Raw genomic sequence first — 56,692 nt, forward strand, 5'->3', positions numbered from 1 at the left:
TGAGCGCAGCCTCGCGCGCAATCAGCGGCTCGATCAGAAGCCGCGTGCGCATGACTTCGGCGGGATTGGTCTGACGATCAATCTCAGCGAGGCTCATCACCTCGATCGCGCGCGAGCCCGTGAACGTGCCTTTGCCGACATGGCGCCAAAGTTGACCTTCCGCTTCCAGCGTTGCGAGCGCCTTGCGCAAATCGCCGCGTGACACGCCGAGAATCTCGGCAAGCTCCCGCTCGGCCGGCAGTTTCGTGTCGGGCGGAAAGTCGTGTCGCGTCAGCCAGGCGCGCAATTGGACCAGGGTGGCATCGTTCGCCTCGCCGCCCTCGCGCTTGCCGTCGATGTCGCTGAACTGGCCGTGCAAAGTGCTCTCCCGGCAATTGGACCAATCTGGATTGGTTAAGGGATGCAGGATTGGTTTGCGATTGTCAATCGACGCGGCACTGCTTGATGTCCGCTGCCACCGGCTATTTCCTGGAATTTCAGCGGTCATCGCAGATCAACGGACGAAATTGATGGCGCTTGACGCTCAACCAATTCGATGATTTGATTTAACCAATGTTCGGATTGGCAAAGGTGGAGGACCTGATGCTGCCGGATAGGGATCGTCACTTCACGGGAGGAAACCACATGATCAAACGCACTCTGCTCAATTCCGCAGCCGCCGCCTGTATGGCCGCGGCATCCGTCGTCGCCATGTCCGCTGCCGCTCAGGCTCAGACCGGCGAACCGGTCCGCGTCGCCATGGGCGACATCGCCAGCATCGAAAGCCTCGGCCTGCTGATCGCCATGGAGCGCGCGAAAGAGCGCGGCGTTCCGATGGAACTCACCTTCTTCAATTCCGAAGACGTCGCGACCCAAGCGGTCGTCGGCGGCCAGGCGGATATCGGCGTCGGTGCGCCCTATGCCTTCATCCAGAATTCGAACGCTCCGATCCGCATGTTCTACCAGATGAGCACGCTGCTCTTCTTCCCGGTCGTCAACACCGAGGTCTACCAGGACTGGCAGGACCTCGATGGCCAGGAAGTCACCGTCCATTCGCGTGGCTCGGGCACCGAGGCGCTGATGCGCCTGATGGAACAGCAGCACGGCATCACCTATTCCGGCATTTCGTACGTGCCGGGCGCCGAAGTGCGCGCTGGCGCATTGCTGCAGGGCACGATCAATGCCTCGATCGTCGATTCTTCCTCCTTCCGCCTTCTGGAACAGCAGGGTGGCGGCAAGTTCGCCCGCCTGCCGCTCGAAGGCGTGAACGCGACCGACGAAGCGCTCTATGCCAATGCCGACTTCCTCAACGAGCGTGAGGAAGACGTCGCGATCTTCGTCGAAGAGATGCTGCGCACCTGGAACGAGATCAACGAGAACCCGGCAATCGTGGAGGAACTGCGCACGCAGTACGATCTTCTGCCGGATCTGCCGGACCAGGCCGTCGCCGAGATCACCCCTTATTTCTCCGAGTCTGCTGAAAGCGGCGTGTTCCCGACCGACGGCGGGACGCCGGAAGACGTGACCGACGACCTCAGCTTCCTTGCAGCCGCCGGTCAGGTGGATGCGCCGGAAGGTGATGTCGACGAGAGCATGTATTGGGACTTCGATCCGCTGAACGCGGCCAAGAACTGAAACTGAGCCTGGCCCCTCGTCTGCCTTTCGGGCGGACGAGGGGTTCATGGCCGCGGCAGGGTAACAGCGACCATCGCTTCCATCCCGTCCGACGGCCAATTCCTGGAAACGATCACAGGTTCATCAATGTCCTATTCACCGACCGCCCAACCGGCCTTCGCCGGTCCCCGGCGCGACGCTCCGACGATCTGGAGCCGCATCGGCGAAGTGACGCTGTTCTGGAAAATCCTCTCGGTGGTGATCTTCGCCGCGCTTTGGGAATATGCCGGACGGACGGGCTTCAACTTCTCCTTCCCGACCTTCACCGCGACTGTTTCCGCCTTCTTCGAGATGGTGGCCGACGGGTCCATGGGTGCCGCCTATCTGCGCACGATGGAACCGCTCGTCATCGGGCTTTCCTTCTCGCTGATCGTCGGCATCACGGCCGGCGTCGCCATGGGCCTGCGCCGCGACGTGGAATGGTTCACGCTGCCGGTCTTCATCGTCATGCAGGCCGCGCCGATGGCGGCGCTGATCCCGCTCGTCACCTTCGTCTACGGCATCGGCCTTGCGTCCAAGGTGCTCGCGGTCGTCATGCTGTCGCTGCCGGTCATCGCGATCAACAGTTACAAGGCCGTGCGCAACGTGCCGCCGTCACTGGTTTCCATGTGCCAGTCCTTCATGGGCAACCGGCGCCAGCAGATCTTCCAGATCGTCATTCCGGCCGCGAGCCCGATGATGTTCGCCGGGCTTCGCCTCGGCGTCGCCGAGGGTTTCTCGGGCGTCGTTCTGGCGGAACTTCTGATCACGCCGACGGGCATCGGCGACCTCATCACCTACCACCGGTCCGTCGCCAACTTCGCCCACATGTACGCGACGATCGCGTCGATCGTGCTGTTCGCGATCATCGCAGTCAGCACCCTTCAATGGATCGAGGCCAAGCTGTTCAGGCCTGAAAAGCGGAGTTCTAAATGAGCCTGGCCCTTGCAAAGACATACGAGGATCCGACACCCGTGACCAAACCGTCCAACCCCATCATCGAAGTCAGGGGGGTCTCGAAGGTCTATGGCAACGATGTGGTCGCCCTCGACAACATCAACATCGCTTTCGAAACCGGCCACCTGACCAGCCTTCTCGGCCCATCGGGCTGCGGCAAGACCACGCTGCTCAAGATCGTCGCCGGCCTTCTCCAGCCAACCGCGGGTGAAGTGCTCGTCAAGGGCAAGCCGGTGACCGGCCCCGGCACGGAACGCGCCTTCGTGTTCCAGGACTTTGCGCTGATGCCTTGGGCAAGCGTGATGGACAATGCCGCCTTCGGCCTGAAGATGCAGGGCGTTCCCCGCTCCGAGCGCGAGCAGAAGGCGCAGCACTACATCGCCGAAGTCGGGCTTGCCGGGTTCGAGAAGAAGTATCCGCACGAACTTTCGGGCGGCATGCGCCAGCGCGTCGGGCTTGCACGTGCGCTCGCCGTCAATGCCGACGTGCTCTTGATGGACGAGCCGTTCTCGGCCGTCGACGAGCAGACGCGCCGCAAGTTTCAGGAAGATCTCTTCCGGCTGCGCGAGGTGGAGAAGAAGACGTTCCTCTTCGTCACGCATTCGATCGAGGAAGCGGTTTATGTTTCCGACCGCATCATCATGCTGTCGCCTCGTCCCGGCCGCATCTCGGAGATCATCGATCCGGCGATCCCGAAGGGCATCAACCCGGACGATCTGCGCCGCAACGACGTCTACCTGGATACGGTCGAGCAGATCTGGCAGGGCATCCGGAAATATGTGGAGTAGGTCATGACACTCTTCGGGTTCAAAATGCCCAAGATGGCCTCGCTCCTCGTCTGGGTGATCATCTGGGAAATCATTGGCCGCTTCGAGCTCGTGATGCTGTTTCCGCCGTTCACGGAAGTCCTCGCAGCGCTTGGCGACGTCGTGACGTCGCGCAGCTTTGGCGAGGCGATGCGGATTACGGTACAGTCCTATCTTGGCGGCCTCGCCCTCGCGATCGCTATCGGCATTCCGCTCGGCTTTCTGATGGGCCTGGTGCCTGCGGCCGACAAAATGCTGAACATGTGGGTGAATACCTTCCTGTCGGCACCGCTTTCGGCACTCGTGCCGGTGTTCATGATCCTCTTCGGCCTCGGCACGCCGACCGTCATCGTCACGGTCTTCATGTTCGCGGTTTGGATCATCGTTCTCGATACCCGCGCCGGCGTGCTCAGCATATCGCCGTCGCTCATGGAAATGTCGCGCTCCTTCGGTGCTTCGCGTGCCGAGCGCTTCAAAATGGTGCTTCTGGCAGCACTGCCCGAAATCCTGGCCGGCATCCGGCTTGGCATGATCCGCGGCGTCAAAGGCGTCGTCATCGGCCAGCTTCTGGTCTCGATCATCGGTGTCGGCGCGCTGTTCCAATTGTACCAGCAGAACTTCCTCATGGCCCACTTCTGGGCCCTGGTGTTGATCCTCTTCACCATCGCGCTCACTCTTGCGGAATTGGTTGCAAAGCTTGAGAAGCGTGTCGAATACTACGCAGGAGTCAGGAGTTGACCATGTCAGAAAGTGCATTGAAGAAGCCGGCGGAACAGACCTATGTGGTCTCTCCTCCCCAAGTCGTCGCTCTGCCCGTCGAGGGCAGCGACGAGCTCTTCCCGATCAACCGAGTCTTCTGCATCGGCCGCAACTACGCCGCCCATGCCGTGGAGATGGGCCACGACCCGGACAAGGAGCCTCCGTTCTTCTTCTTCAAGTCGCCCTCGAACGTGACCTACGGCGAAGACTTCCCGTATCCGACGAAGACGTCGGACGTGCATCACGAGATCGAACTTGTCGTCGTGCTGCATAAGGGCGGCAGGGACATCTCGGTCGAAAGTGCGCTCGACCACGTCTACGGTTACGGCGTCGGCCTCGACATGACCCGCCGCGACCTTCAGGGCGAAGCCAAGAAGCTCGGCCGTCCGTGGGAAGTCGGCAAGTCCTTCGAGAAGTCCGCACCCTGCGGCGCCATCGTTCCGGCGTCGAAGATCGGCCATCCGACGGAAGGCGAAGTCACGCTCGACGTCAATGGCGAGCGCCGCCAGACTGGCGACCTGAACCAGCTGCTCTGGAAAGTCCCGGAAATGATCTCGATCCTTTCGGAGTATTTCGAACTGCAGCCGGGCGACATGATCATGACCGGCACGCCTTCCGGCGTCGGCGCGGTCGGCAAGGGCGACACGATGGTCGGCAAGGTCGCCGGCGTCGGTGAGATCACCGTCAAGGTTCTCTGAGACCCGATCGTTCTTTAAGCTACAAAGGCGGCGCATCGCGCCGCCTTTTCTTCTGTCACACCCTCATATCTCCAGGACCCTTTCCATGCTCGACGTCGGTCTCACCGAAGCGCTTACGCTGATCGGTATCCTTGTCGTCACCGGTGCGATCGCCGGTATCATCTCCGGCCTCCTCGGCGTCGGCGGCGGCATCGTCATCGTCCCGGTCCTGTTTTTCGTCTTCATCGGTCTCGATATCGAGGAAGAAGTGCGCATGCATGTGGCGGTGGGCACGTCGCTCGCGACGATCATCTTCACGGGGTTCATGTCGGCGCGGTCGCACTGGAAGAAGGGAAGCGTCGATACCGACCTTCTCAAGCGATGGGGCCCGGCGGTCGCCTTCGGCGTCATCGTCGGCACCGTCATCGGCGGCAATGTATCGGGCGAAGTGCTGACCATCGTCTTCGCCGTCGTCGCAGCCATCGTCGCCATCAACATGGCCTTCAAGCCTTCGGAAGCCTCCCAGAAGCGCGAGATGCCGAGGAGCCCGCTGAAAGAACTGCTCGCAACGATCATCGGTCTGTTCTCGGTGATGATGGGCATCGGCGGCGGCACGCTGTCGGTACCGATCCTGTCGTTCTTCGCATACCCGATCCGCAAGGCGGTCGGCACCGCATCGGCGATCGGCCTCATCATCGCGATCCCCGGCACCATCGGCTACATCTGGTTCGGCCTCGGCGTGGAGGATCTGCCGCCGTTCTCGCTCGGGTACGTAAACCTTGCGGGCCTTGCCGCGATCATTCCCGCCTCCATGCTGACGGCTCCACTCGGCGCTCGCATCGCCCATGCCATCTCGCCGACCGCGCTGCGCTACTGTTTCGCAGCGTTTCTGGCTCTGACCAGCATTCGCATGATCACGAGCGTGTTTTAACGCTTCCTTGACGGCGGTCGGCAATCATCGGGCTCGTTCTCGCGGGTCCTTGCCCCCCGCCGGCATGGTGATTGGCGCTTTGCGAAATATATCCCTGGCGCTTGCGCTTCTCATCTTCGGCCTCTCGACGCTGGAATTTCTCGCCGGCGTGCACGCAGTCGACCGCTTCCTTCTCTTTGGACTGCCCGAGCCTTTCGGGGCTATGGGTGGCGAGGGCAGGATCGCGTCTCTCGCCTGGAGCTTCACCGCACTGGGCAGTCCGGAAATCGTGGCGAGTTTTGCAGCCGCCATGCTCGCCTATGCGGTGCTTGCACGCCATTTCACCGCCGCCATCTTCCTGATCGTCGGCGTCGCCGGGGGCGCCGTGGCCGGGTATGTCGCCAAAGCCGTGTTCGCCTGGCTGCGCCCGCACCATCTGCCCGGCTCCTATTCCATGCTGCATACGAGCTTTCCCTCGGGCCATGCGCTGCTTGCGGCGCTCCTCTTCGGTTCGATCGCGGTTTTCGCGATGAGCGCCACGCCCTACCGGCTGCCGAAAATCTGCGCTTTGGGCGCAGCAGTCGGGCTCACGGTTCTGGTCGGGCTGAGCCGGATCTATCTCGGCACCCACTGGCCGAGCGACGTGATCGCGGGCTGGGCGTTCGGCTATCTGTGGCTGACTATGGCAGCGGCGGTAAGCTTCGGAGCACTGCCATCGGCGACCAGCGTCGTCTCCCGCTACCGGCCGGACGGCCTCAACGCACACGGGGATCCGACTTAGCCGACCGCAGCAGGGTTGCCCGGCACTTTTAATTCGTCTATTCGGGAATTATGGATATGACAACCGGGCGGCCTTTGCTCGCCCGATGTCTTCATCGACATCTCGCAGAAACGGAATTCGGCAGCAATGACCCGCATCGCATTGAACGGCCTCGGCCGCATCGGCAAACTCGTCCTGCGTGACCTGATCGACAGTGGCGCCGGCGGTGAAATCGTTCTCGTCAATGACGCGATGGGCGACGCCGCGCAGCACGCGCTTCTCATGGAGTTCGACAGCGTCCATGGACGCTGGAACGTGCCGATCGCGCATGACGACGACCACCTCATCCTGAACGGCACGCGCATTCGCCTGACCCGGGAAAAGACCATCGAGGCGCTGCCGCTCTCGGAACTCGGCGTCGATCTCGTGATCGACTGCACCGGGGTCTTCAAGACGGCGGCGAAGGTTGCGCCCTACCGTTCGGCGGGTGCCAAGAAAGTCGTGGTGTCCGCGCCCGTCAAGGACGGCGGAGCGCTGAACCTCGTCTATGGCATCAACCATGATCTCTACGACAAGGATCAACACTGGCTGGTCACGGCGGCGAGTTGCACGACGAACTGCCTGGCGCCGGTCGTGAAGGTGATCCACGAGGCGATCGGCATTCGCCACGGGTCGATCACCACGATCCATGACGTGACCAACACCCAGACGATCGTCGATCGGCCGGCGAAGGACATGCGCCGCGCACGGTCGGCCCTGATGAACCTGATCCCCACCACGACGGGCAGCGCGACAGCGATCACGCTGATCTACCCGGAACTCAAGGGGCGCCTGAACGGCCATGCGGTGCGGGTGCCGCTCCTCAACGCATCGCTGACGGACTGCGTTTTCGAGGTGGAGCGGCCGACGACGGCGGAGGAGGTGAACGCCCTGTTCAAGGCCGCCGCCGACGGGCCGCTCAACGGCATTCTCGGCTTCGAGACCCGGCCGCTTGTCAGCTGCGACTATACCAATGATCGCCGATCCGGGGTGATCGATGGCCCTTCCACGATGGTCGTGAACGGGACGCAGGTGAAGATCTACGCCTGGTACGACAATGAGTGGGGCTATGCCTGCCGTCTCGCCGATATCGTTCGGATGATGGCAGGTTCGATGTGAGCGCCGCCCGTCCCATGCGGGCCTATGTCGCCGTCACGGCGTCCTACTGGGCATTCATGCTCTCGGACGGCGCGCTTCGCATGCTGGTGCTGCTGCACTTCAACGGCCTCGGGTTTACGCCGATCCAGCTGGCCTGGCTGTTCCTGCTCTACGAGGTCGCGGGTATCGTAACCAATCTCTACGCCGGCTGGCTCGCCGCGCGATTTGGCCTCGCATCGACACTTTACGCCGGCCTCACGCTGCAGATCCTGGCCCTTGTCGTCCTGGCGCAACTCGATCCAGCCTGGGGCGTCGCTGCCTCGGTGGCCTTCGTCATGGCCGTGCAGGGCGTGTCGGGCGTGGCCAAGGACCTGTCGAAAATGTCGTCCAAATCGGCGGTCAAGCTGCTTGCACCTCAAGGCGACGGCACGCTGTTTCGCTGGGTGGCGCTGTTGACCGGCTCCAAGAACGCAGTGAAGGGGCTCGGTTTCTTCCTCGGCGCGGCACTGCTAGCGCTCGCCGGGTTCGAAACCGCGATCTGGGCGATGGCTGGGATCCTGCTCGTGATCCTCATCGCCGTCGCGCTCTTTCTGCCACCCGGCCTGCCGGCGAAAGACAGAAACGCGAAATTCGCGGCCTGGCGCTCGTCCGACCCGCGCGTCAATCGGCTGTCACTCGCGCGCATGTTCCTTTTCGCCGCGCGCGACGTCTGGTTCGTGGTCGGCGTGCCGATCTACTTCCAGGCCGTGTTGTCCGATGGCACCGACGAGGGCAGACGATGGGCCTTCTTCGTGATCGGCGGGTTTCTGGCTGCCTGGATCATTATTTATGGCGCCGTGCAGGCGGCAGCCCCGCGCATTCTGAAAGCCGCGACAGTCCCCGAGTCCGCCGTCGTCCGCAAGGCGGTCTGGTGGGTCGGATGCCTCGTGCCGATCCCTTTCATCCTCGCCGCCAGCGCCTGGGTATCAGGCGAGCCGGCACCTTGGCTGACCGTCTTCCTGATCGGCGGCCTGTTCGCGTTCGGCTACGTGTTCGCGATCAATTCCGCCGTCCATTCCTATCTGATCCTCGCCTTCGGTGACGCCACGCGCATCACGCGTGACGTTGGATTCTATTACATGGCGAATGCCGCGGGCCGGCTTCTGGGAACGTTGCTCTCCGGCCTGAGCTATCAGGCCGGAGGTTTGCCGCTCTGTCTCGCCACGGCCGGCGCCATGGCTCTGCTGAGCTGGCTCGCAGCACGCCGGCTTATCGACGAGAGGCCGGCTGCCTCGACGTGACCTTTCCCACTCAGTCGGGTCGGCGGATCTCGAGGCCCGTCCAATGGGCTGCAAAAGCCCACATGTCGGCGATCTCCTCGATCATCCTGTCGGTCGGCTTGCCGCCGCCGTGCCCGGATCGGGTCTCGACGCGCAGCAGACGCGGACGTGACCCCAGGTCTTTGGCCTGCAGCGCCGCCACATATTTGAACGAGTGCCCCGGCACGACGCGGTCGTCGGTGTCCGCCGTGGTCGCGAGAATGGCAGGATACGCCTTTCCCGGCTCGATATTGTGCAGCGGCGAGTAGGATAGCAGGTTTCGGAAATCGCCCTCGACGGCAGGATCGCCGAACTCCTGGGTCCAAAGCTTGCCGCCCGTGAAGCGATCGAAGCGCAGCATGTCCATGACGCCGACGCCCGGCAGCGCCGCAGCGAAGAGATCCGGGCGCTGGTTGACGACCGCGCCGACCAACAGCCCGCCATTGGATTCGCCATGGATTGCAAGGCCGTCCTGGCTGGCGATGCCTTCGCTTTTCAGGAAGTCGCCGGCTGCGATGAAGTCATCAAACACGTTCTGCTTGAAGCGACCCTTGCCGGCGTCGTGCCAGGCTTTGCCGTACTCGCTTCCGCCGCGGATGTTGGCGGTCGCGTAGACGCCGCCCTGCTCGATCCAAGCCATCGCCGCCGGCGAATAGTAGGGCACCATCGGAATGGCGAAGCCGCCATAGGCGTAGAGCATCGTCGGTGCTGGACCCGTCACGTCTTTTCTGCGGACGATGAAGATCGGTATGCTTGTGCCGTCCTTCGATGCGTAGAAGCGTTGCTCGACCACGATGTTTGCCAGATCGACATCGACATCGGGCTCGGCCCAGACTGTGCTGGTATTCGCCGCAATGTCATACCGGTAGATGCTTGTCGGTGCATCGTTGCTGGTGAAGACGAAGAAGGACTCGTCGTCGCCCGGCCGGCCATGGAAGGCGCCGGCGCTGCCGATCCCGGGAAGCTCGACGTGGCCATCCGGCTGTCCGTCGAGCGTGAAGCGCTCGACCTCGGTCTTTGCGTCGACCATGTAAGACACGATCAGCCTGTCGCCAATCAATGATGCAATGCGCCGCACCTCGTCCTCCCGCTCCGTGATCAGATCGGTGAATTCAAGACGCTCATCGGCGAGATCAACCGTGACGATCTTCCCTCGTTCGGCACCTTCCTGAGTCACCAGATAAAGCTTGGTGCCGACGTTGCCGGCCAGCATCCAGGTGACATCGAACCGTTCGACCACCTGGCGGACCGGCCAGTCCGGATCGGCCAGATCGACCACCGACAGCGCATTGCCGCCGGTCAGAGCGGTGGAATAGATGACGGCATAGCGGCCGTCGGCAGTGGCTTCGATCGTATGGATCAGCGGAATGTCGCCTGCCGGCGCATGGACCAGTCTGTCTGCGGATTGCGGTGTTCCGAGTTCATGGAAATAGACCGAATGGCCGAGGATCAGCGTCTCGAAAGGCGCATCCTTTTCGGGCTCGGGATTTCGGGCATAGAAAAACCCGGTCCCGTCCTTCGTCCACGCAATCGTGGTGAAGCGTGCCCAGGCGATCGCATCGTCCAGAACGGCGCCGCTCTCAACATCGAGCACGCGGATGGTGCGCCAGTCGGCGCCCGATTCCTGGATCGCGAAGGCGACATGCGTTCCATCGTCCGAAGGAGCCCATTCGGCGAGCGCGGTCGTTGCGTCCTCCGACCACTCGTTCGGGTCGAGCACGACGCGGTCAGCGCCGTCCACGCCTTCGCGAACCATCAGGATGGACTGGTTGTCGAGCCCCGAGTTGCGAGTGAAGAAGTAACGATTGCCGCGCTTTTCCGGCGTCGTCAGCCGCTCGTGGTCGAAAAGCGCGGTCAGGCGCTCCTTCAACACGTCACGGCCCGGCAGTTCGGCCAGGTAGCGGTTGGCGAGCTTGCTTTGCGTGTCGACCCAACCTGCCACGTCCGGGTCCCGACGGATGTCGTTTTCAAGCCAGCGATAGGGGTCTTCTATCGTCACGCCAAAGTGGTCGTCGACGGCGTCGACAGTCTTGGTTTCAGGGTAGGTCATCGGCTTTTCCTCATCGGGTTGGGCCTGTGCGGTCGAGACGATCAACGACAGAAACAGAGCAGCAAGCGCTGCATGCCAGGTTCTGCCGATGCGCCTCACATGTGGCTGCCGGGGACCGGTTCCCTCCAGGCAGCCGAAAGCGAGCCCGGAAGACCGGACTTCATTCGGGGTCATCATTGTTTCTCCGTATCTTAAGCCTGCATCACGCGACCGGGTCGCAGATCGGCAAAGTGCTTGCAGAGCGAATGGCGGCAGCCAGTCGTCCTGTGGCTTCGGCCTGCTCGTAGCGCCGGCCTTCATTGACGGCGGCCGAGCTGATTTCCTCGTCGACCACCCTGATGCCTGCCATGATCGCCGCGGCACAAAGCCTGACCTCGAAATCCTCGGGCCAGCGATCGGCGCGTGCCGCGACGACCGGGATCAATTGGCTTTCGGCCTGATTGCACGCCATCAGCCATGACGAGCGAAGCGCAGGCTCCTTCGCCATCATTGCAACGATGCGAACCGCAGACACCCCGTCACGCATCGCCTGTTCGTCGGCCAGCAACGAACCCATGCTTGCGTGCAGATAGTCTTCGATCGACAGGTCGCGTGGCCAATCGCGCATGTAGCTGACGAAGCGCAGACTGGTCGCCAGCAGCAGAGGCTCGACACAGGCTTCCTTGGAGCGGAAGTAGCGCCAGACCGTCCGTTTCGAGATTCCTGCGGCTTCGGCGATGGCATCGCCACTCGTGCCGTCGAGCCCGTGTTTCCAGAACAGTTCGGCTGCATGACGAGAGACCGCCAGCCGAGCTTCCTCCATCTTCGTCGGGTCGATTGTGGCCTCCATCGTCGTCAGGGAATGGCCAATCTGTCACCAAGTGACGAACCTGACAATCGGTCACCCGATCCGTTCAGACCGTCAAAAGGGTTTTTGGACCAATGCCTTCAATCGGCTTGTCGATCCCGCATTTCCTGCGCATTGCGAGCGATCTCCGAATTGAGGTGCGCTTGCTGAACGAAGCGCGTGTACTCGTCGTCGCGGCGTTGCTGCTGCTGCATCATGCAACGCGTATGGGCGGGCGATCCGTAGCGCGCGCCCATATCGGCGCAGACGTTCTGGTCTTGAGTGAGGTTCACCTGCCGCTGCTGCTCAGGGGAAACGCAGCCGCTCAACAGGATGCCGAGGGCAACGGCGCCGCCGAAGGTCATGCCGGCGCGGCGCGTGGGGGAGTGGAAGTTCAGGGTCATAAGATTTCTCATCGGTGTCGGTTCGAAAACACTTGGCGAGCATCAAAGCTCGCTTGAGCGATTTTTTGTCACTTGGTGACATTTTTTATAAATGGCACCAAGTGACAGAAACTGCAACCCCTGACTCTGCGAATGGACTCGAATGGGCACGGCCGACGCTTTGAGGCTAAGCGTCGGCCCACGTTCAATCAGGTCAGGCCGCCGCAGGAATGCGGGCGATCACCTTGATTTCGAAGTCGAACCCAGAAAGCCAGTTCACGCCGATCGCCGTCCAGTTCGGATAGGGCTTTGCCGGAAACTCTTCGGACTTGATGGCGAGGAAAGGCTCGAACTGCGTTTTGGGATCGGTGTGGAAACTCGTCACGTCGACGACGTCGTCCAAGGAGGCACCGGCCGCTGCCAGCGTTGCCCTCAGGTTTTTGAATGCAAGCCGCACCTGCGCTTCGTAGTCGGGTTCGGGCGAGCCATCTTCCCGGCTGCCGACCTGACCCGAGACGAATAGCAGGTCACCGGACTTGATGGCGGGCGAGTAGCCATGTGCATCGTAGAGATGGTGGCGTCCGGCGGGATATACGGGTTCACGAGCAGTCATGTTTCAGTCCTCTTCAATGTTCGACGCTTCACAAATGAAGCGAGTTTGATATACGTAACGTATGTTAAATGTTCACATACGCTACGTATGTCAACCCTTGCGCTCTGCTTTGGGCCATTGCGAGGATGGGAATGACCAGAAAAAGCCGCGCTGCGATGATGGAAGAGACGCGCGCCAAACTGATTTCGGCCGGCCGTAAGGCCTTTGCGGAAAAGGGTTTCGCCGATGCATCAATGGACGACCTGACGGCGGATGCCGGCCTGACGCGCGGCGCGCTCTATCACAATTTCGGCGACAAGAAGGGCTTGCTGGCCGCGGTGGTGGCGCAGGTCGATGGCGAGATGGCCGCCAAGGCAAAACAAGCCGCTGCCAACGCCGGCGACAGCTGGGCTGCGCTGGAAGCCGAAGGGGCCGCCTATATCGAGCTTGCGCTCGATCCCGAAATCCAACGCATCGTGCTGCTGGATGGCCCGGCCGTGCTCGGCGATCCGTCGGCATGGCCGAGCCAAAATGCCTGCCTTGCGGAAACCCGTCTCGCACTCAGCGCACTTGCGGAGGACGGAAAGCTAAAGCCCGTCGATATCGAAGCTGCGGCGCGATTGTTGAACGGTGCGGCCTTGAACGCGGCTCTCTACGTCGCCGCCAGCGAGGATCCTGAAAAGATCCTGCCCCGCACCATAGAGGCCTTCAAGGCGATGGCACGGGGCTTTCTTATTCCGTAAGTTTTGACTGACGGATGGCCGCTGCAATAAACGGCGGAACGGAACGTTCAGCGCGTTTCGATAAGATCGACGATCGCTGCACCGACCTCTGTCACGGCTGCGTTGCGCGTTTCGAAATCGGCCGACGTGTCCGACAGGTAGATCGAGACCAGATACGGCGCTTCATCGGGTGGCGTGACCATGGCGACGAGATTGCGCGTGCGGTTGCCGCTGCCGGATTTGTCGGCCACCAGCCAATCGTCGGGAGTGCTTGCCCGCAACAGGGCGCCTGTTACGCCGCCGATGCTCATCCAATCGACCAGCTGATCCTGCGCCGCCGCCGACAGCCCGTCGCCAAGCAGCATGGCTTCCCAGCTTGCCGCCATCGCAGACGGTGTGGTGGTGTCGCGCGGGTCGCCCTCGGCGAACGTATTCATTTCCGGCTCCCACCGGTCGAGGCGGGTGACGCCGTCGCCCAGGGTGCGCACGAACGCTGTGACCTCCTGCGGCCCGCCCAGGCGATCGATCAGCAGATTGGCAGCCGTGTTATCGCTCATATCGAGCGTCGCCAGACACAGTTCGCCAACCGTCATGGTTTCCCCGACGCGCGTTTCCGCAACGGGCGCGTAGTCCTGAATGTCGGATGCCTCGATTTCCAGTGCATCGGTGAGTGCCAGTTCGCCGTTCTCGGCACGCTGAAGGACCGCACCGCACAGCACAGATTTGAAAGTGCTGTTCATCAGGAACCGTTCGTCTTCGCGGTGCGCCCACTGCCAATCCGAACCGGTGTCGCGCACGACGATCCCGACACGTGCGCCGAGATCTTCCTCGATGGTGGAGACAACCTCCTGAAGCCGCGCACCGGCATCCTGGCCGTAGGCCGCTCCGGCGGACAGGATGCTCATGGCGAGGGCGGCAAAGGTGTGCTGCGTGAAAATCGGACGTGGTGTCATCGGCTAAATCCGTAATCTGGTTGCAAGGTCTGCACCGACCCGAATTGAACGGTGCATCAACTCATGTGATGGGGAATGCATAGACCGAGCCTGAAAACCGTGGCAGACGACAAATCCTTTGATCAGCCATTAGCTCAGATAATACCCAATGGATCGTCAGGACATTCCACTCAACGCTCTGCGCGTCTTCGAAGTCGCCATGCGGCAAGGCAGCTTCACGCGTGCGGCCATCGAACTGCGCGTTACTCAGGCGGCTGTCAGCCATCAGATCGCGCGACTGGAAGACATGCTCGGCACGACGCTGTTTCGCCGAACATCGCTCGGCCTCGTGCCGACGGAAGAAGGCTCGGCACTTTTCCCGGTTCTCGAACACGGGTTCGATAACATGGCCCGCGCGCTCGATCGTGTGCGCGGCAAGCACCACATCGAGGTGCTGCAGATCGGCGTCGTCACGACGTTTGCGCTGGGCTGGCTGATGCCGCGGATCGGGCATTTCAACGAGGCGTATCCGCACATCGATCTGCGCATCTCGACCAACAACAACCGCGTCGAGATCACGCGCGAAGGCCTCGACATGGCCATCCGTTTCGGCGCAGGATCATGGACCGGTTTGGAGGCGGAGCCGCTGCTTGCAGCGCCGATGATGCCGCTTTGCGCACCGAATGTCGCCAGACGCTTGCATGTCCCCGACGATCTCGCTCGCGAAACGCTGCTGCGCAGCTATCGCAAGGACGAATGGGAACAGTGGTGCGAGGCAGCCGGCATGGCCTGCCCGCCCATGACCGGCCCGGTTCTCGATTCCTCGATTGCCCTTGCGGAACTTGCAGCCGATGGTTTCGGCGTGGCGCTGCTGCCATCCGCCATGTTCAGCCGACAGATCGAAGCCGGCCGTCTGGTCCAGCCATATGATGTGGCCGTGTCGGCCGGCTCCTATTACCTCACGCGGCCGATGGGGAAGGCAGTGACGCCTGCGATGGCCACTTTCGCAACATGGCTGCGATCGGAGCTTGCGGACGCGTGAGATCGCAAAGGATCGGTTCAGCTAGCTTTGGTGCTCAAGACCGACGCCATCGAGGCGCCAATCTGGCCGCCCGCATAGGCATTGCCATAAGCGCGGCGAGACTGCTCGTCGAGCTTCACCAGGGCCGGGTGAGATGACACCCTGCGTGACAGCGCCAGGGTTCGCGGCGCCGTTTCCGTCAAAAGCTTTTCAAGCCGGTCGAAGCGGTCTGCCATCGTGGTCCAAAGTGTCGCCGTCACGATGTCGGCGATACCCGCGTTGGACCCGCCGAGCAGATATCCGTCATTCACCGTCAGGCCGTGCTTCGTGCCGAGCACTTCCCAGAGCGTCATCCACTTGCGAATGCGCGGAATGGAGCCCCGCCACTTCTCTTCGGTCCACATGTCCCGGCCGCCATTGAGCGTCAGTTCGTCGATCACGTCATTGGCGTCGTTGACCACCTTCATGGTCAGTGCGCGCAATTCCGCGGTCTTAGGCATCAGATCCAGCTTCTCGCCGAGATAGAAGACGATCGCGGGCATCTGGGAGACCGCGAAGCCGCTTTCGCTTTCGATGAGGACCGGCGGACCGATGAAGGGAACCGGCATGTCGCCGACATCGGAGTCCATGAGTTCCGCGATCGAGGGTTCATCCCACTCGGCCCATTCCACGCCGGCATGGGCGAGGATGGCGCGCACGAACTGACCGCGGAACGGCACCGACCAGTAAAGAAGTTCATAGGCAGCCACGGCACGTCTCCATCCCGTCTGGTGAGAGCGAATTGCGAACGCTCAACCTAGCCGATATGCCTTCCGTGCCAAACCGGCAGCGAGATCCTGCGCGATGGTGAAAGCTTCGTCCTCCGCCATACGGTGCGACGTCACCAACTCTGCCAAGAAGGCGCAGTCGGTCCGTCGCGCGACATCGTGGCGTGCCTGGATCGAGGTAACGGCGCGCGTATCGTCGTTGAAACCGGCGGTGTTGTAGAACCCTGCCGTCTCGGTGACCTGCTGGCGATAGCGCCGGATGCCTTCGAAACTGTCGTGAAACCACCAGGGCGGACCGAGGACGAGCGAGGGCCACGCACCGGCGAGCGGTGCGAGCTCGCGCGTGTAGGTCGTCTCATCGAGCGTAAAGAGGATCACCCGTAACTGCGGCGCCATGCCGACCGCATCGAGCATCGGCTTCAGCGCTTCGGTGAAGCTGATGGGGACCGGGATATCGAAACCGCGGTCACGCCCGTAGTCGGCAAGGACGGAGCGGGAATGGTTGCGGTGCGAGCCGCAATGGAGCTGCATGACCATGCCGTCTTCAGCGGACATGCGCGCCATCTCGGTCAGCATCTGCGCGCGGAAGAGTTCCGCTTCGCCAACGCCCAAGCGCCCAGTGCGGGCACGCTCGTACAGGCTTGCGGCTTCGCTCTGCGGCAAGTCTGCCGTGCGCGGCGTTGCATGGCCGTGGTCTGTCGCCGTGGCGCCCAGCTCCCGGAAGGCGGCGCGGCGCGCTCGGTGGGCGTCGAGATAGCCGTCCCATGTCGCCGTGGACATGCCCGACGCCACTGCCAGTTTTTCCAGGTTCTCCGCAAAACCCGGCTGGTCGGGGTCCGTCACCGCATCGGGACGATAGGTCGGCACCACGCGTCCGTTCCACGACGAGTCGCGGATCTGCCGGTGCCACTGCAGATCGTCCAGCGCACCATCGGTCGTGGCGATCACCTCGATGTTGAACCGGTCGTAGAGCCCGTGGGGCCTGAAGCGATCCTCCTGCAGTGCGGATTCGATGCGCTCATAGGCGGCTTCAGCGGTTTCCGGTCCTAGTCGTTCCGAAAAGCCGAAGACGTTCTCCAGTGCATGCTCGATCCAGAGTTTGGAGGGCGTTCCGACGAAGAGATGGAAATTCGACGCGAAGGTGCGCCAGATGGCGCGCGGATCGGTTTCGCCACCCTGCCCGATGCCGAGCGCCTCGAACGATACACCCTGACTGACAAGCATGCGGGTGACGTAATGGTCCGGCGTCACGAACAGCGTCGCCGGGTCGCTGAACGCCTCGTTCGTCGCCCACCAGCGCGGATCGGTGTGACCGTGCGGCGAAACGATCGGCAGGTCGGCAACCGTCTCGTAGAGCGCGCGGGCGATACCGCGCGTCGTCGCGTCGGTCGGGAACAGTCGATCGGGATGAAGCGCCATTACATCAGCCAGTTGGGGAGGAACAGGACGATTTCGGGGAAGAGGATCATGACCGCGACGAGCAGCAGGACCGCGAGCGCGAGCGGGATGAGTTCGATCGAATAGTCCTTGTAGGAACAGTTCAATATCCCGCAGACTGCGAACATGGACACACCAAAAGGCGGCGTCATTCCGCCGAAGGTGACGAGCGTCATCATCACCAGTCCGAAATGCACCGGATCGACGCCGGCAGCCGTGACGACCGGAACGAGAATCGGCGTCAGGAGCATGACGAGAACCGTCGCCTCCACCAGCATGCCGAGGACGAGCAGGAAGCCAGCGATGACGAAGAGCAGCACGGTCGGATCCGACAGCGTCGTCAAGGCCACTTCCGCGATCGACTGCGGCACACGCTCGAAGGTGATGACGTAACCGAACGTGCCGGAGAACAGGATGATCAGCATGATCATGCCGATGTCGTTGATGCTCTTCATCATGGCATCGATACAGCCGGCGATCGTCATCTGCCGGTGAATGAAGAAGCCGACGATCAGCGCATAGGCGACTGCGAAAGCGCCCGCTTCCGACGGCGTGAAATAGCCGAAGCGGATGCCGACGAGGAGCCAGACGGGAAACATGACCGCCCAGAAGCTCTTGCGGAATTCCTGCCCCACTTCGCGCAGCGTCGGGTAGCGATCGTTGATGGGCTGGTAGTCGCGCTTCACGGCCACCATCCAAGTCGTGGCCATCAGCACGATGGTCAGCAGCACGCCGGGGACGATACCGGCGATGAACAGGCGGCCGATCGAGACTTCGCCCAAATAGCCATAGAGGATGAGACCGAGGCTCGGCGGCAGCGTTGCGGTGATCAGCCCGCCGACGGACAGAATGGCGGCGGTGAACCCGCGGCTATAGCCCTGCTGGATCATCGGGTTTCCGAGAATGCGCGCCTGCATGGCGGCATCGGCGACGGCTGAACCCGAGATACCGCCCATCAATGCGGAAAGGATGAGCGTCGATTGGGCGAGCCCGCCGCGCATCCAACCGGCGACGGTGGTCGCAAGCGCGACGAGCCGCGGCGTGATGCCGGCGCTGTTCATCAGATTGCCGAGTAGGATGAAGAGCGGCACTGCAAGAAGCGGGAAGGACTGGCTCGCCGCGACGATGCGCTGCACGGCAGTGCTTTCAGGCAGGAAGACCGAAGGAAGCAGGAAATAACTGGAGCCGGCAATGCCGATCGCGAAGGCGACGGGCATGCCAAGCACGATCAGGCCGAGCGCAGCCGCGAGGATCAGAGCGGAAATCATAGAACGCCTTCCTTGGCCTCATGGGTGGGCTCGTACGAGGCAATCAGGCCCTTGGCCCAGAAGCGGCGCAGAAACGAAATGGCCAACAGCGCAGCGCCGACGGGAAGGGCGAGCGTTACGAGACCATAGCTCAGCCCGGACGCGCCGAGCGTGCGCTGCCAGTTGCCAGCCGAAAGCTCGAAGCCGAGCTTGGCGACGAAGCCCAGGAAGATGAGCATCAGCAACAGGTTGAAACCGGCAACCCAACGGCGCAACGTTACCGGAAGAATGTCGGGGAGTGCGGAAACTCGAATGTGTTCGCCGTGCTTTGCCGTCAGGTCCGCGCCGATCATGCACGTCCAGATCAGAAAGAGCTGCGCAAACTGCGGGCCGGACGTGATCGGCAGGCCGACCGAACGGCCGACGGCCGTCAACAGCACGGCAAAAACCGTCGCAGCGAGCATCGAGAGCGCAAGCACGAGTTCGATGCGGTCATAGATTTTCCAGAATACGGACATCGGAGCCCTCGCCGGCCATCATCGGATTGGTTCGGGCGGCAATGAAGACCGCCGCCCAAACCTCAGGTCAAATCCGTCTTATTGGGCGGACGGAAGGTATGGCTGCAGCGCTTCGCGGGCTTCAACCAGACCGACTTCTTCGTAGACGGACGCCGTCGCCTCGCGGAATGGCGCCATGTCGACTTCGTTGAAGGCGACGCCGGCAGCTTCCATTTCGGTCTGCACTTCGCTTAGGCGTTCGACCGTCATGCGGGTCGCCTCGTCGCCGGCTGCCTTCAGTTCCTCGTCGATGATCGTACGGATATCGTCGGGCAGCGACTCCCACCAGGCTTGCGACGTCGCGAGACCCGTGAAGAGCTGGATGTGGTTCGTCATGGCGATATTGGTCGCCACTTCGTGGAGCTTGATGCCATAGGCGCCCGTGAGCTGCGCTTCGGCGCCATCGATCGCACCGAGCTGGAGCGCCGAATAGACTTCAGACCACGCCATCGGTGCTGCCGTCGCGCCCATGGACTCGACCGTGGCGATCCAGCTCGGCGCATCGATGGTGCGCACGCGCACGCCCGACAGGTCTGCCGGTGCCGTGATCTCCTTCTGGGTGATCATCTGACGCGTGCCCTGGAACCAGTTGTAGTTCAGGAGGCGGATGCCGGAGCTTTCGGCAAGCTCTTCGACCCATTCGCCGTAGACGGGCGAGTCGGTGATTGCGGCGTACTGGGTGTAGTCGTCGACGAGATAGGGTGCCGCCAGAATGCCGAGCTCGGCATGCAGAGGCGCCAGGCGTCCGGCATCGACGAGCGCCGCGATCGGCGCGCCGTTGCGGATTTGCTCCAAAACGTCGTTGTCCTCACCGAGCTGCGAGCTCGGGTAGATCGTGACATCGACGCGGCCATCGGAGCGCTCCTCGATGCGCTGTTCGGCGCCCTGCATGGCGATGACCAGCGGGTCCTGCACCGTCTGCGACGTCGACAGGTTGAGCGAGAATTCCTGCGCCGAGGCGACGCCCGACACGATGGCGAGTGCAGTGGTCAGTCCGAGTGTTTTCAGTGTGACGTTCATGATCGATCCTCCTTGATCATTGTCGGTGGTTTTCGGCCGTGGATGCCGGGTGCGGCGTCAGTGTCCAAAGACCGGCGCGTGCGCCTTCCGTGACGAAGATGGCCACGTGGTAAAGCAGACGGCTCAAGGCTTCCGACCACACTGACCGGCCTTCAGCATCGAGGCGATTGACCCAGACCGGCAGACCGGTTGCGGCAGCGGGCGCGAAGAAATGGCGGGCCATGATCGATGCGAGGTCGCGTGCGCGTTTCGCGTCCTGTGCGTCGGCGACGCGTGCATGGCGCGCGGCATAGAACTTGCCGGCTTCCGTCAATGGCCAGAGAAAATGCGTGTTCTCGGTGATCTCACCTCGAGCGTCCAGCGCATCGAAAGGGAGACCTTCCAAGAGACCGGGCCGAGCTGCCAGCCCGTGCCGCTCGACGAAGGCGATCATGGGATCGGCCAGCGATCGGGCATCGTTCTTGCCGGCCAGATCGGCGTAGCGATGCAGCAGCCAAGCCCATTCATACTGATGGCCCGGCTCGCGCCGCTCGCCGTCCGTGCCCGCCAGAGGCTGCAGGTCATGACCGACGAATTCGCGCACCGCGCCTGACTCGTCATCGACAAAGAAGCGACGGCACATATCGAGCATCGTCTCCGCGCGTTCCAGCCAAACGCGATCGCCGGTCATCTCGAATGCCTGAAGCAACGCCTCAAACATGTGCATGTGCGGGTTCTGCGCGCGCAGATCGCCGGGCGTTGCGCCCTTGGCCGCCATGACAACGTCTTCCCAGAGCGCACCGGTGCCGGGGTCGGTCAGGCGCTCCGAAATGAAGGCCCAGCATTCATCGATCCGGCGCTGCGCCACCGCATCCGGCGCGGCTTTCTGCAGGGTCACAAGTGCAAGAAGCACGAAGGACTGATCGTAGGTTCTGCGCACTTGCGATGCCGGATCGGCCAATGCCTGGCCGTCACGCGCAACGCTGAACCGGTAACCACCGTCCGCATCGCGGAGATGCTCATCGAGAAAGCGATACGTATCGATCGCCGCATCGAGCAACTGCTTGTCGCCGGTGGCAAGATGCAGATGAGCGAGCGTGAACGCGATGCGCGCATGAACGAGCGTCGTCTTGGCATCGCCTTCGACCGGGCGCCCGTCCAGAGCGAGACGATCGAAAATACCGCCATCCACCTGGTCATGCGCAAGCTGCAGCCAACGCGGCACGAAGGACGAGGCGAAGCTGCCAACGTCGAACATCGCGATGGGGACAACGACGCTCATGGCGCTTCAACGCGTTCGTCGAAATAGGCCGGCAGCGCGGCGATCACGGCCGGCAGATCGTCGAGGATCTGCCGCAGATGCGACCGCATCGCGCCTTCGGCTCCATCGCCGTCGCCGTTGCGGATCGTCTGGACGACGTCTTCATGCTGCGAAAGGAGTTGGCGCAAGGGGAACTGCTTGGCGCTCAGATGGCGAACACGATCCATCTGCGTCTTCAGGGGCTGCAGGATATCCCAGCTCGCACCCTGCCCGGCTTCAGATGCCAGCATGCGGTGAAAACGCTCGTCGAGCTGAATGAATGTCGTCGGGTCGTCGGCCTCGACGGTAGCGCGCTGGCGGAGGATCAGATCGTCCAGTTCCCGCAAGAACACCTCTTTCGGACGCGCCGCGAGGATCCGGACGATGTCCGCCTCGACGGCTTCGCGCACGAAGCGAGCGGACATGACGGCGGCGACATTGATCTGGCTGACATAGGTACCGCGCTGCGGCCTGATCTCGACGAGGCTTTCCTCGGACAATTTGATGAAGGCTTCGCGCACCGGCTGGCGGCTGACGGCATAGGATGCCGCGACATCGACCTCGGAGAGCCGCGTTCCCGGCACGAGGTCGCCCTTCACGATACGCTCACGCAACAGGCGATAGAGGCGCGGGCCCACGGCCTGCCCCCGTTCCTCGTCACGCGCTTTCACTGCGTATGCGTCTCGCAAGTTCACGTTAATCTCCTCCGCGACAAGCAATGAACCATACTACCATACTAGTCAACATCAAAGCCTGATGCTATCTGATGGCGGGTCGTCTAAGAGCGGCTCAACATGCAGGAGGAGCATTCATGCGGCAGACGTGGCGCTGGTTCGGCCCGAAGGATCGGGTCTCCATCGACGATATGATGCAGGCCGGCGTCGAAGGGGTCGTCTCGGCTTTGCACCACATACCGACCGGGTCGGTCTGGACGCAGGATGAGATCGAAAAGCGGCAGGCGCTGATCGGCCGCATGAAGGACGGAGCTCCATCGGGCCTTGCCTGGGAAGTCGTCGAAAGCCTGCCCGTTTCGGAGGACATCAAGAAGCAGACCGGCGACTGGCGCGGGCATATCGATGCCTGGCGCACCTCGCTCAAGCACCTGCACGCGGCAGGCATCGAGACGATCTGCTACAATTTCATGCCGGTGCTCGACTGGACGCGCACAGAACTCGCGCATCGCCGCCCGAACGGCGCTACCTGCATGCGCTTCGACCTGACCGATTTCGCGGCGTTCGACATTCACATCCTGAACCGGCCGGGTGCGAGTGAAGGTTTCAGCGAAGCGATCGTCGAAGATGCCGGCCGTCGCTTTGCCGCCATGTCGGATAGCGCGCGGGCGCAGCTTGCCGACAACATCGTGTGCGGATTGCCTGGCGCCGCCGAGAGCTTCACGCTCGATGACATTCGCGACCATCTTGCCGGCTATGCCGTGCTTGGCGAAGATCGCTTGCGCCAGAATCTCGTCGATTTTCTTTCCGAGGTCGCGCCGCTCGCGGAAGACCTCGGCATGCGGCTCTGCTGCCATCCGGACGACCCGCCGTTCCCGCTGCTCGGGCTGCCGCGCATCATGTCGACGGAAGCGGACTACCGCGCCATTCTCGATGCGGTCGATCTCCCGTCCAATGGCGTGACGCTGTGTTCGGGATCGCTGGGTGCGCGTCCGGACAACGATCTGCCCCAGATGATGGAGCGGCTCGGCGATCGGGTGCACTTCCTGCATCTGCGCAACGTGACACGCGAGGGCGCCGATATCTCAGGCAGCTTCTTCGAGGACGAGCATCTTGGCGGTAGCACGGACATGGTCGCTCTCATCGCCGCCGTGGTCCGCGAGGAGCGCAAGCGCCGGCAGGCGGGTCGGCGTGACGTGTCGATCCCGTTCCGGCCCGATCACGGCCAGGAGATCCTCGACGATTTCCAGCGCAAGGCACAGCCCGGCTATCCGGCGATCGGTCGGCTGAAGGGGCTCGCCGAACTGCGCGGCATCATGACGGCCCTCACCCACGAACGCGAAGGCCTCCGGTCATGAGCGGTCCGGACGCGACGCCGCGGCTTGCCGCATTGTCCGACGTTGATGGACGGGCGCGGCTTCCCACTTACCGGCCGGAGGATCACGGCACCGGAATCGTCCATCTCGGACTTGGCGCCTTTCACCGGGCGCATCAGGCTGTCGCGACCGACGACGCGCTCGCGGCGAAAGGCGGTGACTGGCGCATCTGCGGCGTCAGCTTGCGCAGCACTGCGCTCGCGGAAGCGCTGGCGCCGCAGAACGGCCTTTACACGCTGATCGAACGTGGCACCGACGGCACCCGCGCCCGTGTGATCGGATCGCTGTCGCGTGTCATCGCCAACGATCCCGCCGCGACGCTCACGGCACTATGCGACCCGGCCGTGAAGATCGTGACCCTGACGGTGACCGAAAAGGGCTACGGTATCGACCGCGCCAATGGCGGACATGACCCCTCGCATCCGGCCGTCGCGGCGGACCTCAAGTCGCCGGAAACCCCGTCGGGCGTTCTGGGCCTGCTGACCGCCGCCCTCAAGGCGCGACGCGATGCCGGTATCGCTCCATTCACAGTTCTTTCCTGTGACAATCTTCCGGAAAACGGACGACTCCTGCGCAGTGGCGTCATCGGCTTCGCCGGCGCCCTGGACACGGAACTTGCGGACTTCATCGCCGCGAAAGTGGCGTTTCCATCGTCGATGGTGGATCGCATCACGCCGGCCGCAACCGACCAGACGCTGGCCGATGCGGCGGAGGCGACGGGCTGCGTCGACCTTGCCGCGGTGGAGACCGAACAGTTCAGCCAGTGGGTTATCGAGGATCATTTTCCGCAGGGCCGACCCGCTTGGGAAGCCGGTGGTGCGATCTTCGTCGCGGATGTGACGCCGTTCGAGCGGGCCAAGCTCACCATGCTCAACGGCACCCATTCGATGCTGGCATATGCGGGGTTTCTCTCCGGTCGCCAGCTCGTCCGCGACGTGATGGGCGACCCGGCTCTGGCGGCGCTCGTAAGGCGACATCTGCAAGATGCCGGCCAGATTCTGCCGCCCTTGCCGGGCTTCGACGTGCAGGCTTATGCCACCGCGCTCGAGGACCGTTTTCGCAATCCGGCAATTGCCCATGCGACCTATCAGATCGCGATGGACGGCACCGAGAAACTGCCGCAGCGGATCTTCGCGCCGGCAATCGTCGCTCTCGATGCCGGGCAGCCGATGCGCCCCTTCGCATTCGCGACTGCGGCGTGGATGCGCTACACGCTGGGTGTCAGCGACGCCGGTGAGCCCTATGCGCTGCGCGATCCGCGCGAAGACGAGATCAAGCAGCAGGTTCAATCCGTGCCGCGAGACGCTGACGCCATCCGCTCGTCATTGAGTGCGCTTCCCAACTTCATACCATCGCAGCTTGCGCGATCCGAAGTATGGAACGATGCGGTAGACGATTGCCTCGACACCATCCTGACTCAGGGCATGGCTGCCGCAGTTCTCGCAGAGGCGCACCGATGAGTTCGAAACTGTTTCTCGCCATCGGCGAGCCGATGGTGGAGCTGAGCGGCGCCGGCACGGGCGATGCCGATCTCTGGCGGATGGGCTTTGCCGGGGACGTTCTCAATACGCTCTGGTACACGCGTGCCGCTCTTCCCGCGGACGGCGCCGGCGGTTGGCGCACGGCACTTCTCACGCGTCTTGGCAGCGACCCGTTCTCGTCGAAACTGCGCGGCTTTCTTACGCATAACGGGATCGACACCGCGTTCGTCCAGACCGACGAGCAGCGCGGCGTCGGCCTCTATGCCATCAGCCTCTCAGAGAATGGCGAGCGCAGTTTCTCCTATTGGCGGTCGCATTCGGCCGCGCGGCGGCTGGCGGATGATCGCAAGGCGCTTTCGGGCGCGATCGCAGCTGCAGATGTCGTCTATTTTTCCGGCATCACGATGGCCATCCTGCCGGACGAGGGACGCCAAAACCTGCTTGAGGAAATTGGCGCTGCGCAGGGACGCGGCCAGCGCATCGTCTTCGATCCCAATATCCGTCGCCGCTTGTGGGACGATGTCGAGACCATGAAGCACTGGCTCACGCAGGCCATGGCAGTCGCTTCGATCGGACTGCCGAGCTTCGACGACGAAGCCGATCTCTGGGGCGACACGACTTTGGACAACTGCCTTTCGCGCTGGCAGGAAGCCGGCTGCGGCGAAGTGGTCGTCAAGAACGGCGGTGGCGACATGATCGCCGCCGAGACCGGACAACCGGTTGAGCGGCTCACGGTCGAGCGCCAGAAACCCGTCGATACCACGGGTGCCGGCGATGCGTTCAACGCGGGCTACATCGCTGCCCGGCTGGATGGGAGAAGCACGCGTCAGGCCATGCTCGACGGTCACGCAATGGCGAGCCGGGTGATCGCCGTGCCCGGTGCACTGATGCCGATGACGCAACTCCGCTGAACACATCTCGTCTTGAAATGTAAAACGATCGTTTTACATTGGGTTTACGAAGCTTCGTAGGGACCCGCCAATGGACGCGAAACACCGCCTTCTCCAGGCTGCAGAGACGCTCTTCGACCAGCATGGCTACATGGCCGTCGGGATGGACCGGCTGACCGAAGCCGCCGAGATGTCCACGCGAACGCTCTACAAGCATGCGGGCAGCAAGGCGGAGCTCATGGCCGCGGTGCTCATCGAACGGGACCGCCGCTTCACGAACCAAACCGAGGTCATGAGCGTCGATGCGTTCTTCACCGCGCTCAAAGACTGGATCGAGTTGGAGGGCGCGCGCGGGTGCCTCTTCCTTCGTGCCTACAGCGAGACCGGTGGGGAAACGCCGGAAATCGCCGACACCGTCATGGCGCACAAGACAGCATTCACCGCCCGCCTGCGGGAGATCGTTGCAGCGGACCTCGGACGGGATGATCCGGCGCTTGCCGAGCAGGTGCTCGTTCTCTTCGAAGGGGCCATCCATGCGGCAGTCTACCGAGGGCCCGAATCCATTTCGGCTGCACAGGCAGCGGCTGCTGTCCTCATCGACAAGGCGCGGTCGTGAACTCGGCGCTGCGCATCGGTTCGGTCGGCTTCGGGCTGATCGCGGTGTGCTACGGCTTTGCCCGCTTTGCCTTCGGGTTGTTCCTGCCGCAGATCGATAGCGATCTCGGCCTTGGGCCTACACTGAGCGGCATCATTTCGGGCGGATCCTTCGCGGGCTACTGCATCGCCATCATCGCATCTGCGGCGTTGACCGAAAGGCTTGGCGCACGAGCAGTCGCAACCACGGCCGCGATCATCGCGACGGTCGGCATGGCGGGGATTGCGCTGGCACCGTCGCCATTGCTTCTCGCCGCCGCCGTTATGGTCGCCGGATTGAGTACGGGGCTGATTTCGCCACCCCTCGCTGCGGCGGTGGCGACAGCCATCCGCCCTGAGCAACAGGACGGAACGAACGCGACGATCAATGCCGGAACGAGCGCCGGAGTGGCATTGTCCGGCCCCATCGCACTGGCGATGACCGGGCAATGGCGGCTAGCTTTCGCTGCATTCGCAGCCATTGCGATGGTCTTCGCCATTGCGGCCGCCGCCGCGCTTCCGTCCTCGCGCGGCGACACCAGCGAAGTCGGATTTCCGACGCTGACCGCTTCGTTAAGACGGCTGATCGGCGCCGCGTTTCTGCTGGGCATGGCGAGCACGGCCGTCTGGTCCTTCGGCGGTCAGCTCGTGTCGCAGCGCCTCGGCTGGGGAGCCACCGAAACGGGAATCCTCTGGAGCTGCATAGGGATCGGCGGCATCGCCGGTGCGTTGGCGGGACGTCTCGTCGCCCGGTTCGGACTTGCCTGCACCCATGCCGTTTTCCTGGCACTGCTGACGGCAGCCACAATTGTCATTGGGTCGTGGACCACGACTCCTGCGGTCGTCCTGCTCGCCGGCGCGGTCTTCGGCGCTGCCTATGTGACGCTGTCCGGTATCTATCTCATCTGGGGGGTACGCGCTCTTCCCCAGCGGCCGGCTACCGGACTGATGATCGGTTTTCTCATGTTGGCGATCGGCCAGACTGCGGGCGCGCCCCTGTTCGGGCTTTTGCTGGGCTCATTCGGCGCAGTGCCGACGGTCATGATCTTTGCAGCCGTTGCGCTGCTCGCCGCCTTCTTTCCGGAGCGCGACGCAGCCAGGTGTCCGGAGCTTGTCAGTGCGGATCGGTGACGCAGGCCATCACCAGTCCCATCGCCACCGTGTCGCAGATCATTGGCGCCGTGGCGTGAACGCGCCGCAGCTTTGCGGCAGGACGAAAGGCACGTCGTCGGTCGGCAATCGGCTGACAGCCAGCGGAACGTCGAATACGTGGTGCACCATCGTGTCGGTAAAAACGTCGGCAGGCGGCCCGAAAGCGGCGACGCGTCCGGCGCGAAACAGAGCCACGCGATCGGCGAACATGGCGGTCAGATTGAGATCGTGCATCACCGCAATAACGCCGCCGCCGCGCCGCGCATAGTCTCTCGCAACCTGCATGATCGAAATCTGATGGCGAATGTCGAGGCTGGCGACCGGTTCATCGAGAAAGAGATAGCAGGCGCTGCCGTTCTTCACCGGTTCCCAAACCTGGCACAGCACACGTGCCAGATGGACCCGCTGCTGTTCGCCACCGGAAAGCTCCTGATACAACCGATCGCCAAAGCCGTTTAGCCCCACCATGGTCAAGGCTTGATCGATCCGTCTGTGAGCGCCGTCCGATGAGTCTCCAGCAATTGCACGGGACAGGCCGAGTTGAACGACTTCATATACTCTGAAGGGAAAGGCCATGGTGGTCGCCTGCTGCAGGACGGCGCGCCGTTCCGCCAGCTGCCAGGGCTTCAAGCTTCTGATGTCAGTCCCATCCACCGAGATATGACCGTCGACGCGAAGCTCGCCCGAGAGTGCTTTTAAACACGTGGTCTTGCCCGATCCGTTCGGGCCGACGATGGCCGTGACGTCTCCGGGCTTCGCCTCGAAATCGACGTCCTGCAGGACGCGGCGCGACCCGAGCACTGCCGACACACCTTTCGCGATGAAGCTCATCGTGGCCTCACAGATCGACGACGCCGCGACGGCGAAGCAGGATCCAGAGAAAGAAGGGCGCGCCGAAGAGCGCCGTCACGATGCCGATCGGCAGTTCGGCGGGCGCCACGATCGTGCGCGCGACGGCGTCTGCGAGCAGCAGCAGGGATGCGCCGAGAAGCGCCGAGGCGGGCAGCAGGTAACGATGGTCGGGCCCGATGGCGAGGCGCAGGAGGTGCGGCACGACGATGCCGATGAACCCGATGCCGCCCGAGACGGCGACCGACGCGCCGACGGCTGCGGCAACGCTGACGATCGCGATGAGCTTCATCCGTTGCACCGCAAAGCCGAGCTGATGGGCCGCCGCTTCTCCGAGCGACAGCGCGTTCAAACCACGCGCGACGAACGGCACTGCGATCAAAGCCGCGGCGATGATCGGGCCGGCCGTGGCGATCTTCATCCAGGTCGCGCCGGCCAAGGACCCGAGCCCCCAGAACGTGAGGTCGCGCAGTTGCGTGTCGTCGGCGACAAAGATCAGGACCCCGGATATTGCGCCGGCCAATGCGCCAAGAACGATGCCCGCGAGAAGCATGGTGGCGACCGAGGTCCGTCCGTTGCGCGTGGCGATGCGATAGAGCACCAACGTGGTCAAAAGTCCGCCGATGAAAGCCGCGACCGGCAAGGCAAAAAGGCCGAAGACGACCGCGATGGGCGCAAGCATGGTGCCGCCAAGCACGATCATCGCAATCGCCCCGAGCCCTGCGCCGGCGGAAACGCCGACGAGGCCCGGGTCCGCCAGGGGATTGCGAAAAAGACCCTGCATGACGGCACCCGAGACCGCGAGCGCCGCGCCGATCAGGACACCGAGCACCATGCGCGGCAATCGAATGTCGATGACGATGATGCGATCGCGCGCCGACAGCGCTTCCGATCCGACAAGGCTGCGCAGCAGATCTCCGGGCGAGACGGTCGAGGCCCCCGACGTCAAACTGATCGTGCAGACGCAGATAAGAAGCAACGCGAGGCCCGCGATCGTGCGACGGGCAAGATGTCTTCGATCGCCCTTCAGCATCGCGGCGCGCCTGGAATGCGCAGCCGAGTGGCCGATGAGACCGCCGATGCTCATTGCGCTGCTGCATCCGCAGGCGGGTAGAGCGCCCGGCTGAGTTCGGTCATCGCTTCCGCCGTACGCGGACCGAAGCCGAGCAGGTAGGAACCGTCCATGCGGATGATACGGCTAGACTGGGCCGCCGGCGTTGCCGAAAGTGCGGGATGTGCCGCGATTTCATCGACGGCCGGATCGTGTGTCGCCCCTCCGCGATCCATCAGAAGGATGACATCGGGTGCGGCTTCGATGATCGCTTCGTCGGTCAATTGCTTGTAGCAGGCAAAGGCAGCGATCGCATTCTTGCCGCCGGCCATGACGATCATGCCATCCGCCGCCGTACCGGTGCCGGATGCCATGATGCGCCCGCCCTCGAGGCTCAGGATGAACAAAATGGTGGCCGGATCTTCCGCAGAACCGATGACAGTCGCCGAAGCTTCAAGCTCGTCACTTACGCGCTCTGCCAGTTCCGAAGCTTTTTCCGGCACACCGAGCGCAGCGCCGACCGCCTCGATCTTGGCGATGACGCCCTTGGCATCGTAGCGCTCCGGGACCGTCACGATCGGAACGCTGGCGGTTTCGATCACCTCCATCGCTTCGCGCGGTCCGGCGCCTTCCAGCGCGATGATGAGATCCGGATCGATCGAGAGAACGCCTTCCGGGGAGAGCGCTCGCATGTAGCCGACGTCCGGCAGTGACCGGGCCTCCGCCGGGTACTGGCTCGTCTGATCACGCCCGACCAGCCGATTCTCCTCGCCAAGCGCGTAAACGATCTCCGTCAACGAGCCGCCGATCGTGAGCACGCGCTGGGCAGGTTCCTGCGCCGAGACCGAGCTGGTAGAGGCGACCGTCATGGCGATCAACGCCAGAGAGCCGAGCGATCGGACAGCGAATGTGCGTCGGCTCCTCATGCCGGCGCTCATGCGACGATCGACTGCTGGAGGCGCGGAATGGCCTCGACAAGCTGCCGCCAGTCGCGACGCTCATCCTCGCCTTCATGCCGCTTGCCGAAGAACTGGATGATCAGTTCGCCGCGCGCGTCATAGGCTTCGAGCGACGTGACGTGCCCTTCCTTGGTCGGCTTTCGCACCGCCCAAAGCTGGCAGACCCGGTCGGCTCTGAGATGCAGGTGGAAGGTGGGATCCATCACGTTGATCCAAGGCCCCATCGGCTTCACGGTCTTGATCGGACCCGAATGGATCTGGATGCAGCCGCGGTTGCCGACGAAGCACATGATCGGGATTTCCTGCGCCACCGCGCCATCGAACATCGCCTGCAAAGCATCGCCTTCCAGCGGCCAGGCGAAATCCGGCCCGACCATGTCGACGGCATCGAGACGCTCGAGCTTCAACGTTCGCAAAAGCCCGAAGAACTGATGCGGATCGGTCATGGCGCTCCAGCGCTCGCGCACGGCGTCGGCGCCGACAGCACGTGGCTGGCGCTCCTGCGGAACACGCGGAACGATCGCGATCGGCTCGTCTCCATCGCGTTCCAGGGTGTCGACTAGCGCTTCGTAGGCGGCGACGTCCGAAGCCGGCCGAAGATGGATCTTGTGGACGGCATCTCCCCCTGCGTCGAAGAACTGCAGGCTGCGCTTCACGTCCGCCCCATCGCGCTTTTCGACGGCGAAACCGTGCGACCACTGTTTCGGAAAGATGCGCAGGTCGATGTCCTTGCCGAGAACGATCGCGTTCGCTGCCCCTGACTGCATGTTTTCATAAACGCCGATCTTTTCGTGGACCGCGTCTTCGTTGCGCGTCAGCGCCATGACCTCGCCCACCGCCCCTATGCCCGCGAGCAGCAGCCCGACATTTTGCTCGATGCGGCGCACGCCCTCTCCGCACCAGGCTGCCACGAACTCCGCTTCGGAGATGCCGAGCTGATGCGCGAGATCGCGCTCCCGCATGCTGGGGTTGGCGACGCGTGCCTGACGAATGGCCTCTGCCGACGGTTTTGAAACTGCACTCATGACGACCTCTATTTGTTCAGGATCAGCTTGCCTTGCCGGGTGATCTTCAACCGGTAGAGCGTTCCGTCATGGTCGATCTGCACTTCCATGTCGGTTCCGAACAGGTCGCTGCTCTTCAGCAGGCGCACATCCCCAGGCCGCGTAGCGGCATGGCTCGGTTTCTGCGCCGGCGTGGTGGTGGATGCGTGATCCGCTCTCACGTTGTCGATCCCATCATCGCGCCTGGCTTGCTGAAGGCTGGCTGGGCGACACGTCAAAATTAGCTATTGTTGACTGTTATTATCATGTTTTATAGCAAGCGCAACACCGGCGGCCGAACCAAGCCCGCCGGACCCGAATGCGAGCAAGCCCGACGCCAGCCAGCGCACCGAAATCAGGAGAGTGGAAATGGCTGGATATGGGGCAGGTCGCGGCGAAGCGTCCTTGAACAGAATGCGCATCGGAATGCTTCTCGCGGGCGTCGCGGTGGCGGGTCTCAACACACAGGCAAGCGCCCAAAATGCCGTGGGCGAGATAGAGACCGAAGCCGATACATCGGCGCTTGTCGTCGAGACCGATGCAGGCCCGATGACGTTGCTCGATCGGCTGACGGTCGTGAGCCGAACCAGCGAATCTCCCATCGAGCAGATGGCATCCGTCAGCCAAGTCGATGCCGCCGAGATCAGCCAGCGCATGGCGACCACGCCCGCCGACGTGTTCTTCGCGGTCCCCGGCGTGAACATCCAGGCCGATGCCAAGCGAGTCGCATCATCGATCAATGTCCGCGGTTTGCAGGATTTCGGTCGCGTGTCCGTCATCGTCGACGGAGCGCGCCAGAACTTCCAGCGCTCGGGCCACGGCACGCAGAGCCTCTTCTTCCTCGATCCGAACCTGATCAAGCAGGTCGACGTGGTACGCGGACCGGTCGCAAACACCTATGGCTCGGGGGCGATCGGCGGCGTTGTGTTCTTCGAGACGAAGGATGCGGAGGACCTGCTGCGACCTGGCGAAACGGTCGCCGGTTCGCTGACCGGACAGTATGAGAGCAATGGCGACGGCTGGACGACGAGCGTCGTCGGTGCCTATCGCATCAACGACGCGGTCGACGTCCTCGGCAACGTCGTCTGGCGCGATTATTCCGACTACGAGGATGGCGCTGGCACGACGGTTGCCGGGACCGGCTTCGACGTCCTGAGCGGGCTTGCCAAGGCGACAATCCGGCCCAGCGATTTCAGCGAATTGAAACTCGGCTGGTCCGGCACATCCGACAACTGGACCGAAGGCGCCAACACTTACGACGCCGATCTCGAGCAGAACACCTTCTCGGCGCGCTACAATCTGCGCGACCCGGCCGAAACCTGGCTCGACCTGCATCTGAACGTCTCGGCAAACCTCGTCGACCTCGATCAGACATTCCTGCGCGATGCGCGCCAGTTCTCGTCCGAAACGGGTTTGCCGATCGTTATCCCGGCCGGGTCGCGGACCCGCTACGATCTCGAAACCTACGGCATCGACCTCTGGAACACGTCGCGCTTCGACACCGGCCTTCTCCAGCACGAGCTGACCTATGGCGGCGACTGGCTACAGGACGACGTGGTGACATCCAGTCCGGCAGGTGGCAGCGATGTCTACACGCCATCGGGCCAAAGGCAGGTCTACGGTGCCTATCTTCAGAACAAGATGACCTATGACTGGCTCGAAGTGATCGGTGCGCTGCGTTACGACGGCTACAGGCTGGACGGAACAGATGCCGAAAGCGAGGGCGACCGGCTGTCACCGCGCCTGACGGTCGGCGTGTCGCCGTTCGAAAGCGATGCGCTTGATGGGCTGCAGTTCTATGGCACCTATGCGGAAGGCTATCGCTCGCCGAGCGTCACGGAGACGCTGATCAGCGGTCTTCATCCGAACGGCGTCGTCTTTCCCTTCCTGCCGAACCCGGATCTGCGGCCCGAAACCGCCAAGACATGGGAAATAGGCATCAATTACAGCCAGGACGGTATCTTCCAAGGCGGCGATACGCTGCGCCTCAAGGCCGCCTATTTCCATAACGACATCGACGATTACATCGGCGGCCAAACGCTTTCTGCCTTCGTACCCGGAAGCGGCTGTACGTTCATCCCGGGCCCCGGCAGCATTCCCACCTGCTTCCAGTACCAGAACTTCGCATCGGCCGAGATCCAGGGTTTCGAGCTTGAAGCATTCTACGACCAGGGTCGCTATTTCGGCGGGCTTTCCGCATCCTTCATCGAAGGCTTTACTCTTGCCGACGGCGTGCGCTCCGATCTGGTGACGGAGCCGTCGTCGCAGGTGACCGGACAACTCGGGATGCGGGCTCTCGATGAGAGACTGACATTCGGCGGAGAGGTGCAGCACAACATCCCGCCGAGCGGCGCGGCCTTCAACGAAGACTATACGCTCGTGAATGTATTCGTCGACTACGAAGCGACCGACAATCTGCGCTTCAACGCCCGCGTCGACAACCTCTTCGACGAGCGCTACGCCAATCCACTCAATGCGACCACGACGAGCACGATCTTCGAACCCGGCGTCTCCTTCAAGGTCGGTCTCACGGCGCGCTGGGGAGGCTGATCCAGGGCAGCAACCCCACGGAAAGCAGCCGCCGTCGCCGGGCTGGACGTGAAGCCGATCACATCCGGCCGTGTCCACGCTCTTCGGCGACGGCGTCTCGATGCGGCGAGACGGGTTCGTGCAGCCGTGGCAAAGCCGCCCTTATATGAGCGCCCAGCGCACGCGCGGCCGAAGACGGGCGCTGCTCGGCGAACTCCAGCGCAACGCCGATCGTGGGAAGCGGCGGCAGGCCGTTTGAAACGACATAGAGGTCCGACGGGACCGCGGATCGCGTGAGAACGCTGATCGCGTGGCCCGAACGGGCGATCGCGATCAGGCCAGCCAGGCTGTTGCTCGCGAATGCAATTCTGTATCGCCGATTGACCGCCCCCATCGCATCGCAGGCGGCGCGATAGTCGAGGCTGACAGGCGCGGACAGCGCCAGCGGTATGACCGCTTGATCGAGAATTGCCGGCTCTGCGGCATCCGCCACCCAGACGAAGCTTTCCTTGCGGATCACTTCGCTGCTTTCCGAGTCTGCAACCGAAACCAGCGCGATGTCGATCTGCCGGCGGTGCAGCAGGGGCCGCAAATCGGACGTGGGCGCACAAACCATGCGCAGCTCGATATCGGGGTGAAGCGCGCAGAAATCCCTCAGAAGATCGGGAAGAAAGGCGATCGAATAGTCCTCCGGGCATCCAAGGCTCACCGAGCCCCTGATTGCCGTTCCGCCCATATCGGCCCAGACTTCGTCCTGCCTGGCGAGCAGCGCCTCGGCATGGACCAGAAACTTTTCGCCCGCAGCCGTGAGCCTGACGCCCGATCCGCTGCGATGCAGAAGCGTGTGGCCGACCTGATCCTCGAGACGATGCATCTGCATGCTCAGCGCAGACTGCGTCCGGCCCACCTCGAGCGACGCAAGACTAATCGAGCCCGTGCGCGCCACGATGGCGAAGTTCCGGAGCAGAGCCATGTCGAGAAGCTGCATGCCATCAATCCAGTTGATACCGGAATGAAACAATATCAATTTGCCTCGGTCGGCAAGCAATTCTAGCTCTGGACCCTACCCTTGCCGAGGATGATTCCATGTCGCTCAACACCGATCCCGCCTTCTGGAATGCCGCCAAGAAGCACGTGACGCGCTATGGGCCGAGCTTTGAATCGGTCATCATCGAACGCGCCGAGGGCAGCTACGTCTACGACGCGGACGGACGGGCGATCCTCGACTTCACATCGGGCCAGATGAGCGCCGTTCTCGGCCACACGCATCCCGATATCGTGTCGACCGTCGACCGGCAGATGAAATCCGTCGCCCACCTCTTCAGTGGAATGCTATCGCGCCCCGTGGTCGATCTGGCAACCCGTCTCGCAGCACTTGCGCCCGGCCTTGAGCGCGTGCAGCTGCTGACGACCGGGGCGGAATCGAACGAGGCGGCCATTCGCATGGCCAAGCTGGTCACCGGCGGACACGAGGTCGTCGCCTTCGCCCAGAGCTGGCACGGCATGACGGGCGCTGCCGCTTCCGCGACATACAGCGCCGGCCGGCGCGGTTATGGGCCGGCGACAGCAGGATCGTTCGTCATCCCCGCTCCCAATTCCTATCGCCCCCGCTTCACGAAAGCGGATGGATCCAACGACTGGCAGGCAGAGCTCGACGATGCGTTCGAGCTGATCGACAGGCAGTCGACGGGAGGCCTGGCGGCGTTCATCGCCGAGCCGATCCTGTCGAGTGGCGGCATTCTCGAGCTTCCGCTCGGCTATCTCGCCGCTTTGAAGCGCAAATGCGAAGAGCGCGGAATGCTGTTGATCCTCGACGAAGCGCAAACCGGCGTCGGGCGCACCGGGCACATGTTCGCCTTCCAGCGCGATGGCGTGACGCCGGACATCTTGACGCTGTCGAAGACGCTCGGCGCCGGCCTGCCGCTCGCTGCCGTCATGACGACCGAGGAGATCGAGCAGAAGGCCTTCGAGAAAGGGTTTCTCTTCTACACCACCCACGTCTCCGACCCGCTGCCCGCAGCAGTGGGCGTCACGGTCCTCGATGTGGTCGAGCGCGACGGGCTGGTCGAGCGGGCCGTCAAGCAGGGTCAGAGATTGAAGGACGGGCTGCTCTCCCTTCAGCAAAGATTCGAATGCGTCGGCGACGTGCGCGGACGCGGCCTGCTTCTCGGGCTCGAAGTGGTCACCGACCGGCAGACGAAATCGCCCGGTTTCGAACTCGGTGCCCGCGTGATGGAAGAGGCCATGCACCGGGGTCTCAGCATGAACATCGTCAAGCTTCCCGGCATGGGCGGCGTGTTCCGCATCGCCCCTCCGCTGACGGTGTCGAACGACGAGATCGATCGCGGTCTGGCCATCATGTCGGACGCCATCGAGGCCGCCTCCAGCACACGCTGACTAGAGTTCGAACGCAGCGGCCGGATAGGGCTTCGCCACGAGCGGCAGATAACGGGCGCCGTCCCGGTTCAGGAACGCATCGAACGCCCGCATCGTGGGTGAAAACGCACGGTCGGCGTGGCTCACCGAAAACCATTGCCGCCGGATCGGGGTACCCGCCACGTCGAGGATGACGAGACGGCCGAGTTCGACTTCCTGCGCGATCGTGTGCGCGGAAATGAATGCGACGCCGAGATCGGCCATCACCGCCTGCTTGATGGTCTCGTTGGATCCCATCTCCTGGCCGAGATGGTCGAGCCTTCCGGGAATGTCGCTGAAGAAGATTTCCAGCGAGATGCGGGTGCCTGACCCTGGCTCGCGCACGAGGAAATGCTCCGCCGCGATCGTCTCCTTCGAAATATCGCGCTGCCCTGCCAGAGGGTGGTTGGCGGGAGCGATGATGACGAGGGGATGATCGCCGAAGAGCGCGGCGCGCACCGGGAAGGTCTTTGGCGGACGGCCCATCAATGCCATGTCGATCCGGTAATCACGCAAGGCGGCGATGATTTCCTCGCGGTTGCCGATGATCAGCGAAATCTCGATGCCTGGATGCGCCTTCTTGAAGGCGGCCATCAAGGCTGGCGCGAAATACTTCGCGGTCGAGACCGCGCCGAGGCGCAGATGGCCGACCTGAAGCCCCTTCAGTGCGTTGAGCTCATCCTCCAGCTGACGCAACCGCTCGTCGATGAAGGACGCCGCTTCGAAGAAAACACGGCCCGCATCGGTCAGCCGCATCCCTTCTTTAGTACGGTCGAACAGCGAAAGACCGCTGTCCGCTTCCATCTGTTTCAGCTGCAGCGTCACGGCCGGGCCGGTGAGCCCCAAAGCCTTGGCAGCACGGGAAATGGACCCTTCCCGAACGATGGCTTGGACGGCTTTCAGCTGGCGCAGACTAAGCGTCTTCATCCAGTAGAATTAGAAAAACTAAGCGATAATGTAAAATAAATAAAGTTTACTAAGCCCCGCTCGTTCTGTCTGCTCGTCCTCGGAGACGGTCGTTTTCGGCTGATGGGAGGAGCAGTTATGGCAGCGTGCACGCTCGACGCGTTCCTCAATACGATCACGGAAACCGCGGCGGAGCCGTTGCGGCGCGACTGTGCGGAGATCGTGCGATCGCTTGCCGTAGCGGCGGTGAAGATCCGCAACACCATCAATCTCGGCGCATTGGGCGAAGCCTTCGCAGCCGTTCGCGGCACGGCGAATGCGGACGGCGATCGACAGCGCGATCTCGACGTCTTTGCCGACGACGTCTTTCTCGATGCAGTGCGTAAAACCCCGGTTGCGCTTTATGTTTCCGAGGAACTGGACAACCCGGTCATCCTCGACCGTAACGGAACGCTGGCGATCGCGCTCGATCCGCTCGACGGATCCTCTAATATCGACACCAATGTTTCCATCGGGACGATATTCTCGATCTCGCCAGTCATCGGCCTAGTCGACGACCAACCGATCGCGACATTCCTGCAGCCCGGCAACCGGCAGATCGCAGCGGGATTTTTCATCTACGGACCGCAGCTGTCGCTCGTGATCTCGTTCGGCAGCGGCACGCATATTTTCGTCTTTTCCAGTCGGCTCGGCACGTTCGTGCAGGGCTATGAAAGCCGCACCATCGAGCGGCGCACGAACGAATTCGCGATCAACTCGGCGAACTATCGACACTGGGAAGAACCGATCCAGCTCTATGTCGACGATTGCCTGAAAGGCACTGCCGGTCCGCGCGAGAAGGATTTCAACATGCGCTGGATCGCGTCGCTCGTGGCCGAAGCCTATCGCATCCTGATCCGCGGCGGCGTCTTCCTCTATCCGGCCGATGCGCGCAACGGCTATAGCCACGGCCGGCTGAGGCTCGTCTACGAAGCCAACCCCATCGCCTTCCTGATTGAGCAGGCGGGCGGCGCGGCCAGCGATACGGTCAACCGCATTCTCGACCTGCAGCCGGTATCACTGCACCAGCGCACGCCGTTCGTCTTCGGCGCATCGAAGGAAGTGGCGCGGATCGCGCGTTACCACACCGAACCGAGCTTCATCGCCGAACGATCGCCGCTTTTCGGCCAGCGCGGCCTGTTCAGGGCTTGATGGCGATGTCGGCGAAGCACCCCATCATCTCGATCACCGGTTCGTCGGGTGCCGGCACCTCCACGGTGCAGCACACGTTCGAGCAGATCTTTCGTCGGGAGGGGATCAACGCCGCCTTCATCGAGGGCGACGCGTTTCATCGCTACGACCGGCGGTCGATGAAGGAAAAGGTGGCGCAGGAGGCCTCTGCCGGCAATCCGAACTTCACCCATTTCCATGCCGACGCCAACGAACTGGAAATCCTGGAAGGCGTGTTCGAGGAATATGGCCGCAAGGGAACGGGGCGCACGCGCCACTACATCCACGATGCCGGCGAGGCCGAATGCTACGGGCAGGAGGCCGGCACTTTCACGAACTGGGAGCCGTTTCCCGAAAGCGATCTCCTCTTCTACGAGGGCCTGCATGGCTGCGTGGTGACGGACACGCTCAATCTCGCCCGCCACTGCGACCTCAAGATCGGCGTCGTTCCGGTGATCAATCTTGAATGGATCCAGAAGATCCATCGCGACAAGGCGGCCCGCGGCTATTCCACGGAGGCCGTGACCGACACGATCCTCAGGCGGATGCCGGACTACGTGCATTTCATCACGCCGCAATTCTCGCAGACCGACATCAATTTCCAGCGCGTGCCGATCGTGGACACGTCCAATCCGTTCATCGCGCGGTGGATACCGACGGCGGACGAATCGATGCTGGTCATCCGCTTCACCAATCCCCGTGGGATCGATTTTCCCTACCTGCTCTCGATGCTGCACGACAGTTTCATGTCGCGCGCCAACTCCATCGTGTGCCCGGGAAACAAGCTGGAGCTCGCCATGCAGCTCGTTTTCACGCCGCTCATCCACAAGCTGATCGAGCGCAAGCGCCGCGTGTCCTGAAGGAGAAGCATGATGAACGTTGCAGCGCTGAAGAAAGACAAGGTGGCTGCCCAACCGGCCATTGAACGCGACATGGCCAACGCCATCCGCGCGCTTGCCATGGATGCGGTCGAGAAGGCCAAGTCCGGGCATCCGGGCATGCCGATGGGCATGGCGGACGTGGCCACCGTCCTATTCAACCGCTTCATGCGGATCGATCCGAAGCGGCCGGACTGGCCGGACCGGGACCGCTTCGTCCTGTCGGCCGGGCACGGCTCGATGCTGCTTTACGCTCTTCACCATCTGCTCGGTTACGAGGACATGCCGATCGACGAGCTGAAGGATTTCCGCCAGCTCGGCAGCCGCACGGCAGGCCATCCCGAATACGGCCATGCGGCCGGCATCGAGATGACCACCGGCCCTCTCGGCCAAGGCATCGCGACATCCGTCGGCATGGCGCTTGCCGAACGCATGACGGAGGCGCGTTTCGGCGGCGCCCTCGTCGACCACTTCACCTATGTGATCGCTGGTGATGGCTGCCTTCAGGAAGGCATCAGCCACGAGGCCATCGACCTTGCCGGCCATCTGCAGCTGAGCCGGCTGATCGTTCTTTGGGACGACAACCGCATCTCGATCGACGGTGCGACATCGCTCTCGACGTCGATGGACCAGCCGGCCCGGTTCGCGGCTGCCGGCTGGCATGTCCAGTCCATCGACGGCCACGATCTGGAGACAATCGCGGAGGCCATCGAAAGCGCGCAGCGCTCCGAGCGACCGTCGCTCATCGCCTGCCGCACGCTCATCGGAAAAGGCGCGCCGAACCTCCAGGGTTCGGAGAAGACCCATGGCGCCCCGCTCGGAGCGGCCGAGATCGAGGCGACGCGCGGCAATCTCGGCTGGGAGAGCGCGCCATTTGCGGTTCCCCGTGCGATCAAGTCGGCCTGGGAAGCCATCGCCGCTCGCGGTGGTGCGGCGCGCGAGGCATGGGAAGAACGCCTTGCATCGTCGCGTCACAAGGCTGGCTTCGAGCAAGCCGTGGCTGGCGACCTTCCGTCCAGCCTCGGCCGACAGCTCGCCGCGTTCCGCAAGGAGCATCAGGAGAAGGCAACGAAAGTCGCAACGCGCAAGGCGTCCGAAATGGCGCTCGCCGTCATCAACAAGGCGACCGATCTCACGATCGGCGGATCTGCCGACCTCACGCATTCGAACCTCACGCTCACACCGGATCTCACCTCCATCGGCCCGGGCTCGTTCAAGGGTCGCTACATCCACTACGGCATTCGCGAACACGGCATGGCGGCCGCGATGAACGGTATTGCCCTGCATGGCGGGGCGATCCCCTATGGCGGAACGTTTCTCTGCTTTGCCGACTATGCGCGCGGCGCCATGCGCCTCTCGGCCCTGATGGGCCAGCGGGTCATATACGTGATGACCCACGATTCGATCGGGCTCGGCGAAGACGGCCCGACGCACCAGCCGATCGAGCATCTCGCCATGCTGCGCGCGACACCCGACATCGACGTCTACCGGCCGTGCGACATCATCGAAACGGCGGAATGCTGGGAACTGGCATTGAGCACGAAAGACCGGCCGAGCGTGCTGGTGCTTTCGCGCCAGGCGTTGCCGATGCTGCGTCAGGTGCACACGGGCAAGAACCGATGCGCGGAAGGCGCCTATCTGATCCGCAAACCCGAAGGCCGCCGCGACGTGACGCTGATCGCAACGGGATCGGAAGTCGAGATCGCGATGACCGCCGCCGACATGCTCGCCGAAAAAGGCATCGCTGCTGCTGTGGTCTCGATGCCCTGCTGGGAACATTTCGAGCGGCTGGATGAGAAGACACGACAGACGGTTCTCGGGCGCGCACCGCGCATTGCGATCGAAGCGGCGGGCCGGCTCGGCTGGGATCGGTGGATCGGCGAGAAGGGCGCCTTCATCGGCATGACCGGCTTCGGTGCCAGCGCTCCGGCGGCCGATCTCTACCGGCATTTCGGCATCACCGCGGAGGCGGTGGTCGAGCAGGCGCTGGCGCTCACCGCGAAGGCATCCAAGCCAGCGAATTCCCAGCACGACGAGAGGAGGATCTGATGGCCCGCATCACGCTGCGTCAATTGCTCGATCACGCCGCGGAACGCGGCTACGGCGTGCCGGCATTCAACATCAACAACATGGAGCAGGGTCTGGCCATCATGGAGGCGGCGAAGGCCTGCGACGCGCCGGTGATCATGCAGGCGTCGCGCGGCGCACGCTCCTACGCCAACGACATCATGCTGGCGAAGATGATCGATGCCCTGGCCGAGATCTATCCCGACATTCCGCTGTGCATGCACCAGGACCACGGCAATGACGAGGCGACCTGCATGACCGCAATTCGCCATGGGTTCACGTCGGTGATGATGGACGGCTCGCTCGAAGCCGACATGAAGACGCCCGCCTCCTACGACTACAATGTCGCGATCACCGAGCGGGTGGCGCGCATGGCGCATTGGGTCGGCGCTTCGGTCGAAGGCGAACTCGGCGTGCTGGGCTCGCTGGAGAGCGGCGAGGCGGAAGCCGAAGACGGACACGGCGCGACCGGCAAACTGTCGCACGACCAGCTTCTGACGGACCCCGACCAGGCTGTCGATTTCGTCATGCGCACCAAGGTCGACGCTCTCGCGATCGCCTGCGGCACCTCGCACGGCGCCTACAAGTTCTCGCGCAAGCCGGACGGCGACATCCTCGCCATGCAGGTCATAGAAGAGATCCATGGCAAGCTGCCGAACACCCATCTCGTCATGCACGGTTCGTCTTCCGTGCCGCAGGAATTGCAGGACGTGATCAACCGCTATGGCGGCGAGATGCCGCAAACCTACGGGGTTCCGGTCGAGGAGATCGAACGCGGCATTCGGCATGGCGTGCGCAAGGTCAACATCGACACCGACTGCCGCATGGCGATGGCCGGGCAGTTCCGCCGGATCGCGGCGGAAAAGCCGGAGGAATTCGATCCGCGCAAGTTCCTCAAGCCGGCGATGGACGCCATGCGCGAGCTTTGCCGCGACCGTTTCGAGCGCTTCGGCACCGCCGGCAACGCTTCGAGGATCAAGGTCATCGCGCTCGACGACATGGCCCGGCGCTATGCCGAGGGCCGGCTCGATCCGCAGGTGCAATCCGCCAAGGCCGCCTGACAAGCGGTTCGCCTAAGCCCGACTGAAGGAGACAGTCATGAACGACCAATCGATGACCGTGAGGGGCAAGGACCGCTACAAGTCCGGTGTCATGGAATACAAGAAGATGGGCTATTGGGAGCCCGACTACGAGCCGAAGGACACCGACGTCATCGCGCTCTTCCGCGTGACCCCGCAGGACGGCGTCGATCCCGTCGAAGCCTCCGCTGCCGTCGCCGGCGAAAGCTCCACCGCAACCTGGACCGTGGTCTGGACGGACCGGCTTACCGCAGCGGAAAAGTACCGGGCCAAATGCTACCGCGTCGACCCGGTGCCTAATGCGAATGGCGAGTACTTCGCCTACATCGCCTACGACCTCGATCTGTTCGAGCCCGGCTCGATCGCGAACCTGACCGCCTCGATCATCGGCAACGTCTTCGGCTTCAAGCCGCTCAAGGCTCTGCGGCTGGAGGACATGCGGCTGCCCACCGCCTATGTGAAGACCTTCCAGGGGCCGGCCACCGGGATCGTGGTGGAGCGCGAACGCCTGAACTGCTTCGGCCGACCGCTGCTCGGCGCCACCGTCAAGCCGAAGCTCGGCCTGTCCGGCCGCAATTACGGCCGCGTCGTCTACGAGGCGCTGAAGGGCGGGCTCGACTTCACCAAGGACGACGAGAACATCAACTCGCAGCCCTTCATGCATTGGCGCGACCGTTTCCTCTACTGCATGGAGGCCGTCAACAAGGCGCAGGCCGAGACGGGTGAGGTCAAGGGCACCTATCTCAACGTCACCGCCGGCACGATGGAAGACATGTACGAGCGCGCCGAATTCGCCAAGGAACTCGGCTCGTGCATCGTCATGATCGACCTCGTCATCGGCTATACGGCGATCCAGTCCATGGCCAAATGGGCACGCAGGAACGACATGATCCTCCATCTGCACCGTGCCGGCCATTCGACCTACACGCGCCAGCGCTCGCACGGCGTGTCGTTCCGCGTCATTGCCAAATGGATGCGGCTGGCCGGTGTCGACCACATCCATGCGGGCACCGTCGTCGGCAAGCTGGAGGGCGATCCCGCCACGACGCGCGGCTATTACGACATCTGCCGCGAGGAGAAGAACGAGATGCGGCTGGAGCACGGCCTGTTCTTCGAACAGAACTGGGCCTCTCTCAACCGGATGATGCCGGTGGCTTCGGGCGGTATCCATGCGGGCCAGATGCACCAGCTTCTGGACCATCTCGGTGAGGACGTGGTGCTGCAGTTCGGTGGCGGCACGATCGGCCACCCGATGGGCATCGCCGCAGGCGCCACCGCGAACCGCGTCGCGCTGGAAGCGATGATCCTCGCCCGCAACGAAGGCCGCGACTACGTCAACGAGGGGCCGGAGATCCTGGAGGCGGCAGCACGACACTGCCAGCCGCTGAAGCAGGCGCTCGAAACCTGGAAGGACGTCACCTTCAACTATGCCTCCACCGACAGCCCGGACTTCGTTCCGACGGCCACGGCCGCTGAATAAAGGAAACGAGACAATGCGCATCACACAGGGGACGTTCGCCTTCCTGCCCGATCTCACGGACGACCAGATCCGCGCGCAGGTGCAATACTGCATCGACAATGGTTGGGCGGTCTCGATCGAGTTCACCGACGATCCGCATCCGCGCAACACCTACTGGGACATGTTCGGTCACCCGACCTTCGACAATCCCGATGCGGCGGCGCTGATGATGGATCTGACCGAGTGCCGCAAGGCCTATTCGGATCGCTACATCCGCATCGTCGGCTTCGACAGCACCCATGGCTGGGAATCGATCCGGCTGTCCTTCGTCGTCAACCGGCCGGAACACGAGCCCGGCTTCCGGCTCGAACGGACGGAAGGGCCTGGCCGCACGCAGCGCTATGCGATCAGGGCCTACTCGGCCGACAAGCCGGCCGGCGAGCGCTACGTCTGACGGACGGGAGCGCAACGGCCCGGCGCGACCGTCCTCCACGCGCCGGGCCACCGAGTTGAGCGGAACGAAGGGAGCCGAGCATGAATGCCAGACCCGACACTGTCGGCGATGCCGAGCCGGTCGAAGAGAGACCCACCGCCATCGATCTTCGGGCGGAATACGAGACTTCCGGCGTGCGCGAGGTGCTGGAGCAACTGGACCGTGAGCTGATCGGGCTGAAGCCGGTGAAGAAGCGCATTCGCGAAACCGCCGCGCTGTTGTTGGTCGAGCGTGCCCGCAAGCAGATGGGGCTCGCCCACAGGACCCCGACGCTGCACATGTCGTTCACCGGCAACCCCGGCACCGGCAAGACCACGGTTGCGCTGAAGATGGCGAACCTTCTGCACAGGCTCGGCTACATCCGTAAAGGCCATCTCGTTTCGGTCACGCGCGACGACCTCGTGGGGCAGTATATCGGCCACACCGCGCCGAAGACGAAGGAGATCCTGAAAAAGGCAATGGGCGGCGTGCTCTTCATCGACGAGGCCTATTATCTCTACCGGCCGGAAAACGAACGCGACTACGGCCAGGAGGCGATCGAGATCCTGTTGCAGGTGATGGAAAACCAGCGCGACGATCTGGTCGTCATCATGGCCGGCTATGGCGACAGGATGGACAAGTTCTTCGCGTCCAATCCGGGTTTTCGCTCCCGCATCGCCCACCATATTGACTTTCCCGACTACGAGGACGACGAGCTTCTGCAGATTGCCGAGACGATGCTCGGCGAGCAGAGCTACCGCTTTTCGACGGACGCCCGGGAGGATTTCGCCGCCTATATCAAGGCGCGGCGGGCCCAGCCGCATTTTGCCAACGCCCGCTCCATCCGCAATGCGCTCGACCGCGCGCGATTGCGACAGGCGAACCGCATCTTCGAGGAATCGACCGGCCCACTCAACGCCGAACAGCTTTCGACGCTTTCGCCCGCGGACATCCGCGCGAGCCGCGTCTTTCAGACCGCCGAAGCAGGGGAGCCAGCGCGATGAACCGCGATATCCTGATTGCGCCTTCGATCCTCTCGGCCGATTTCGCACGTCTTGGCGACGAGATCGACGATGTCGTCGATGCCGGCGCCGACTGGATCCATCTCGATGTGATGGACGGTCACTTCGTGCCGAACATCACCTTTGGCCCGCCCGTCGTGAAGGCCGTGCGCAACCGCACCGACTCGATCTTCGACTGCCATCTGATGATCGCACCGGCCGATCCCTACATCGCCGCCTTTGCCGACGCCGGGGCCGACATTATCACGGTGCATGCGGAAGCCGGGCCGCACCTTCACCGCTCGCTGCAGGCGATCCGTTCTCTTGGCAAGAAGGCTGGCGTGTCACTCAATCCGGCAACACCCGTATCGATGATCGAGGACCTGTTGGCGGATGTCGATCTCATTTTGCTGATGACGGTCAATCCCGGCTTTGGTGGCCAGTCGCTCATTCCTTCCGTGATCGACAAGGTCAGGCGGGTGCGGGCGCTCGTCGGCGACCGACCGATCGATGTCGAGGTCGATGGCGGCGCCACACCTCAAACGGCGCCGGACCTCGTGAAAGCCGGGGCGAACGTGCTCGTGGCGGGTTCCGCCGTCTTCGCCGGACGCACACCCACCGCCTACCGCAAGAACATCAGAGCGCTCAGGGACGCCTGTACCGATGCCGATACGCGGATGGCCTCATGACCATCGCCATGGACCGAACCAACACAAACGGCGGACGCATTGCGATCGTGCTCTTCGATCTGGATGGCACGCTTGTCGATTCCGCGCCGGATCTTGCGCATGCGATCAATCTCCTGATGGTCGAAAGCAGCCTGGAGCCGCACGCGCTCGCCGATGTCCGGGGCATGATCGGCCATGGCATCCGCCGCCTGGTGGAGCGTGCCTTTGCCGCCCACCGAATCGCGCTTTCCGACGATGAGCTGACGCTTCAGCACGATCGGATGATGGATATCTATGCGGAGCATCTCGTCCACCAGACCACGCTCCGGCCCGGCGCCGGCGAGGTGATCGAAGAGCTCGTCCGACGTGGTGTCACGGTCTCTTGCGTCACCAACAAGCCGACAGGGTTTTCGCGCACGATCCTGGCGCATTTCGGCATTCTCGACGTCATGAATTCCGTGATTGGCGGCGACAGCGGCCATGCCCGCAAGCCTGCGCCGGCTATGCTGTTGGCGGCGGCGGCGCAGGCTGGCTTCGACCCGCAAGACGCGCTTCTCGTCGGCGACAGTTCCGCCGATCGCGCGGCTGCGGACGCTGCCGGCATGCGCTGCGTGCTGATTGCCGACGGCTATTGCGACGTTCCGCTGGAGGACCTTGCTCCAGATGCGATCATCGCTGATTTCCGCGCACTCATTCCAGTCATGGCTGCGCTCGAGGAAGGCGTCTCGGCATGATCCGTGCGTTGATCTTCGACGTCGACGGCACGCTCGCCGAGACCGAAGAGATCCACCGCGAAGCCTTCAACGAGGCCTTCGTGGCGTGCGGGGTCGGGTGGTTCTGGGACCAGGCGCTCTACGGCAAGCTTCTGCGTACGACCGGTGGACGAGAACGGATCCTCGCCCATGCCGCGACAATCGGCTGCGAGGTCGACGCTGCCGCCATCCATACCCGCAAGACGAATATCTACAACGACAAGATCCGAACCGGGAGCATTGCGCTTCGTCCCGGCGTCGAAGCACTGATCGAGCACGCACGCCGATCGGATCTCGCCCTTGCGATTGCGACGACGACAAGTCGGGCGAATGTGACGTCGCTGCTTCAGGCAACTCTCGGACGGACCCGCCTGGGCTGGTTCAGCTCGATCCGGACGGGCGAGGATGTGGCGGCCAAAAAGCCCGACCCTCAGGTGTATCGCTTGGTCCTCGACGATCTCGGCCTGAACGGCCGCGACTGCCTCGCCTTCGAGGATTCGGAAAACGGACTGCGCGCCGCCAACGCAGCGGGCATCGCAACCGTGATCACGCCGAGCGTCTACAGCGCCAAGGACGATTTCACTGGAGCCGTATCGATCCTGCCCGATCTGCAGTCGCCGGACTTTTGGCCGGAGAAGGGGCTGCCGGCTTTAGTCCGGCTGTCGTGAGACAACGCGGCGGGCTGATGTCCGGACGACCGAAGCTCCTATCGCACTACGACCGGCGCAGCACGTCCTGCCATTCCGGACGGCGTTCGAACTGGGCCTTGGCGAACGGGCATAGGGGAATGATCTGTATCTTGTCCCTCCGGGCATCCTCGACAGCCTGACGCACCAGTCGCTCGCCGACTTTACGCCCACGCAGCGCCGAGGGAACCTCGGTGTGGTCGATGATGATGAGGTGTTCGCCGGCGCGGCTGTAGGTCATTTCGGCCTCGGTGCCATCGATCGCCAGCAGGTATCGACCCTTCGATGCGCCATCCTCGCGTTCGACCGCGCCTTGGTCCAAGGCGGGCGACTTCACCTCTGCACGTTCGGCGTCGTGCTGCCGCACCTTGCGTGGCTTGCCCGGCGCGCATTCGAGGATATCGCGGTCCCAACCGCCGAGATCAGCGGCGGCTTCATAGGTCGAGGTGAGAAATGCGAGCAGCGCTTCGTCGGGATCCTGCGCGGATCGCACGGCGTCGTAAGGCAGGATGAACTCCGACAAGCCTTCATGCCAGAACGCGGCCTCAGGCTTTACCGGGGCGCTGCGGTACCCGTTCGGCGCTGGATACGCATAGGCATAGATGGCCGGGTAGTCGATGCCACCGCCGCCCGGCCAGAACCCTGCCGAAGACACCTCGCGGTCGTACGCTTCCTGCGCCACGTCGTTTGGCAATGCCGGCACTCCGCCGGGATGCAGCGGCGCACGTCGGCCGGAAAAGCGCGTGACGGCAAGATCGAAACTGCCCCAGAAGAGATGAACCGGGCTCGATTTTCCCAGGAAGGACGTCCGGAAGCGGTTGAAGACACCGTCGACAGCCATCAGGGCGCGATGAAACCGTTCGACCGCCTCTCCGTCATAGGGCCGGTCGCGATCGTCATCCTTGAACGGCACCGGATTCGGCACTTCGTTCGGCTGACCGTTGAAGGTCGGCGTGCCGCCCAGTTCCGATACGAGGTCGACGAAACGAGCGTGAAACGCAGCAACGGTCATCGGGCCCAGTTCAAACGAGGACCGGCGGCCTTCGCCGCATATGCCAATGACCCGATGTTCGCGGAAATCGAACTGGATTTCGATGCCGGGTCCGTCCGGGATCATCGCCGTGGTCAGGCCGGTCGGCGTGACATAGAAGGTGGCGTTCCAGGAATGGTTGATCCAGGGCGTATGCGCCAGCCGGTACTTCCCGACGATCTGAAGGTAAAGATGCAGCGCGGAGCAGGTTTCCCGCCAGCTCAGGTAATCAAGTTCCGGCCATCTATCGCTCATTTCCATCTCTTTCCGTAAAATCTTGCAGGTTCGATACCGTGGTCCAGCGCGCCAAGGCCGGATCAGGGCAGCGGAATGTATTCGTCGCGATCATCGGCGGGCAGATCGAAGCGGCCCCTGCCCCAGTTTCCGGCCTGCCATTCCGCCTTTGCCTCCTCGATACGATCCTGCGATGAGGCCACGAAATTCCACCAGATGTACCGCGGTCCATTGAGCGTCGCGCCGCCGAGGATCATCAGTCGCGCCCCTTGCGGGCCGGCCGCGACCGTGATCGCATCGCCGGGCCTGAACACCATCATCTGCGAAGCTTCATACTGCTGCCCGGCGACGAGGATGGAGCCCTCGACAATGTAGATGCCGCGGTCCTCGTGGTCGTTCGGCAGCGGCAGCCGGCTTCCGGGATCGAGCTTGACGTCGGCGTAGAATGTCTCGGAGAACATCTTCGCGGGAGCAGACTCGCCATACGCATTGCCGAGGATGAGGCGGACGGAAACACCGGTATCCTCGATCATCGGCAGGCTCTCCTTGCCGTGATGTTCGAATGTCGGCGCCACGTCCTCGACGGCTTCCGGCAACGCCAGCCAGGTCTGAATGCCGAACAGACCGTTCGGGCCCTTTCGGGCTGCCTCCGACGTGCGTTCGGAATGGGTCACGCCGCGTCCGGCGACCATCCAGTTGAGTGCACCCGGCTGAATGATCTGGTCGGCGCCGGTGCTATCCCGGTGATGAAAATCGCCCTTGAAAAGATAGGTGACCGTGCCGAGGCCGATATGGGGATGCGGCCGCACGTCGATACCCTGGCCGGTCAAGAGTTCCGCCGGGCCAGCCTGATCGAAGAAGATGAAAGGGCCGACCATCTGCCGCTTCGGCGCAGGGAGCGCCCGCCGCACCTCGAAGCCGCCGAGATCGCGCGAGCGCGGGATGATGAGCGTTTCGATCGCGTCCAGCCCAACCTCGTCGGGGCATCCCGGTTCCAGTGCGGGGTTCCAACTCATATGCGCCATCCTTCTCGTTGAGAGCAGCGGCCCTCATTGTCATGACGGGCGGATAGTATCAGTCCGCACCAGAGGCGGTGTCAAAGATACCCTGCCGCCCCGCCCCGCACTACCGATCGGCGGGTCCGGCAACTAGTCCCGTGCTGCGGTAAGCTGTGTCGCAGAAACTGGAACGCGCTTGCCTTGCGAAGCCCGGCGGCGACCTCCGAGCGCAGGGCCTTGAGCAGGTTTAAGCGTCTCTCCGATCGAGCCCCCATAGCTGCGGGTTACGTTCGAAATGTTCGATCAGCATATCGGTCAGCACGCGTATCTTGCGCGCGGGATGCTGACCGGGCGGACGGATGACATAGGCACCCGCAGGCGGTGGCGGATACCGTGTCATGATCGGCACAAGCGCGCCGGACGACACGTAGTCATAGGTGATGCAATCCGGAAGCCAGGCAATGCCGAGGCCTGCTGCTGCGGCAGCGGCAAGCGCCGTCGCGTTGTCGGCCTTGAACCTGCCCTGCGGCTGTACCGAGACAATCTTATCGCCGTCCATGAGCTGCCAGGTTTCGGTGCCTTGCATCACCGCTTCATGCGTCGCGATCTCCTCCAGCCTTTCCGGTGCGCCATGCGCCTTGATGTAATCCGGACTGGCGACCAGCCTCCCGTAAATCGGCCCGACGCGTCTCGCGATCAGGTTGGAGTCCTGCAGGTAGCCGACGCGGATCGCACAGTCGAAACCTTCAGTGATGAGGTCGACGAAACGATCACTGTAGGACGCATGGATGTGCAGGGACGGGTGGCGCCGCGCCATCTCCGCGATCACGGGTGCAAAGTGCGTGGGGCCGAAGGTGAGCGGCACGGCAACTCTCAACCGGCCGCGAAGCTCCCCTGCAGGAAAAACCGCTTCCCGGGCGAGGTCGATCTCCGCACTGACCTTGGCAGCATGGTCGCGAAACGTCACGCCGGCATCGGTAAGCGCGGCGCCGCGCGTGGTGCGCGCAACGAGCTGAGCGCCAAGCGCCGCCTCGAGCCGTAGAAGTCGCCGGCTGACGATCGATTTGGAGACGCCGAGCCGCCGGGCTGCTGCAGAGATCCCTCCCGTGTCGGCGACCTCCACGAATGTCCGAATGTCTTCGATATCCAATGTGGCGTTCCCTGTTTCGCGACACTGCCAGGCGCCAGTCACCACTATCGTATCGTGGGCATGGCTGACAATTTGCTCAAGCAAGGTCGTCCGCCGTTCAACGCATGACATGTCTCTGGTCGATTGTTCTTCGCCATAACTGGATCGGAATCCGTCGCGGCCGCAATCGCGGGCAGCCCTGGGCTCATGAGCGGATACGAGGGCGTACGCTAAGCGCCACCTCGCGGCTCTAATATATAGATGACTAATATACTCACGGAAACTTTACCACATGCAACATGGAGTTATTTCCAAGCATTCGAATTAAGTAAACGCACAGGAATTACACGCAGGTTGGCTGTTCTTCATAGTGTGGGAACAGAGATGCTCAAGACCTTCCTGACCGATCGAAGCGGCAACTTCGCGATATTTGCAGCATTCACATTGCCAGTCACGCTTGCTGCGGCTGGTCTCGGCGTCGACGTCGTCCACCTCCGCTCGGTGGTGTCGGAAGTGCAGCAAATCACCGACGGAGCGGTGCTTGCGGCAACCCGCAAGGCCATGACGGACAGCGAACGTCGGAAGGTGTTCGAAGATCATCTGCGGTCGCATGTGGCACCTGGCGCATCTTATAAGGTGCTGAATGCCGAATTGCGCAGCGTTGAAGGCGCCAACCACATCGAAGTAACGGGTGACGTCACGCTTTCTGTCGATACCTTTTTCCTTCACAACGCCAGAAAGGAGCCGGCGCGCGTGATCGCTGCCGCTTACCAGTCCACCAAGGCTGTCGAAATCGGGCTGGTGCTCGACAACACCGGATCGATGGGACAGGAGGGCATCGACACGTTGAAGAGCGCAGCTCTCGGACTGCTGGACGTCGTGCAGAACGGCGCTTCTGCCGGCAAGGATATCCGGCTTGCAGTCGTTCCCTTCGTCACTGCCGTCAACATCAAGGGTGAGGGCTTCGATGCCGCCTGGATCGATGACGAGGGTGAGTCCCTTTACAACGGCTGGACCTTCCTCGACGAAAACGAGCGCGAGCGCCGTGGCGAGGGACTTCCGACGGATTGGGAGGACAGCGCAACGCGGTCGGGTCGTGACGACGACGATGACGATGACGATGACGACGATGATGATGATGATGATGATGATGATGATGATGATGATGATGATGATGACCGCAACAGCAGGGCCTGCGACAATCAAGGGCAAAGCGGTCAAGCGGAAGCCTTGAGAGACGAATGTCGCCAGCAGCGGCTGGCCGCGTTTGAATACCCGCACCAGACAGCTCTATTCAGCGTGTCCGCAACCCAGTGGAAGGGGTGCGTCGAAGCCCGTCCCTATCCGCTCAATCTCGGGCTGGAGCCGCCGCGCTCCAACAATCCGGACACGCTCTTCGTGCCCTATTTCGCACCCGACGAACCGGGCACGGCGACTCTGGACGGGGGTAACAATTCCGGTGCGTTCAACAACTCTTGGCTGAACGATCTCATCGGCGGCAGCCAGGCCGAGGTCCAGCGGTCGGTCTTGAAATACATCGACCCGGACGTGCGGAAGGTGGAAGAAGCGAAGTCTCTATCCCGTGGACCGAACCGTGCTTGCCCGACGCCGATCGTGCCGCTCTCGCGGGATCTGAACAAGGTACGCACCGGCATCAACGCCATGAAATACTGGAACGGCTCCGGCACCAACATCGCAGAAGGACTGGCCTGGGGCTGGCGGGTCATGACACCGGAAGAGCCCTACACCCAAGCGGCTTCGGTCGATCCGGCGAGCATCTCCAAATTCATCGTGCTGATGACGGATGAGCGCAACGGGTCCTTCGGCTCCAGCAACACGATGAACAAGTCCGACTATGGCGCCTACGGCTTCCTGTCAGACGGCCGAATTGCCGGTGCCAGCAGCCAATCGACCGCCGAGACAAAATTGAACGAATGGACGCTGGAAATCTGCCAGGACATGAAGGCGCAGCAGATCGAGATATTCACCGTGCTCTACAAGGAAACGGACAACAACGTTCAGAAGCTGTTGAAGCAGTGCGCGACCAAAGCCACGAACTTCTACCTGGCCACCAACACGACCGGGCTCAAAAGCGCCTTCGCCGACATCGCTCGGCAGATGTCGCCGCTCCGCCTGATCAGGTAGGAGCCTAACGCATTAAGGAAGCCGTCTGCCGGTATCTGCCGCGAAGACATGCAGTGCAGCCGGATCGATGTAAGCATCCATCGTCTCGTCCAGTTCGCCATCGATCGGCGCTGACACGACGATGCGCTCATTGCCGATATGTCCGTGCACCAGGCGGCTCGCGCCCAACTCCTCGACATAGGCAATCCTGATCGGGAGGCCCTGTGTTTCGCCCGTGCGCCGCACCAGGGTCACGTCTTCCGCCCTCATGCCGATGGTCAACGGGCCGGGTGGCAGGGACCGCCCCGCCATCGGGAGCGTCGCGTCGGAAAAGCGCAGGCCGTCGCCGTCGCGGGCGGCGGGAATGAGGTTCATCGCCGGCGAACCGATGAAGCTCGCCACGAACGTCGATTGCGGGTTTCGGTAGATTTCGAGCGGGGTCCCGATCTGCTCGATGCGCCCCTTGTTCAGCACGACCAGGCGGTCGGCGAGCGTCATCGCCTCGAGCTGGTCATGGGTGACGTAGACGGAGGTCGTCGCCAGCCGCCTCTGCAACAGCTTGATCTCGCCGCGCATCTCGACGCGCAGCTTGGCATCGAGGTTCGACAGCGGCTCGTCGAAGAGGAATGCGGCCGGTTCACGCACGATCGCGCGTCCCATGGCAACGCGCTGACGTTGGCCGCCGGACAGCTGGCGGGGCTTGCGATCGAGATAATCGCCGATCTGCAGGATGCGGGAAGCCTCGGCCACACGCCGCTCGATTTCCGCTTTCGGCGTGCCGCGGTTCTTCAACCCATACGCCATGTTCCCGCGCACCGTCATGTGCGGATAGAGCGCATAGTTCTGGAACACCATGGCGATGTCGCGCTCGGCAGGTTCCTTGTCGTTGACGACGCGGCCGGCGATCGAGACTGTGCCGTCCGTGATCGTCTCGAGGCCCGCGATCATGCGCAAGAGGGTCGATTTTCCGCATCCCGACGGGCCAACGAGAACGACCATCTCGCCGGTTTCGATGGCAAGGTCGATGCCCGACACCGCTTCCGCGCCGCCCGGATATACCTTGCGCAGGTTTGTCAGTTCGATCGCCGACATGGCTATTTCTCCGTCTCGACAAGGCCCTTCACGAAGAGCCTCTGCATGCAGATGACGACCAGCACGGGCGGCAGCATGGCGAGCACGACGGTCGCCATCACCGTGTTCCATTGCGGGTAGCTGTCGGCCACGTCGGCCATGCGCTTGATGCCCATGACAACCGTGTAATAGTCCGAGCTCGTCGTGATCAGCAGCGGCCAGAGATACTGGTTCCAGCCGTAGATGAAGAGGATCACGAAGAGCGCTGCGATATTGGTACGCGACAGCGGAAGCAGGATGTCGAAGAAGAACTTCATGGGCCCGGCGCCATCAACGCGTGCGGCTTCCATCAACTCGTCCGGCACGGTCAGGAAGAACTGCCGGAACAGGAACGTCGCCGTTGCCGAAGCGATCAACGGGATCGACAGGCCCGCATAGGAATTCAGCATGCCGAGATTGGCCACGACCTGGAACGTCGGCACGATCCGCACTTCGACAGGAAGCATCAGCGTGACGAAGATCGCCCAGAAAGCGAGCGCGCGAAACGGAAAGCGGAAATAGACGATCGCAAAGGCGGAGAGCAGGGAGATGACGATCTTGCCGATCGCGATCGTCAGCGCCATGACCATCGAGTTCATCATCATCAGGCTGATCGGCGGTACGCCGGAGGTTGACACGCCGGAGGCCAGAACCGTGCGGTAGTTCTCCACGGCGTGGGGTCCGGGCAGCAGCGGGATGACACCCGACATGAAATCAGTCGGCCCATGCGTGGAGGCGATGATCGCCAGGTAGACGGGAAATGCGACGAGCACGACGCCCACGATCAGGACGAGATGGGCGGTGAGCTTCAGGAGCGGCCGGTTCTCGATCATCGATCAGTACTCCACGCGCCGTTCGATGTAGCGGAACTGGATGAAGGTAAAGACCGTCACGATCGCCATGAGTATGACCGACTGAGCGGCTGACGAGCCGAGATTCAGGCCGATGAAGCCATCGTCGAAGACCTTGTAAACGAGGATGTTCGTCGCCTGGTTCGGTCCGCCTTCGGTAGTCGCGTGGATCACGGCGAACGTGTCGAACATCGCGTAGACGACATTGACCACGACGAGAAAGAAGGTCGTCGGCGACAGCAGCGGCAGCGTGATGGTGAAGAAGCGCTTGACCGGCCCGGCACCGTCGATCGCCGCGGCCTCGGACATGGAGCGCGGAATGGCGTGCAGACCGGCAAGGAAGAACAGGAAATTGTAGGAGATCTGCTTCCAGCTCGATGCGATGACGACGAGGATCATCGCATCGGTGCCATCCAGACCGTGGTTCCAGTCATAGCCCGCCTGGCGCATCAGATAGGACAGGATGCCGATCGTGGGATTGAACATGAACCACCACATGACGCCTGCAACCGCCGGCGCCACCGCGTAGGGCCAGATGATGAGGGTGCTGTAGGTCTGTTGGCTGCGGATCATGGCATTGGCGGCGACGGCCAACGCAAGCGCAATGACGATGGACAGGATGGCGACGCTGGTCGCGAAGACCGCCGTGACCGCCATGGAGTTGAGGTAATTCGCGCTTTGGAAGAGCCGCGTATAGTTGTCGAACCAGATGAACTGCGTCGAAAAACCGAAGGCATCTTCGCGCAGGAAGGATTGGCGAAAGGCCTGTGCAGCCGGCCAGAGAAAGAAGATCGCGGTCACGGCAAGCTGCGGCGCCAGCAGCATGTAGGGCAGCGCTCGATTGGAAAAGACTGTCCGCTTGCTTTGCATCGATCAACCGGGAATGGCGGGCCGAAACCCGTAAGGAACGGTGCAGGCGGACCGATGGGATCGGCCCGCCTGCAGGTGACAGGTTGAAGCTTTTGGCCTCAACCGGTTCAGCCGTTGATCTCTTCGAACTCGCGGATCAGCGCGTTGCCACGCTCCACGACCGCGTCGAGGGCTTCCTCGGCGGTCTTGTCGCCGGCCAGCAAAGCCTGGAATTCCTCGTCGATGATCGTGCGGATCTGGACGTAGTTGCCGAAGCGCAGTCCTTTGGAGTTCTCGGTCGGCTCGTTGAGCGTGATCTGCTCGATCGAGACGTCGGAGCCCGGGTTTTCGGCGTAGAAGCCCTGCTCCTGG

56 protein-coding genes (2 of these 56 cut by a window edge) are annotated in these 56,692 nt (G+C 62.9%); 29 read left to right on the forward strand and 27 right to left on the reverse strand.

Translation table 11 applies throughout. The features are described 5' to 3' along the window. On the reverse strand, window positions 1–358 hold the 5' portion of the coding sequence (locus GC125_RS01625) for a FadR/GntR family transcriptional regulator (protein ID WP_286165324.1). The gene continues 359 nt to the left of window position 1, outside the view; 358 of the gene's 717 nt are visible here — the first part of the coding sequence; the start codon lies at window positions 356–358; its stop codon lies off the left edge, out of view. Window positions 359–624: 266 nt separating this feature from the next. Here GC125_RS01625 and GC125_RS01630 point away from each other — a divergent pair, with 266 nt between their 5' ends. From GC125_RS01630 to arsJ, 9 genes are all read left to right on the forward strand, one after another. Continuing rightward, complete coding sequence (locus GC125_RS01630) at window positions 625–1,614, forward strand: ABC transporter substrate-binding protein (RefSeq protein WP_151983511.1); 990 nt, start codon at window positions 625–627, stop codon at window positions 1,612–1,614. Between the two features lie 126 nt (window positions 1,615–1,740). After that, window positions 1,741–2,568, forward strand: coding sequence for an ABC transporter permease (locus GC125_RS01635; protein WP_151983513.1), 828 nt, complete (start codon window positions 1,741–1,743; stop codon window positions 2,566–2,568). Further along, the gene (locus GC125_RS01640; RefSeq protein WP_151983515.1) at window positions 2,565–3,377 is read left to right on the forward strand and encodes an ABC transporter ATP-binding protein; all 813 of its coding nucleotides are present in this window, start codon (window positions 2,565–2,567) and stop codon (window positions 3,375–3,377) included. Before GC125_RS01635 ends, GC125_RS01640 begins: the two co-directional genes overlap by 4 nt. 3 nt (window positions 3,378–3,380) lie before the next feature. Further along, window positions 3,381–4,133, forward strand: coding sequence for an ABC transporter permease (locus GC125_RS01645; RefSeq protein ID WP_151983517.1), 753 nt, complete (start codon window positions 3,381–3,383; stop codon window positions 4,131–4,133). Window positions 4,134–4,135: 2 nt separating this feature from the next. Continuing rightward, a complete protein-coding gene (locus tag GC125_RS01650) occupies window positions 4,136–4,852 on the forward strand; it encodes a fumarylacetoacetate hydrolase family protein (RefSeq protein WP_151983519.1) in 717 nt (238 codons plus the stop codon). An 85-nt stretch (window positions 4,853–4,937) separates the two neighbouring features. Then, window positions 4,938–5,762 carry a sulfite exporter TauE/SafE family protein gene (locus tag GC125_RS01655; RefSeq protein ID WP_151983521.1) on the forward strand — a complete coding sequence of 275 codons (825 nt, stop codon included), beginning with the start codon at window positions 4,938–4,940 and terminating at the stop codon, window positions 5,760–5,762. Window positions 5,763–5,841: 79 nt separating this feature from the next. Further along, on the forward strand, window positions 5,842–6,522 hold the full coding sequence (locus GC125_RS01660; protein WP_199864400.1) for a phosphatase PAP2 family protein: 681 nt from the start codon (window positions 5,842–5,844) through the stop codon (window positions 6,520–6,522). A gap of 126 nt (window positions 6,523–6,648) precedes the next feature. Beyond that, window positions 6,649–7,659: an ArsJ-associated glyceraldehyde-3-phosphate dehydrogenase gene (locus GC125_RS01665; protein WP_151983525.1), complete on the forward strand. Its 1,011-nt coding sequence runs from the start codon at window positions 6,649–6,651 to the stop codon at window positions 7,657–7,659. Then, window positions 7,656–8,918, forward strand: coding sequence for an organoarsenical effux MFS transporter ArsJ (arsJ, locus tag GC125_RS01670; RefSeq protein ID WP_286165325.1), 1,263 nt, complete (start codon window positions 7,656–7,658; stop codon window positions 8,916–8,918). Before GC125_RS01665 ends, arsJ begins: the two co-directional genes overlap by 4 nt. Before the next feature lie 10 nt (window positions 8,919–8,928). On the opposite strand, the gene GC125_RS01675 is transcribed toward arsJ, so the two are convergent. From GC125_RS01675 to GC125_RS01690, 4 genes are all read right to left on the reverse strand, one after another. Then, window positions 8,929–11,160 carry a prolyl oligopeptidase family serine peptidase gene (locus GC125_RS01675; RefSeq protein ID WP_286165326.1) on the reverse strand — a complete coding sequence of 744 codons (2,232 nt, stop codon included), beginning with the start codon at window positions 11,158–11,160 and terminating at the stop codon, window positions 8,929–8,931. A 28-nt stretch (window positions 11,161–11,188) separates the two neighbouring features. Then, the gene (locus tag GC125_RS01680; protein ID WP_151983527.1) at window positions 11,189–11,815 is read right to left on the reverse strand and encodes a TetR/AcrR family transcriptional regulator; all 627 of its coding nucleotides are present in this window, start codon (window positions 11,813–11,815) and stop codon (window positions 11,189–11,191) included. 98 nt (window positions 11,816–11,913) lie between these two features. After that, on the reverse strand, window positions 11,914–12,216 hold the full coding sequence (locus GC125_RS01685) for a hypothetical protein (protein ID WP_151983529.1): 303 nt from the start codon (window positions 12,214–12,216) through the stop codon (window positions 11,914–11,916). 193 nt (window positions 12,217–12,409) lie between these two features. After that, window positions 12,410–12,808 carry a RidA family protein gene (locus GC125_RS01690; RefSeq protein ID WP_151983531.1) on the reverse strand — a complete coding sequence of 133 codons (399 nt, stop codon included), beginning with the start codon at window positions 12,806–12,808 and terminating at the stop codon, window positions 12,410–12,412. A gap of 131 nt (window positions 12,809–12,939) precedes the next feature. Here GC125_RS01690 and GC125_RS01695 point away from each other — a divergent pair, with 131 nt between their 5' ends. Next, window positions 12,940–13,530 carry a TetR/AcrR family transcriptional regulator gene (locus GC125_RS01695; RefSeq protein ID WP_502706025.1) on the forward strand — a complete coding sequence of 197 codons (591 nt, stop codon included), beginning with the start codon at window positions 12,940–12,942 and terminating at the stop codon, window positions 13,528–13,530. A 47-nt stretch (window positions 13,531–13,577) separates the two neighbouring features. On the opposite strand, the gene bla is transcribed toward GC125_RS01695, so the two are convergent. Then, window positions 13,578–14,462: a class A beta-lactamase gene (gene bla / locus GC125_RS01700; RefSeq protein WP_151983533.1), complete on the reverse strand. Its 885-nt coding sequence runs from the start codon at window positions 14,460–14,462 to the stop codon at window positions 13,578–13,580. A gap of 148 nt (window positions 14,463–14,610) precedes the next feature. On the opposite strand from bla, the gene GC125_RS01705 reads away from it, so the two are divergent. Next, window positions 14,611–15,483 carry a LysR family transcriptional regulator gene (locus GC125_RS01705; protein ID WP_151983535.1) on the forward strand — a complete coding sequence of 291 codons (873 nt, stop codon included), beginning with the start codon at window positions 14,611–14,613 and terminating at the stop codon, window positions 15,481–15,483. Window positions 15,484–15,500: 17 nt separating this feature from the next. Here the strand turns inward: GC125_RS01705 and gst are convergent, their stop codons facing one another. From gst to GC125_RS01740, 7 genes are all read right to left on the reverse strand, one after another. Continuing rightward, on the reverse strand, window positions 15,501–16,211 hold the full coding sequence (gene gst, locus GC125_RS01710) for a glutathione transferase, Atu5508 family (RefSeq protein WP_151983537.1): 711 nt from the start codon (window positions 16,209–16,211) through the stop codon (window positions 15,501–15,503). Window positions 16,212–16,253: 42 nt separating this feature from the next. Continuing rightward, the gene (uxaC, locus tag GC125_RS01715; RefSeq protein ID WP_151983539.1) at window positions 16,254–17,648 is read right to left on the reverse strand and encodes a glucuronate isomerase; all 1,395 of its coding nucleotides are present in this window, start codon (window positions 17,646–17,648) and stop codon (window positions 16,254–16,256) included. Beyond that, entirely contained in the window at window positions 17,648–18,934 is a 1,287-nt protein-coding gene (locus GC125_RS01720; protein ID WP_151983541.1) for a TRAP transporter large permease, read from the reverse strand. The genes uxaC and GC125_RS01720 overlap by 1 nt, the downstream gene beginning before the upstream one ends. Continuing rightward, window positions 18,931–19,431: a TRAP transporter small permease gene (locus GC125_RS01725; protein ID WP_151983544.1), complete on the reverse strand. Its 501-nt coding sequence runs from the start codon at window positions 19,429–19,431 to the stop codon at window positions 18,931–18,933. The genes GC125_RS01720 and GC125_RS01725 overlap by 4 nt, the downstream gene beginning before the upstream one ends. A gap of 78 nt (window positions 19,432–19,509) precedes the next feature. Continuing rightward, window positions 19,510–20,490, reverse strand: coding sequence for a C4-dicarboxylate TRAP transporter substrate-binding protein (locus GC125_RS01730; protein ID WP_151983546.1), 981 nt, complete (start codon window positions 20,488–20,490; stop codon window positions 19,510–19,512). Between the two features lie 16 nt (window positions 20,491–20,506). After that, window positions 20,507–21,751, reverse strand: coding sequence for an AGE family epimerase/isomerase (locus GC125_RS01735; RefSeq protein ID WP_151983548.1), 1,245 nt, complete (start codon window positions 21,749–21,751; stop codon window positions 20,507–20,509). Continuing rightward, on the reverse strand, window positions 21,748–22,464 hold the full coding sequence (locus GC125_RS01740; RefSeq protein WP_286165328.1) for a GntR family transcriptional regulator: 717 nt from the start codon (window positions 22,462–22,464) through the stop codon (window positions 21,748–21,750). The genes GC125_RS01735 and GC125_RS01740 overlap by 4 nt, the downstream gene beginning before the upstream one ends. A 116-nt stretch (window positions 22,465–22,580) precedes the next feature. On the opposite strand from GC125_RS01740, the gene uxuA reads away from it, so the two are divergent. From uxuA to GC125_RS01765, 5 genes are all read left to right on the forward strand, one after another. Then, entirely contained in the window at window positions 22,581–23,798 is a 1,218-nt protein-coding gene (gene uxuA / locus GC125_RS01745) for a mannonate dehydratase (protein ID WP_151983549.1), read from the forward strand. Continuing rightward, entirely contained in the window at window positions 23,795–25,276 is a 1,482-nt protein-coding gene (locus GC125_RS01750) for a mannitol dehydrogenase family protein (protein WP_151983551.1), read from the forward strand. The genes uxuA and GC125_RS01750 overlap by 4 nt, the downstream gene beginning before the upstream one ends. Then, window positions 25,273–26,208, forward strand: coding sequence for a sugar kinase (locus GC125_RS01755; protein ID WP_151983553.1), 936 nt, complete (start codon window positions 25,273–25,275; stop codon window positions 26,206–26,208). The genes GC125_RS01750 and GC125_RS01755 overlap by 4 nt, the downstream gene beginning before the upstream one ends. 70 nt (window positions 26,209–26,278) lie before the next feature. Then, window positions 26,279–26,803, forward strand: coding sequence for a TetR/AcrR family transcriptional regulator (locus GC125_RS01760; RefSeq protein WP_151983555.1), 525 nt, complete (start codon window positions 26,279–26,281; stop codon window positions 26,801–26,803). Next, window positions 26,800–27,951, forward strand: a complete 1,152-nt coding sequence (locus tag GC125_RS01765; protein WP_151983557.1) for an MFS transporter — start codon at window positions 26,800–26,802, stop codon at window positions 27,949–27,951. The genes GC125_RS01760 and GC125_RS01765 overlap by 4 nt, the downstream gene beginning before the upstream one ends. Window positions 27,952–27,990: 39 nt before the next feature. Here the strand turns inward: GC125_RS01765 and GC125_RS01770 are convergent, their stop codons facing one another. Genes GC125_RS01770 through hemP form a run of 5 tightly spaced genes read right to left on the reverse strand, consistent with a single transcriptional unit; the run spans window position 27,991 to window position 32,056 of the window. Then, window positions 27,991–28,803, reverse strand: a complete 813-nt coding sequence (locus GC125_RS01770; RefSeq protein ID WP_151983559.1) for a heme ABC transporter ATP-binding protein — start codon at window positions 28,801–28,803, stop codon at window positions 27,991–27,993. 7 nt (window positions 28,804–28,810) lie between these two features. Then, the gene (locus GC125_RS01775; RefSeq protein WP_151983561.1) at window positions 28,811–29,908 is read right to left on the reverse strand and encodes a FecCD family ABC transporter permease; all 1,098 of its coding nucleotides are present in this window, start codon (window positions 29,906–29,908) and stop codon (window positions 28,811–28,813) included. Beyond that, window positions 29,905–30,798: a heme/hemin ABC transporter substrate-binding protein gene (locus GC125_RS01780; RefSeq protein WP_286165329.1), complete on the reverse strand. Its 894-nt coding sequence runs from the start codon at window positions 30,796–30,798 to the stop codon at window positions 29,905–29,907. Before GC125_RS01780 ends, GC125_RS01775 begins: the two co-directional genes overlap by 4 nt. 8 nt (window positions 30,799–30,806) lie before the next feature. Beyond that, entirely contained in the window at window positions 30,807–31,856 is a 1,050-nt protein-coding gene (locus GC125_RS01785; protein ID WP_151983565.1) for a hemin-degrading factor, read from the reverse strand. Window positions 31,857–31,864: 8 nt separating this feature from the next. Next, complete coding sequence (gene hemP / locus GC125_RS01790; RefSeq protein ID WP_151983567.1) at window positions 31,865–32,056, reverse strand: hemin uptake protein HemP; 192 nt, start codon at window positions 32,054–32,056, stop codon at window positions 31,865–31,867. Between the two features lie 187 nt (window positions 32,057–32,243). Here hemP and GC125_RS01795 point away from each other — a divergent pair, with 187 nt between their 5' ends. After that, the gene (locus GC125_RS01795) at window positions 32,244–34,424 is read left to right on the forward strand and encodes a TonB-dependent hemoglobin/transferrin/lactoferrin family receptor (protein ID WP_199864401.1); all 2,181 of its coding nucleotides are present in this window, start codon (window positions 32,244–32,246) and stop codon (window positions 34,422–34,424) included. Window positions 34,425–34,482: 58 nt separating this feature from the next. On the opposite strand, the gene GC125_RS01800 is transcribed toward GC125_RS01795, so the two are convergent. Next, entirely contained in the window at window positions 34,483–35,391 is a 909-nt protein-coding gene (locus GC125_RS01800) for a LysR substrate-binding domain-containing protein (protein WP_151983569.1), read from the reverse strand. A gap of 98 nt (window positions 35,392–35,489) precedes the next feature. Here GC125_RS01800 and GC125_RS01805 point away from each other — a divergent pair, with 98 nt between their 5' ends. Beyond that, window positions 35,490–36,800 carry an aspartate aminotransferase family protein gene (locus GC125_RS01805; protein ID WP_151983571.1) on the forward strand — a complete coding sequence of 437 codons (1,311 nt, stop codon included), beginning with the start codon at window positions 35,490–35,492 and terminating at the stop codon, window positions 36,798–36,800. Here the strand turns inward: GC125_RS01805 and GC125_RS01810 are convergent, their stop codons facing one another. After that, window positions 36,801–37,745 (reverse strand): LysR substrate-binding domain-containing protein, encoded by a 945-nt coding sequence (locus tag GC125_RS01810; protein ID WP_151983573.1) that lies wholly within the window; start codon window positions 37,743–37,745, stop codon window positions 36,801–36,803. Window positions 37,746–37,862: 117 nt separating this feature from the next. Between GC125_RS01810 and GC125_RS01815 the strand changes: the two genes are divergently transcribed. The 10 genes from GC125_RS01815 (at window position 37,863) to GC125_RS01860 (ending at window position 47,977) form a co-directional block, all read left to right on the forward strand. Beyond that, window positions 37,863–38,915, forward strand: a complete 1,053-nt coding sequence (locus GC125_RS01815) for a class 1 fructose-bisphosphatase (RefSeq protein ID WP_151983575.1) — start codon at window positions 37,863–37,865, stop codon at window positions 38,913–38,915. A gap of 5 nt (window positions 38,916–38,920) precedes the next feature. Next, window positions 38,921–39,793: a phosphoribulokinase gene (locus GC125_RS01820; protein WP_151983577.1), complete on the forward strand. Its 873-nt coding sequence runs from the start codon at window positions 38,921–38,923 to the stop codon at window positions 39,791–39,793. Window positions 39,794–39,805: 12 nt separating this feature from the next. Beyond that, window positions 39,806–41,860 carry a transketolase gene (tkt, locus tag GC125_RS01825; protein ID WP_151987436.1) on the forward strand — a complete coding sequence of 685 codons (2,055 nt, stop codon included), beginning with the start codon at window positions 39,806–39,808 and terminating at the stop codon, window positions 41,858–41,860. Continuing rightward, the gene (fba, locus tag GC125_RS01830) at window positions 41,860–42,939 is read left to right on the forward strand and encodes a class II fructose-bisphosphate aldolase (RefSeq protein ID WP_151983579.1); all 1,080 of its coding nucleotides are present in this window, start codon (window positions 41,860–41,862) and stop codon (window positions 42,937–42,939) included. Before tkt ends, fba begins: the two co-directional genes overlap by 1 nt. 37 nt (window positions 42,940–42,976) lie before the next feature. Continuing rightward, entirely contained in the window at window positions 42,977–44,437 is a 1,461-nt protein-coding gene (locus tag GC125_RS01835; protein ID WP_151983581.1) for a form I ribulose bisphosphate carboxylase large subunit, read from the forward strand. A 13-nt stretch (window positions 44,438–44,450) separates the two neighbouring features. Then, window positions 44,451–44,870, forward strand: coding sequence for a ribulose bisphosphate carboxylase small subunit (locus GC125_RS01840; protein WP_151983583.1), 420 nt, complete (start codon window positions 44,451–44,453; stop codon window positions 44,868–44,870). 80 nt (window positions 44,871–44,950) lie between these two features. After that, entirely contained in the window at window positions 44,951–45,892 is a 942-nt protein-coding gene (gene cbbX, locus GC125_RS01845) for a CbbX protein (protein ID WP_151983585.1), read from the forward strand. Further along, on the forward strand, window positions 45,889–46,578 hold the full coding sequence (gene rpe / locus GC125_RS01850; protein WP_151983587.1) for a ribulose-phosphate 3-epimerase: 690 nt from the start codon (window positions 45,889–45,891) through the stop codon (window positions 46,576–46,578). The genes cbbX and rpe overlap by 4 nt, the downstream gene beginning before the upstream one ends. Continuing rightward, window positions 46,575–47,291, forward strand: a complete 717-nt coding sequence (locus tag GC125_RS01855; RefSeq protein ID WP_286165330.1) for an HAD-IA family hydrolase — start codon at window positions 46,575–46,577, stop codon at window positions 47,289–47,291. Before rpe ends, GC125_RS01855 begins: the two co-directional genes overlap by 4 nt. Then, window positions 47,288–47,977, forward strand: coding sequence for an HAD-IA family hydrolase (locus tag GC125_RS01860; protein WP_151983589.1), 690 nt, complete (start codon window positions 47,288–47,290; stop codon window positions 47,975–47,977). Before GC125_RS01855 ends, GC125_RS01860 begins: the two co-directional genes overlap by 4 nt. A gap of 46 nt (window positions 47,978–48,023) precedes the next feature. Here the strand turns inward: GC125_RS01860 and GC125_RS01865 are convergent, their stop codons facing one another. The 3 genes from GC125_RS01865 to GC125_RS01875 all read right to left on the reverse strand — a co-directional run bounded on the left by GC125_RS01865 (window position 48,024) and on the right by GC125_RS01875 (window position 51,407). Next, on the reverse strand, window positions 48,024–49,280 hold the full coding sequence (locus GC125_RS01865; protein WP_151983591.1) for a DUF5996 family protein: 1,257 nt from the start codon (window positions 49,278–49,280) through the stop codon (window positions 48,024–48,026). A gap of 62 nt (window positions 49,281–49,342) precedes the next feature. Beyond that, window positions 49,343–50,275, reverse strand: a complete 933-nt coding sequence (locus GC125_RS01870; RefSeq protein WP_151983593.1) for a pirin family protein — start codon at window positions 50,273–50,275, stop codon at window positions 49,343–49,345. Between the two features lie 229 nt (window positions 50,276–50,504). After that, a complete protein-coding gene (locus GC125_RS01875; RefSeq protein WP_151983595.1) occupies window positions 50,505–51,407 on the reverse strand; it encodes a LysR family transcriptional regulator in 903 nt (300 codons plus the stop codon). Window positions 51,408–51,770: 363 nt separating this feature from the next. On the opposite strand from GC125_RS01875, the gene GC125_RS01880 reads away from it, so the two are divergent. After that, window positions 51,771–53,531, forward strand: coding sequence for a TadE/TadG family type IV pilus assembly protein (locus GC125_RS01880; protein ID WP_199864402.1), 1,761 nt, complete (start codon window positions 51,771–51,773; stop codon window positions 53,529–53,531). A gap of 12 nt (window positions 53,532–53,543) precedes the next feature. Here GC125_RS01880 and GC125_RS01885 read toward each other — a convergent pair whose 3' ends face one another. The 4 genes from GC125_RS01885 to ugpB form a co-directional block, all read right to left on the reverse strand. Beyond that, on the reverse strand, window positions 53,544–54,602 hold the full coding sequence (locus tag GC125_RS01885; protein WP_151983599.1) for a sn-glycerol-3-phosphate import ATP-binding protein UgpC: 1,059 nt from the start codon (window positions 54,600–54,602) through the stop codon (window positions 53,544–53,546). A gap of 2 nt (window positions 54,603–54,604) precedes the next feature. Beyond that, window positions 54,605–55,453 carry a sn-glycerol-3-phosphate ABC transporter permease UgpE gene (ugpE, locus tag GC125_RS01890; protein ID WP_151983601.1) on the reverse strand — a complete coding sequence of 283 codons (849 nt, stop codon included), beginning with the start codon at window positions 55,451–55,453 and terminating at the stop codon, window positions 54,605–54,607. 3 nt (window positions 55,454–55,456) lie between these two features. Next, window positions 55,457–56,341 carry a sn-glycerol-3-phosphate ABC transporter permease UgpA gene (ugpA, locus tag GC125_RS01895; RefSeq protein WP_151983603.1) on the reverse strand — a complete coding sequence of 295 codons (885 nt, stop codon included), beginning with the start codon at window positions 56,339–56,341 and terminating at the stop codon, window positions 55,457–55,459. Between the two features lie 107 nt (window positions 56,342–56,448). After that, on the reverse strand, window positions 56,449–56,692 hold the end of the coding sequence (ugpB, locus tag GC125_RS01900) for a sn-glycerol-3-phosphate ABC transporter substrate-binding protein UgpB (protein WP_151983605.1). It continues 1,070 nt past the right edge of the window; 244 of the gene's 1,314 nt are visible here — the last part of the coding sequence; its start codon lies beyond the right edge, outside the window; its stop codon occupies window positions 56,449–56,451.

The sequence above is a fragment of the Rhizobium sp. EC-SD404 genome (assembly GCF_902498825.1).
Classification (GTDB): domain Bacteria; phylum Pseudomonadota; class Alphaproteobacteria; order Rhizobiales; family Rhizobiaceae; genus Georhizobium.

Bases quoted from the DNA above. Each gene is read 5' to 3' on its own strand.
- GC125_RS01770 (WP_151983559.1), bottom strand. From the start codon at position 28,803: ATGAGCTTCATCGCGAAAGGTGTGTCGGCAGTGCTCGGGTCGCGCCGC.
- GC125_RS01755 (WP_151983553.1), top strand. From the start codon at position 25,273: ATGAGTTCGAAACTGTTTCTCGCCATCGGCGAGCCGATGGTGGAGCTG.
- GC125_RS01650 (WP_151983519.1), top strand. From the start codon at position 4,136: ATGTCAGAAAGTGCATTGAAGAAGCCGGCGGAACAGACCTATGTGGTC.
- uxuA (WP_151983549.1), top strand. From the start codon at position 22,581: ATGCGGCAGACGTGGCGCTGGTTCGGCCCGAAGGATCGGGTCTCCATC.
- fba (WP_151983579.1), top strand. From the start codon at position 41,860: ATGGCCCGCATCACGCTGCGTCAATTGCTCGATCACGCCGCGGAACGC.
- GC125_RS01785 (WP_151983565.1), bottom strand. From the start codon at position 31,856: ATGAGTGCAGTTTCAAAACCGTCGGCAGAGGCCATTCGTCAGGCACGC.
- GC125_RS01805 (WP_151983571.1), top strand. From the start codon at position 35,490: ATGTCGCTCAACACCGATCCCGCCTTCTGGAATGCCGCCAAGAAGCAC.
- cbbX (WP_151983585.1), top strand. From the start codon at position 44,951: ATGAATGCCAGACCCGACACTGTCGGCGATGCCGAGCCGGTCGAAGAG.
- GC125_RS01665 (WP_151983525.1), top strand. From the start codon at position 6,649: ATGACCCGCATCGCATTGAACGGCCTCGGCCGCATCGGCAAACTCGTC.
- GC125_RS01630 (WP_151983511.1), top strand. From the start codon at position 625: ATGATCAAACGCACTCTGCTCAATTCCGCAGCCGCCGCCTGTATGGCC.
- bla (WP_151983533.1), bottom strand. From the start codon at position 14,462: ATGACACCACGTCCGATTTTCACGCAGCACACCTTTGCCGCCCTCGCC.
- ugpE (WP_151983601.1), bottom strand. From the start codon at position 55,453: ATGATCGAGAACCGGCCGCTCCTGAAGCTCACCGCCCATCTCGTCCTG.
- GC125_RS01800 (WP_151983569.1), bottom strand. From the start codon at position 35,391: ATGCAGCTTCTCGACATGGCTCTGCTCCGGAACTTCGCCATCGTGGCG.
- GC125_RS01690 (WP_151983531.1), bottom strand. From the start codon at position 12,808: ATGACTGCTCGTGAACCCGTATATCCCGCCGGACGCCACCATCTCTAC.
- GC125_RS01725 (WP_151983544.1), bottom strand. From the start codon at position 19,431: ATGTCCGTATTCTGGAAAATCTATGACCGCATCGAACTCGTGCTTGCG.
- GC125_RS01720 (WP_151983541.1), bottom strand. From the start codon at position 18,934: ATGATTTCCGCTCTGATCCTCGCGGCTGCGCTCGGCCTGATCGTGCTT.
- GC125_RS01815 (WP_151983575.1), top strand. From the start codon at position 37,863: ATGGCAGCGTGCACGCTCGACGCGTTCCTCAATACGATCACGGAAACC.
- GC125_RS01865 (WP_151983591.1), bottom strand. From the start codon at position 49,280: ATGAGCGATAGATGGCCGGAACTTGATTACCTGAGCTGGCGGGAAACC.
- GC125_RS01870 (WP_151983593.1), bottom strand. From the start codon at position 50,275: ATGAGTTGGAACCCCGCACTGGAACCGGGATGCCCCGACGAGGTTGGG.
- GC125_RS01880 (WP_199864402.1), top strand. From the start codon at position 51,771: ATGCTCAAGACCTTCCTGACCGATCGAAGCGGCAACTTCGCGATATTT.
- GC125_RS01730 (WP_151983546.1), bottom strand. From the start codon at position 20,490: ATGAACGTCACACTGAAAACACTCGGACTGACCACTGCACTCGCCATC.
- GC125_RS01675 (WP_286165326.1), bottom strand. From the start codon at position 11,160: ATGACCCCGAATGAAGTCCGGTCTTCCGGGCTCGCTTTCGGCTGCCTG.
- GC125_RS01705 (WP_151983535.1), top strand. From the start codon at position 14,611: ATGGATCGTCAGGACATTCCACTCAACGCTCTGCGCGTCTTCGAAGTC.
- GC125_RS01640 (WP_151983515.1), top strand. From the start codon at position 2,565: ATGAGCCTGGCCCTTGCAAAGACATACGAGGATCCGACACCCGTGACC.
- rpe (WP_151983587.1), top strand. From the start codon at position 45,889: ATGAACCGCGATATCCTGATTGCGCCTTCGATCCTCTCGGCCGATTTC.
- GC125_RS01775 (WP_151983561.1), bottom strand. From the start codon at position 29,908: ATGAGCATCGGCGGTCTCATCGGCCACTCGGCTGCGCATTCCAGGCGC.
- GC125_RS01860 (WP_151983589.1), top strand. From the start codon at position 47,288: ATGATCCGTGCGTTGATCTTCGACGTCGACGGCACGCTCGCCGAGACC.
- GC125_RS01695 (WP_502706025.1), top strand. From the start codon at position 12,940: ATGACCAGAAAAAGCCGCGCTGCGATGATGGAAGAGACGCGCGCCAAA.
- GC125_RS01795 (WP_199864401.1), top strand. From the start codon at position 32,244: ATGGCTGGATATGGGGCAGGTCGCGGCGAAGCGTCCTTGAACAGAATG.
- GC125_RS01655 (WP_151983521.1), top strand. From the start codon at position 4,938: ATGCTCGACGTCGGTCTCACCGAAGCGCTTACGCTGATCGGTATCCTT.
- GC125_RS01760 (WP_151983555.1), top strand. From the start codon at position 26,279: ATGGACGCGAAACACCGCCTTCTCCAGGCTGCAGAGACGCTCTTCGAC.
- GC125_RS01735 (WP_151983548.1), bottom strand. From the start codon at position 21,751: ATGAGCGTCGTTGTCCCCATCGCGATGTTCGACGTTGGCAGCTTCGCC.
- GC125_RS01820 (WP_151983577.1), top strand. From the start codon at position 38,921: ATGTCGGCGAAGCACCCCATCATCTCGATCACCGGTTCGTCGGGTGCC.
- uxaC (WP_151983539.1), bottom strand. From the start codon at position 17,648: ATGGCGCTTCATCCCGATCGACTGTTCCCGACCGACGCGACGACGCGC.
- GC125_RS01810 (WP_151983573.1), bottom strand. From the start codon at position 37,745: ATGAAGACGCTTAGTCTGCGCCAGCTGAAAGCCGTCCAAGCCATCGTT.
- GC125_RS01855 (WP_286165330.1), top strand. From the start codon at position 46,575: ATGACCATCGCCATGGACCGAACCAACACAAACGGCGGACGCATTGCG.
- tkt (WP_151987436.1), top strand. From the start codon at position 39,806: ATGAACGTTGCAGCGCTGAAGAAAGACAAGGTGGCTGCCCAACCGGCC.
- GC125_RS01750 (WP_151983551.1), top strand. From the start codon at position 23,795: ATGAGCGGTCCGGACGCGACGCCGCGGCTTGCCGCATTGTCCGACGTT.
- GC125_RS01685 (WP_151983529.1), bottom strand. From the start codon at position 12,216: ATGACCCTGAACTTCCACTCCCCCACGCGCCGCGCCGGCATGACCTTC.
- GC125_RS01840 (WP_151983583.1), top strand. From the start codon at position 44,451: ATGCGCATCACACAGGGGACGTTCGCCTTCCTGCCCGATCTCACGGAC.
- GC125_RS01885 (WP_151983599.1), bottom strand. From the start codon at position 54,602: ATGTCGGCGATCGAACTGACAAACCTGCGCAAGGTATATCCGGGCGGC.
- GC125_RS01635 (WP_151983513.1), top strand. From the start codon at position 1,741: ATGTCCTATTCACCGACCGCCCAACCGGCCTTCGCCGGTCCCCGGCGC.
- GC125_RS01680 (WP_151983527.1), bottom strand. From the start codon at position 11,815: ATGGAGGCCACAATCGACCCGACGAAGATGGAGGAAGCTCGGCTGGCG.
- GC125_RS01780 (WP_286165329.1), bottom strand. From the start codon at position 30,798: ATGAGGAGCCGACGCACATTCGCTGTCCGATCGCTCGGCTCTCTGGCG.
- ugpA (WP_151983603.1), bottom strand. From the start codon at position 56,341: ATGCAAAGCAAGCGGACAGTCTTTTCCAATCGAGCGCTGCCCTACATG.
- GC125_RS01645 (WP_151983517.1), top strand. From the start codon at position 3,381: ATGACACTCTTCGGGTTCAAAATGCCCAAGATGGCCTCGCTCCTCGTC.
- GC125_RS01835 (WP_151983581.1), top strand. From the start codon at position 42,977: ATGAACGACCAATCGATGACCGTGAGGGGCAAGGACCGCTACAAGTCC.